A 57,671-nucleotide genomic window follows, 5' to 3' on the forward strand; every position below is an offset into this window, starting at 1 on the left:
ACGATCACGGGCAAAGACCTACCTTGTAGTGCCGTTGCTGGTTGGCGTTGTACTGATCAAACGCTCATAGAGAAAGACGCCTTTCCTTTTAAATACAACAGCGATTGCCGCGGCGACTCTATTTTCTCTCCTGGCGAAGGCATGGCTCCGCAAATTCCAGTCACTTTACCTACATATGATGAACTTGTTGGTCAAGATGGCGTGGACAATAGCAACTACAACGACGCTATTCTTAAGCTGATTAAACGTGATGGTCTAAACGTTTACACGATTCATGCTGAAGTGGAAGGCATCGTGTGTGCCGAAATGTTTGAAGAATTGATTGTCAGAGCTAAGCAACAAAATATAGAATTCGTGCCTATGATTGATCTGCTTAATGATGCGGATTGTCCACTTCCTCATGATTCGATAAAAAATATTGAGATGGAAGGACGTGAAGGTTGGTTGACTCATCAAGCCTCATTTGTTGAACGAATGGGACTCTGAGAGACCTTATCTGTATATAAAGCTATCTGTATACAAAAACATAAGCCCATGATCGTCGTGGGCTTTTATTCAATTGGATGAAGAATGCAACAATCTCGAATCAACTGGGCGGTATGGGTTCCGCTTTTCTTTATAGCTCTCTACATATTACCGTTGGATATTCGTCCACTCTGGTCGCCTGATGAGTTACGTTACGGTGAGATCTCGCGAGAGATGGTCGCCTCTGGAAACTGGATTGTACCGACGTTTAATGACCTACGTTATTTCGAAAAGCCGGTCATGGGTTACTGGTTTAACGCGATCGCTCAAGTCATATTTGGTGAAAATAACTTTTCTGTGCGTATTGCGTCAGCACTTGCTACATTAGGTGTCGCTCTAAGCTTGGTATTAGTGGTCGGTAAAATGACGACGCGCCGTCAAGGCTGGCTAACAGGTGGCGTATTCCTAAGTATGTTTATGGTGGCCGCAGTTGGCACTTACAGTGTGCTCGATGGCATGCTAGCGTTCTGGTTGAGTGCTTGTTATGTCGCATTCTTCTTTGCTACTCAATCTCAAACAACGGCTCAGCGCTGGTTAAATTATGGTTTGGCCGGATTCTTTTGTGGATGCGCGGTATTAACCAAAGGTTTTCTAGCGTTAGCCTTGCCTGTGATCGTTGTTGTCCCTTATATGATCATGCAAAAGCAATTTTTAGAAATATTGCGTTGGGGCTGGTGGGTAATGTTGGTTGCTTTCATTACTTGTTTGCCATGGTCACTCGCCGTACACGCAGCTGAAGCGGACTATTGGAATTATTTCTTCTGGGAAGAGCATATCCATCGTTTTACCGCTGAAGATGCGCAACACGTCGCGCCATTCTGGTACTACGTGCCATTCTTGTTTTTGGGGACGCTTCCGTGGGTATTCTGGGCACCATCAGCAGTTGCACAGCTAAAAGGTGAGCTGTCAAAACCACTGATTCGCTATTCATTACTTTGGGCAATCGTTCCTTTCCTATTTTTCTCATATGCCAGCGGCAAACTCGCGACTTACATCCTTCCTTGTATGGCGCCAATTGCAATTCTTTTGACTCATGGTCTTTTGAAAGCAGGCGAGAAAAAAGTAAAAGGTTTGACGATTGGCTCCGCTATTAATGGTTTGTTCTTTGCTCTAGTCGCTGCGGTATTAGTGGTGATGTTCTTTATGGGCAAACTACCACTTGAGGCATCAGAGTCTTACCGCGTGGCAGTGGCAGCGTTTATTCTCGGCTTTTGGGCTGTCTGTGCGTTTTACGCCATTAAAGCTTCGTCATTCGAGAAAAAGTTTGCTGCGTATATGGTGTCACCACTAGCGTTGTTTGCTTTATTTTCATTTGCCGTGCCAAACACAGCAATTCACTCAAAAATGCCCGAACAGTTTATGACGTTGTTAGCACCAAAAGTCACAGATGACATGGTGTTGATTGCCGATTACCCTGACACAATGTCGGCATTAAACTGGTACCTAAAACGCAGTGACGTTTACCTAACCAGGGGGATGGGCGAAGTAGACTACGGTCTTGAGTATGAAGATTCAAAACATCGCTATGTTCCGTGGAATCAACTGGGTGAGTTTATTAAAGAAAAGCAGTCAACTGGGCCTGTTTTACTGCACTTTAGAGATTTACCCGCGTTACCTGAAGGCTTCCCTGAATCGAGTGATCATGTCGACTTGGGGCGTTATCACGCACTGATTTTTGACAAGAAAGTGCAGGAATAATGACGGTTTTTCTGTTTGTTCTTTCGGTGGTCGCCAGTTCGCTAAGTCAATACTGGCAAAAGCGTGCGGCGATGCACTTTGAAGACAATCCAGGCTTATCGGCACTAGGGAAGCTGTTTAGCTTCCCTATGCTACTTGGTATTACATTTTTAGGAACCAGTGCTATTACATGGCTTGGGGTTCTGAGTCAGTGGGATGTATCGGTTGCCTATCCGTTGCTCAGTATTAATTTTGTTATCATGCTGTTGGTGTCAAAGTTCGCATTTGGAGAAGTGATTGTTCCAAAGCAATGGCTTGGTGTGATGTTTATCATGATTGGCGTCGGTATTTTGGGTGGTGCTGGTTAATGATACTGAAAGATTTGAAAGCTGGGCTTCCGGTTGCTTTGCTAAGCGTTGTATTGATCTCTGTTGCACAACTAGCAATGAAGTGGGGGATGGGTAATTTATCTTCTCAGTGGACGTTAATAGCAGAATTGCTTGCTCGACATGACTTCGTGCAACTCTGGCTGGCGACTTGGCCTGCGTTAATGTGTGTGGCGATAGGGCTACTTTGTTACGCCACCTCAATGGCTTGCTGGGTAATGGCACTGAAACACTTACCTTTAGGTGTGGCCTATCCGCTATTGAGTTTAAGCTATGTTTTAGTTTATGCATTGGCGGTGACACTTCCTTGGTTAAACGAGCCATTTAATGTGATGAAATTGTTTGGCATCGGATTTATTCTTGCCGGACTCATGTGTATCTTTACCGCAAAAAAATCCAGCTAAGGCTGGATTTTTTAAGCGCGTCACAGTCGTTTTTTACCTTGAAACCTTGAAACCTTGAAACCTTGAAACCTTGAAACCTTGAAACCGAAATCTTGAAACCTTGAAACCGAAATCTTAGCGCCCACGACCATCAACCATGATCTTCAACGTTTTAATGACGATTTGAACATCAGTAATAAACCATGTTTTTAGTGATGAGAGTGATAGCGCGTAACTGTGGTCAAATCCAACCTTTCTTCTCACATCATCAACACAGGTATCATAACCTTGATTAACTTGTGCTAATCCGGTTATACCGGGTAAAACATCGTAGGTTCGCTCGGTAAAAAATGGGATATCTTGTTCAAGTTTTGTATAGAAATCCGGACGCTCGGGTCTTGGTCCAATCAGTGACATATCTCCTTTAATGACATTAATAAACTGCGGTAATTCGTCGAGTCGAGTTTTTCTTAAAAAGCGTCCGACCGGTGTGATTCTTGGATCATTTTCCGTTGCCCAAGTTGCGCCACTTCGGCTCTCCGCGTCGATGTACATGGTGCGATATTTAAGAACCTGAATGAGGTCGACTTTTGTTGGGGTAAATTTGCCAACTCTTAGTTGTTTATAAAATATTGGACCTTTGGAAGTAAGCTTTATGGCAATAGCCACAGGAACAAAGGACATCGCTAGGATTATCATACCGACGCTGGCGCCAATTAAATCGAAGATACGTTTGGCGATGCGAATGGTTGGTTTTTCATAGGCGTTATGTTTCATGATAAATCTCCTAGCGTAAAATACGCTTCCATTTCCCGTTTTCAAGTCCTAGTAGGTAGCGTAGGCCACCAATGAAATTTGCAGTGTGACCAACGACCAAATACGTTAAAAGCTGTATGGCTTTGACGCGCTGTAGTATCGGGAGGTAATAGGCCACAGTGGCTAAGCTGTATATTGCAATCTGAGCAATAAAAAAGCACAGAAACAAAGTGTATTGGCTCAATAACCCAGAAGTTATGAGACAAGCAATCATCAGGTAAGGTGTGAGCAGTCTTAGGCCTTTTCCCGATACAAAGGCGAAAGCCACACCTCTAAAGCGGGGGGAAAATAAATCAAATAGCTCAACAACCTGCTGCATGTTACCTGCCGAAATTCTTACCCTACGTTTGAAGTCATCGGCAGCTTGGGTTGCTTCAAGTTCAATCGCGTTCATGTTAGAAGAGTACGCCGCTCTATAGCCGTGCTGTACTATTGTCATTGGAATAAGGAAGTCATCATTTATGGCGTTAGTCGGTAGAGGTTCAAATAGAGCGGTACGGATAAAGTATAGTGCACCATGACTCCCGATGGTGGAACCTAATGTCGTTTCTCTATACTTGATCTGATTTTGGTAGTGCCAGTACGCGGCCTCGCCGCTTTCTTCGTCCAGTAAATGGTAAGTGGAGTTCACCACACCGACTTCAGGGTCACTAAATTGGCTAGCTGCAATAGTAAGGGCGTCGATTGAGATAAGTGAGGACACATCAGTGATGGCGGTTAAGTCTGAAGAGATACCTGGTAGCATCTGATTTAAAATGGCAACTTTACCGCGATTTTTCTCAAAGGAAATCACTTCAAAATGCACTTGTGAACATATCGCCTCTTGTATCGTTGCTTCTGCCAACGGCACGGTGTTATCGGTGCAGCCATCGCAAACAATTAGGACGGTAAGTTTGTTTTGTGGGTAATCCAAGCTCGCGATATTTCGAATCTTTTCCGCAATCCACATTTCTTCGTTAAACGCAGGCATCAGAATCGTGATGCTTGGAAGCACGCGGTCTTTATTTTGTTCGCGATAGCCTCGGTTTAATGATGCGACAGCCTTGAGCGGATGTTTGTTTGAATACCAGCGGAGGAGCAATGGGTAGCCCGCATGATGGTAGATAATGAGAGCGGCACATATCGAAAATATACCTAACCAGATTCCGTCCATAGATTTGCTCCTATATATGATGTTCGAATGACGTCTGTTAATTCGTTTATGACTGTGTGTTCAACGTATTATGCTTTGACGACAAGGTTACGATAGGCTTGACTCATTGCTCGTACATCGTTGTTTTCCACTACGAAATCCCGTGGACAGAACAGGTGCTTGGTCTGCAGGGCAAGGGTTAGAGAATCAGCAAGAGACGCGACATTTTGTGGCTCGGTCACTACCCCAGACAGAGGGCACAGTGTTTCCTTTGCGCCGCCCACATCTGTGACGACAACCGGAATATTACATGCTTGTGCTTCTAATGGTGATAACGGAAAGCCTTCCTGCAGAGAGGGTAAGCAAAAAACGTCTAAGGCTTGATAAAAAGTTGGCATTTGCTCGACAAGGCCAAGAAAGTGGACACGATCTTGAATGCCAAGCTCATGGCACAGCTGTTTCAGATCCGAGTCGAGAGAACCGATACCTGCAATGGTGAGATGTATATGATTGGGTATTTTGGCTAGTGCTTTGAGCAAATAAATCTGGCCTTTGACGGTTTCTAATCTGCCCGCCGTGCCAATCATCATTGGATGAGCGGGTAAGTTGAGCGTTTTGCGAGCGCTCTGGCGGTCACCAGGTATGAAACGGTCGCAGTCGACGCCATTTTTAATGAGTAGCGGTTCTGTGTTGGGAAATAGCTCGATAAGTTGTTGTTGTACGCCACACGCATCTGCCACTAAGATCGGCTTCACCAATTTAAGTGCGATACCTTCTACTCTCTGACGTTTCTCGCAATTGAGGTGCCACATATCATGTTCAGTGTGAATTCGAATTGGTACGTTAGCGAGTCGTGCGGCGATACCCCCGTAAAGAAGTGGACCAATATGATGTGTATGAACGACTTGAGGGGATAGTGTCTTAAATAGGCGTGAAAGGGTTCTCACCAAGGTGATTTGAGCGCCAGCAGGCTTAGCAAGAAAAAACAAATGTGAACGATATTGGCGCAGTTTTGGCCAATGTTCCAATGCTTGTTCCATTTCACCTTCCAGACTCACTATGAAAACACGCTCGGTATCGTTAGCTTGCTTCAACAGCTCGAGCACCATAGTTTCAAGGCCACCAGGCGCCATATGTTGTACAACATGAATGACCTTTAAGGTAGAGTCTTTGCCTTTCTTGGCGATCATTGGCGACGCTTTCATGGTGTTCTCCTTATGTTCCTACTTGAACGACAGCTTAATTAATGACTTTATTGAGAATGCGTATGTTGACTAACGAAAGAATTAAATTGCTCAGGCTAATACTTTCAACTCATTCCCTTAAACTATTGCATTCCTCATGCCATAAAATTAAACCTTTTATTTCAGCGAGTTAACTTTTAAGTGTCGTGCTGTCAATTTCGATTCCTAAATTGAGAATCAGTTTGAACGTGATTAAGTAACAACATAATTAAGTAGCAACATGATTAAGTAGTAACGTGATTAAGTAGCAACGTGGTTGGGTCGCGTTAATCAAATTTAGGTATGGCGGTAATTAACGGGACACCAGATATCGCTTCGAGTTGCTGCGTACGTCTAATGGTGGTGTCAAACAGTTCCAATACGATCGCCATACCAATCCCAAGAGCAAGTCCAGCGAAGACACCAACAGCGAAAAAAATTATTGCAGGGATGTTTGTTGGGGCGCTGGGAGTAAATGGGCGGTCAATGATTTTAACGCGTTTGTTTTGCTCAAATACCCCAAGAGAACCGGTTAATTGAGCCATTTCGTAACGCTCGACTAGCTCGTCATACAGTTGGCGCTTTAATGCGACATCTCGTTGGAGCTGCAATAATTTCTTGGCAGTACTGCCGTAGTTTTGTGCGGTACCCGTTAGATCATCTATCATGCGTTTTAGGCTGCCAGTCTCTTGTTTTAGTGACTCATAGCGACTTCTCACTACTTGTAAACTCAGCAGTTGGGTAATAAGTAGCGGTTGTAACTCACTTGTTTGTGTGCTGGCAGATGCGTTGGCGATGTCCCACAGTTGGTCGTTATTTAAACTGGATTGCTCTGAATTAAGAAGTAAGGTTCTTTCTTGCTCAAGCCTCTCAAGCTCTCTCTCCCGTGCTTGAACTGCGCTGTGGCTATTGGTGTATTTCGCTTTGAGTAGTGTCAGTGCACTGCGGGTTTCGATGATTTGTTCTTCAATCTTACCCACAATTGGATTCGTTTTGGATAACTGTTGGTCCAAGGTCCCGAGACTTTTTTCTACCCCAGATAGTTCGGCTTCTTTTTCAGCGAGAGTTTGGCGAAGTGAGGCAAGGCGACTTAGGTTCTCATTTTGCATCTCTGGCGTTGAAGATGAATGTTGGTTGTAATAATCAGCTAAAGCTTGTTCTGCTAAATCGAGCTCTTCTTGTCGCTTGTCGATGTGAATAGCGAGAAACTCGCTGGAATCACGAATGGATGAGCGCTCTGGTGCAAGCAGCTCTTCAATAAAGTGGACACTGACGGATTCGATCATCGCTTGCATGCCCTCTGGTTTGGATGCCGTGTGTTCTATTTTTATAAAATCTTTACTAAGCTGCGTCACCATTAAACTTGAGGACATTTCGTTGATGACCTGTTCGACTTCATCTGGGCGCATTTGGTCATTTATCAGTCCGAGATCAGCACCAACTGACAATAAAACATGACGACTGTTTAGCAGCGTTTTTAAGGCAGCAATACGGTCTTTGAGCATGGTAGACACCGCGAGGTCTTCAAGAAACGGATTCATTTTTGCTGTTTCTTGAATCAGCATACTGGTATGCGCCTTGTATTTTAAAGGTGCTAAGGTGGCGATCGTATAGGCAATAAATGGCATCACCAATATTGGAATCATGATGGCATAACGTCGTCGCCATGCTGCGGTAAATATAATAAGCAGGCGCAGTTTTAGTTCGCTCATATTGCCTCCAAATAACGCTCTAGTGTTGTTACTCGTTGGTCCCAGCTTTCGCTGTCAACCAACCCTTTGGGCAATTCTGCTGAATGTAATTCAAGACGTGTTAACGTCTCTATCAGTGATGCTGAATCGTTGACGATATTCACATGTTCTCGGTAAGGTTCTAGAGCAGGGAAGTGACTCGTAACGATAGGGCGTTGAGCGGCTAAATACTCTTTAAGCTTGAGTGGATTACACGCGATTATCTGTTCGTTCAATACAAAGGGCAAAAGACTGACTGTCCAGTGCTGGCTATAGCTTGGCAACGTCGAGTGAGGACGAGGGCCAAGGTAGTAAACGTTATCGGCATTAACAATGGGAAAGTTATCTAACTCTAGCTGTCCGATAAACACAAAGTCCCAATGAGGTAATGCGCGAATAGCATCATTCAACAACGGATAATCTAACCAATCTGATAGGCTGCCATAAAAGCCCGCGATAGGACGGTTATTGTCGGGAAGATCGCTTGCTCTAGTTGTAGGTGTTGAAAATGTGCCGCAATCAACGCCATGGCTTAACACCTTTGTTTTAGAAACAGGAAATTTACCAAGCAATTTGTCACTGGCTGTGATAATTAGACTGGCATTGGCCACGAGTTTTTCTTCGTGTTCTAACACGGTTCGGTGGTCAACACCGGCAAGTGCGCCAAAATCATCGCCACAATAATAAACAACAGGGTAGTCTCCTAGTAATGGGCAGACGTCAATAGCGGTAGGAAGTGATGTCCAGACAAGCGCGTTCTCCAAGGATAAGCTCTTGATAATAGGAAGAAGCTGATAAGCCATTAGCTTTGCGGCGAGTTTCCTCATCACCGTTGAACGTGGAGCCGGTATGGTAATCAGGTTGACGATTGTCATTGAACTCGGCACGGTTTCAGTATCCATATCCAATTGATGAGATTTGTCTTTGCCAAGCAGTTTGTTCAACGCTCGGTTAACATCGTGGCGGCTCAACCTTGGTTGACGCAGGCCGATAGAGTTAACCCACAGTACTTTTCTTTGCTTGGCCAAACGTTTGACCAAGTGTTGCGTGCTTGACGGTAGAGCACCAAAATCTTCCCCAAATACAATCAAATCTCTCATCATTTTTTCCTTATTTGAGTCGTAACGAACGGTATTCATTTGTGCGGTTTCGTTACTGATCCTGGTTGATATATTTGACTACTTTTGCAGGACTGCCTGCCGCAATCACGTTCGAAGGTAAATCGTGGGTGACAACGCTACCTGCAGCGACAATCGTGCCTTTTCCGATGGTGACGCCGGGCTGTATCGTGACCCCGGTTGCCAACCAGACATCCTTTTCAAGGACAATGCTTCCAATTCGATGATCTTCATCAGGATCGCCCAATGCGCGCTTTTCTGCGTTGAGAGGGTGCCCAGAGTAACCAAATAGCTGACAGCGACCTGCAATTCTCACGTTATCTTGAATTTCAACCAGCTCTGATACGGCAATGGTGACTTGCCAGCCAATGTCAACATTGCTACCAACAAGCAGTTTGGGCTGCAAACTTGGGTCTGGGTGGGGCGTTGTTCGACCGCTGAAGGTGGTGTGGCCAGAGACACGACATTCGTTACCTAATTCTATGGTCAGAGGCCCAGTAATAAGGGGCAGGCCACTATACAGATACAAGGAGTGTCCGTAGCTGGCGATGCGCCCTTTAAATGCCGGGGTATAAATAACCAAACGCGTGAATGTCTCAATGCTATTGCGACACAAGGTCACCAGCGCATAGAGAACTTTATTGTAGAATCTTGGAGTTGGAAGCCCGGCTGCTCGTGTTTTTTTCAAAAAGACAAACAACTTTTGCATTTTAGGATTCGGGTGCGAGCGTAACCAAGTTTTGAAATCAAATGAAGTTGTGGCGTTCATCGTTGAAGTCCTTGTCAAAAAGCTAGAGGTCCTTTAAGAGTTACAAGAAGCGAGCCAACTATATAAATTATTTTAAAACATAGGGTTACCATTCGTTTACATTAGCGAGGATTACTATTCTCAAATTGAGAAGCAATTTGTGAGACAGCGATAGTGAGTGCCGCTAGGAGATAAATGGGCCAATTGAAACCTTGAGTTAGAAAAGTGCCAGAAACAATGGTACCGATTAATCCGCTGTAGACAGCGAGTGCCATTGATAAAAGATACGGTGGAACATTTGCTTGGCTATCAATAGTCTTGAGGGTTTGGCGAGCGCATTTAACCAAAGAATAAATAAACATGATAAATAACCCCAGACCTAAAAAACCAGTTTCTGCTAACACTCCAAACCATGTACTGTGAACCGCATGATTGACACCATCCCAGTGAGGGCTATAGAAAAAATAGTTATAATAAAAATTGTCCAAACCAACACCAAAGATTGGGTTATCTAGCGCCATTTTATAGGCGGCTTCCCACGCATAGAGTCGCCCCATTGCTGAAGCATCGATACCCGCTTCTTCTGCGCCTCCCGACGCACGGTCAGAAATACCAGCAACGGCGTACAAAGCAAGTGCGGCAATCCCGCTTAGAGAAAAGAACAACGTTTTGGATGGAATTAGTCGCCAAGCATAGACGCCGAATACTGCCATAGACCCGAGTAATCCGCCGCGACTTTGAGTCGCAATAACGGCGAGCAGCAGCACGATAGAGGTAACGAGTGAAAAGGTTCGGAAAAAGCCACCAACGCCTTTGGTTGTGGCGGCACCGATCGCAAATGCGAGGGGGAACATCAGGACGAGCGCGAGATCATTTGGGTCTCCGAGCATTGAGCCAAAATCGCGACCAATCGTAACTCGTGATCCTTCAACCAGCCCGATACCGTTAACGGAGTTAAAAAGGGCAACACAACCGACAAGTAGCCCTGACGTGACCATCAAGAAAGAGAATCGTGACAGCTCTTTGGGCGACGTGATAAGCCATGATACCGCCAATGTCATCACCATAATTTTCCAGTAGGTACCATTGAACATCGCGATAGCGACACCTCTATTAGCCGCGAGGATGACACCAATGATGACCAGTCCCCAAAAAGCAATCAGCCAAATATAGGTTCGATGCCAATAGAGTTTGACCTGTTGGCTGATGAGCGTATGCCAAAGTAAAGCACCAAGTGCGCCTGCGGATAGTATTAGCGGGAACTTTAACGGATAAAGGACCGGGAAAACCTCATGAATGCGGAAAAATGAAAAGACAATAAAGAGCGTCACTAACCAAAAGGTTTGACTAAGAACAAACAAAATCGCAATGGGCAGTAAGCTGAGTGCGAGTCCCAAAGCAGGATGAGGGATCAACCACCAAATAAGCCCGATGCACAAGGTAACCCCAAGACTAAGCAAGCCATGTTTTGCTGTTGGGTTGGTGTGCGTTGACGTCATTTAGGTCTCACTCTGCTGCTGCAGGGTTGGGAGTTGAGTTTGCGCAAAGCGTTGCAATATTAGTGCGGTTAATAGAATAAAAATAGGTGACAAGGCGCACATGATCAAGCGAGAGACGTTGTCCTCAACATAAAGAGACATAAAGCAAAACCCAATGGAAAGTGTGGCTAACGCAACCAATGACCCACAGTCATAATTCAGGTTGTAAAGTCGATGGCTGATGAGGCTAATCGCAAAGAAGCGCCCAATACCGACGAGGGATAGCACGGCCAAAATTGGAATAATTCCCCACTTACCAGCCCAAAAAGCGCAGGTAACGCCGACGATGGCACTGATCAAGTTGATGCTGAATAGGTGTTGTGTCTGTTTGCGATAAAGAATGCCGATATTAGTGATTTCTCCCATTTCCTTGAACATAGCGATCATAAGGGCGGGAACGATGAAAGTGATGGCAGGCTCGTAGTCAGTAGGTAGCGCGATTGAAATAAACAAAGGCGCGGCATAGCTCATGGCTGCGACAAGCATAAAGATGTAGATGAGTCCGGCTTGCGATACTTTAATGACTGCTGTGCGGCCTTGTTCTTTTATCATTTGAAATCGTTTTGGCATCCACCACATACCGAAAGGTTGAACCAGTAAACACATGGCAAGTGCAAATTTAGCGGCAATGGCATAGAGCCCAAGTTCCAGTAGTGATGTATTGGCCGCGAGTATCCATCTTTCTGCGCCACTTAGACCAAAGGCGACAACGCCTGAACCGACAATAGGCAGACTGTAAATGAGGTACTGTTTGACTTGTGACTTGGGCACTTTGCGTAATCGAAACTGGTTAGCGACTTGCAGTGCCACCATTTGAAATAATGTTGCTACAAGTCCTGCCCAAAGCACCGCTGCTACGGTTGCGTGTAGATTGAGAGCAACAACGATCCAGATGACTTGAATGAGGCTGGCGATGGCACTAATAACGAAAAATGAGCGTGCCTTGTCCTGCATTCTAAGCCAAGCCGTGGAGACAGAAAGTGGTCCAATAAAGAGCACACTCACCAATACCAGTAGCAGTTCTTTATGTGAGATAGGGGAGAGAAGCTCGTGGTCTACAGTAATGGCGATTAAACAAAATGGTAGGCCGATAATCGCTGCTACTAAGCAAGATAAAGTAAACAGTCGATTAGCAATCACGTATTGTTTTTTGACGCAAGTGAAGTGTCCAGCGTATCGATAAAGAGCTTCGTGCAGGCAAAAGGTAATGAATAGGCCAATAAACACGCTAATGGTTGCCAGTAGCTCAAGCTTGCCAATCTGTTCTGGTGCCAAATATCGAGTAATGAATGGCAGCATTATCAGTGAAAGCCCTCGTGTTAGGACAATACTAAAGCCGTAAGTGATGAAGTGTTGCCATGACTTATTCATGAGAACTTGCTCGCAGGCATATAGGTTGAGAAAGTATCGCGATTGATTGAGCGGCATCGTGATAACAGACGTCGGCTCGGTAGTTTTGCGCTTTTTCTAGCGCTGCAATACTGATTTCTTCGCGTAACAGCGGTGACTGGCTGAGTAACGCAAGTTTATCGGCGAGAGACTGGGCATTGTTTGGTTGATACTTTAAACAATCCACGTCTTCGATGAGCATTTGGTCCCAGTACGCGCCATCCTTCGGAATGATAGGGCATAAACCCGCCGCCATCGCTTCAAGTACAGATAGTCCAAAAGGCTCGTGTGTGCTGGTGGAAACAAAAATACTGCACTGTTTGCGGATATCATCTAGATTTTTTGGTTGCTCGTGCCAGTTCAGTGTCGCGATTGGTTGAGGGGCTGCGCACTGATCCTGTTGCGAGATCATTGAACTCGGTTTGATGTAACAAATATCACCGTCAACAGGAGAACTCATGCTACTTATTGCTTCTGTTAGAAGGTCGAGATTTTTCCACTTTAGCAGGGATGCGGCCCAAAATACTCGTGCTTGAGATTGTTGACGAAGACTTGGCCATTGCGAAACACTCAGTCCATTAATAAAGGGTGTTGCGTTAATGTGTCGAAGCTCAGTTCCATCTTGGAGCATCGATAGTGCGAGTTCAATGGACGCTTTCGTACTTTCTAAATAATAAATTTGGTCAGCGTGTTTTAGGCACCATGCGACAGAGCGAGAGTTGCCAACTGGACCATGGACGAATTGAATAATCGGATATTTAAGCAGAGATTTAACTAGATACAGTGCCATGTCCGAGCCTGGCTGAGTGGTGCCGACAAGTAATGTTGTTTTGGGCAACCATGCGAGGTAAGCCATACATAAACAAAAGCGAAACAAGAGCACCAAATAAAACGCTCGGCCAGTAACCGACGACATCCAAGAGGAAAAAGGAATAGTGAGTATGTTGATTTCTTTGCCTTCAGTATGAGCATACTCTTGCCACCCTTTTGGGTGAGCGGTAATCACACTGACGGATAAGTCAGGTTCATCGCAAACCGATAGAATTGCTTGAGTTGCAACCTTTGAGCCGCCATGAAAGGGCATTGGGTCAAAGATAACCGCGTGGCGATTGGAGGTAGACTGATGGCTAGGGGCAGAGTTCATATTAGACATGACGGATACCTCCCACCCAACGGCGCTGGAGATACGTTTTTAGCGGTCGTAATGCTGCGAAAAGCGAGACACTTTCCAGCGCCTGATTCTTGATTACCTTGTCGTAGATATGTTCAATTGCGCGGGCATTGGTTTCTACACTGAGATGCGTCGAAACATAGTCGAAAGCATGGTCGGCTAGTGTCTGAGATAAGTGTGGAAACTCATCAATAAGTCGGCACCACTGGACTAAGAGGTCGTCATCACCATGGTTATCAAACAGCAAAGCACTGGTATTGTGGGTTACAAACTCAGGAATGCCACCCGTGTTCGGAGCAACAATGGGAAGCTTAGCGAGGGCAGCTTCCGCAATAACCAGTCCAAAAGCCTCTTCTCGAGCCGCACTGATAAATCCGTCGACTCCCCCTAGTAACCACTGGGAGACATTGGTTTGTTCACCAACGAAGGTAACATGCTTTTCGATACGAAGATGTGTAGTGAGGGATTGCAGCGCTTGTTTTAGCTCCCCATCTCCAATAACCACTAAGTGCAAATTCGGATAGTGGGGGGTCAGTCGAGCTAAGGCATGCAGCAACCGATCAACGCCCTTGCGGTGAATAAGTGATCCTACTGTTGCAAATAAAAGCGTGTCACTAGGGAGCTGAAGCTCCTTTTTAACCCACGATGACGGCAATTTTTGTTGCTCCTTTGGAGCAGTCTCTGAGGTTGAAACATTGGGGATGCCATTGTGAATGACATCAAGTTGAGATTTGGGAAAACCGTCTGCAAGCAAATTTTTAGAGATGGCATGGCTTACGGTCACGACTCGTGGTGAGAGATGTAATCCAAGCCAGAAACGATCGCGTAGAATATAGTCAGAGTGCAGCTGTGTGACTAAAGGTGTTCCTGTTATCTTGGCAACGAGACTCATCCATTGGCATGGCGCGCCACTGTTGACATGAATAGCATCAATGTTGAATTGCTTAATGAGTGCGATCCCTTTACTGACGAGTTGGAACCAGTTTTTGATGTTAAAGTTCGGTTGGTATCCTCCCATCAATAAGGTGAAATTATCCAATTGAGAGTCAATAGAGTGAGCCGCCAAACGATCATTAAGTGTCGGGTTATTGGTCCAAACAACAGGGTGATATTCTGTGCTGTTTAAGTGGTCGATGAGTTGAATGAGACATTGCTCACTACCACGAATCCAGTTTTCTCCAAAGTGGACATACAAGATATTTTTCATGTTGGCCTCGCAATCATTCTGCAATAGTTCAATCGATACGTTACTAGAGCAATTGCGATGCCAACAAAATATGTACTTTTAAAACAGTGCGTTATGATTTTATTTAGATTTTTTGGCTAATCGTAATGAGGATTCTCATTATAGGAATCAGTTTGCAACATGGTCCGGGGCGCGTGGGAGTTGAGTAAAAGGCAGTAAATCGATGGTTTTTTGCTCTCAAAGCAATATTTTAATCTCAAAGAAATATGTACTCTCAAAGCAACATGTAATCTAAAAGAAATATTTACTCTGAAAAAGGATTGGCTCTCAATAAACGATTAGCTTTTAAAATATGACCGGTTCTCAAAATACGATCTGTTCTCGACACTCAATTGGCCCTAAAACTATAAAGAGCCGCGGGATACCCTACCGTGATGCTTCTGGTGAGGCGTGTTGGTATAGGTCGAGTATCTCTGGAATGATAACGTCAGTAGAGTAGTGCTGTTGAATTTTCAGATGCGCCGCTTGGCTGATCAGTTGACGTTGTTCAGCAGGCAATGCTAGCCATAGATTGAGCACGGTCACCATTTCTAGATTGGATTTAACAATCCACCCATTCTTTTCGGTTTCAATCAATGCGGGAAGTTGGCCTAGCGGGAAGCTCATGACAGGTATGCCTCTTGACATCGCCTCCAATGCGGCCATCGGTAACCCTTCAAATCGGGAGGTAATGAGTAGTAGATCAATATGTTCCCACACCGCATCCATAGATTGTTGTTGGCCATGAAATGTCACGTTGGAAGGGGCATTATCTTGTAGTTGCGATAGCATGATCCCATCCCCATAAATATCGAAGTGACCACTGGGACAGGATGCGGCGATCTCTAGAAACCGATCCGGCCCTTTTTCTTCACTTAGACGCCCAACGAAAGCGATACGGTTACGACAATGAGATTGAATTTCCTGCAGTGGGACGAAGTTATTAACCAGTGCTGCATTATGGCTGAGAGGCAGTTTTGCTAATATGGCTTCACTGACCGCGATACGAAGGTGGTTATAGACTGAACTATAACGGTCCAACCAATCATATAGTCGCACCTTTCCTGCTGGGGTCTCGCCTGCATGGAATGAGGCAACAAAAGCAATGTTGTGATAGCGACCTAAAAAACGGGTGAGTCTTGTTAAAATATTCGCTTTATATCCGTGGGAGTGGACGACAGCGAGGGGACTTGATGACGCCTGTTCCTGCTGCATCGCCCAGTGCAATCGTCTCCATTTAGGGATGTCGGGGTAGTTGATACTGAGTATCAGCGTGGAGATTTGCTGCTGTTTGAGTTTCTCGATTAAAGGTGGAGACTTGTCGTATTGGTCAAATATGACGACAACGACGTCTTGCTGGTGGCACTTTAATCCTTTAGCAAGCTCTAGAACATGCGTTTCTATACCGCCAAATTGGCTGCTGTCCAAAACCAGCCAAATTTTATTGTTGATAGGCATCCTCCTCCGATTCCCATGCTTGCTTCTTTCGGTAGACGGTGGATGGGCTGAGCTCGAGCAATACCGCTGCGTTAAGGACATTGCCATCACAAAAATCAATGGCTTGTTGGATAGCTTCTCTCTCTATTTGCCACATTGGCCTTATGTTGTTGCCGTGACTATTACCAGAGTCTGATGTCGCCGGAGAAGCCTCTATGCTAGCGATGTGCTGCTGAGAAACCACAGACTCTGGAGCCCCTTCGGTGTGATGAACTTCAGGTTTACGACGATCAATACCATTGGGCAATAGTGCTCTATCTGTGACACCTTGATTTGCCATATCATAGTGTGCTGACGACGCGTCGTGCACTGGCGAAGGACCATTGTTAATGATGGTTGCGGATTGCTGTGGTGCGTTTATGTTTAAGGAAGCCGAGGGGGTGCTTGAAGCTTTTACTTCAGGAGGCAGGTGTTGGACACCGAGCGACTTATCATCATTTAGAACGACGATGTTACGGATAATGTTTTGAAGTTGTCTCACGTTGCCTGGCCACGCGTATTTTTTAAAGTAGCGTTGAGCATCTTGGGAAATACTTTGGAAGCGACGGTTATCTTGCTTGGCGTATAGGTTTAAGAAATGTTCAGCGAGCGTAACAATATCTTGATCCCGCTCTCTCAATGGTGGCATGTGGACAGGGACGACATGGACTCGATAGTAAAGGTCTTCGCGGAAACGTCCTTCTCGGACTTCAAGGATGGGGTCGCGATTGGTCGCACAAATAATGCGTGTATCAACTTTATGTTCTTTGGTGCCACCTAGCGGTGTAAAGGTTCCGGTTTGCAAAAATCGTAGTAGCTTCTTTTGCATCTCTAAATCCATCTCACACAGTTCATCTAAGAACAGTGTGCCGCCATGGGCGAGAGTAGCCGCACCTTTTCGGTCGGTTGTCGCACCGGTAAACGCGCCTTTCATGTGACCAAAAACTTCACTCTCCATGAGATCTTTCGGAATTGCACCACAGTTGATGGCGATAAATGGCTTGTCACGACGATCACTTTCTTTATGTATCGCGTTAGCGCACACTTCTTTACCCGTACCACTTTCACCAATAATGAAGACACTGGCATTCGTGTTTGCCACCGCATCAATAATTTTATAGACGCCTTGCATTGGCGCAGAAGCACCAATGAACCCATGAAAGTGCTGTCGGTCTAATCGCTGCTGGATATCGTCCAGCATGTGTTCGAGCTTGGCGTGCTTTAAATGAATGCTTATGGAAGTTTTGAGACGGTCGGCTCTAATGGGTTTTTCTAAAAAGTCTTTTGCCCCTTTCTGTATTAAGTGAACCGCGATATCAACGCTGCCGTGAGCAGTGGCAATAATGACGGGCACTTGCAGATTTTTCTCTGCAATCCATTCTAAGATCACTTCTCCTTGCATATCTGGAAGTTGCAAGTCGAGAATGACCAGAGCGGGTAAGGTACGTTCAAGCACGCGTTGTGCTTCACCGCCGGTCGCGACATGAATGACGTCGTAAGGTTCATCTTTCAAAAACTGCTTATAAAGTACAGCAAGAGATGACGAGTCTTCGATGAGAAGTACTTTCGGAGTCATGCCTCAGTCCTTGTTCTTATTATTCATCCTTGATGACTTTAAGCATAGACGAAAACGAAGCATTGTTAATATTTTTTATCGGTAACAGTATGAAGCTTAAGGCTTAATTACCAATTAAACTGTGCAACCCGCGAATACGCTCTATTGGGCGACGTATCTTCAAATAGGCGAAGACAAAAATCGATTGTTCGCTACTGAACGCTTTAGGCGCGCTGTGAAACCTTTTGGTAACCAGCTGAATCGATCTATCTCTCGGCAGATTTCTGAGGCCAAAGATGGTTGGTGTTGATAATTTAAAATGGTGCCTAGTATCCGAGTGTGTGCACCTTGACTGAGGCGAGCGATGGCGTCCTCTACCTGGTTAACGGCGGCTACTCCACTTAACACGACGAGAATCGTGCCATCGCATGCGTTGGCGACACAAGGGGCGGGAATGTTGTTTTTATTAACGTTAAGGATGGGCGATGTATCAACGATTACGCGATCATACTCCTCAAGCCAATGGGTGACTTCTTGTTGTAATAGGCGAGGGTCTTTGTAGCTGAGCCTAGTCGCAGGATCACTTGGCGCCGCAATACCAAGAAATACACGAGGTGATGCGTTGTGTTGTACTAAACCATTACTATTACCATGTTTTTCACCTGTTTGAACCGTTTGATCCGTCTCTCCCATGGAAATAGGGGTAAGGCTAGGGTGATGCATATTAAGGTCGACAAGCAAAGTTTTGTAGCCAGCAAGTAAATAGCGCTCGGTTAAGGCCTGGGCAATGGAAGTGGTCCCCTCTTTTTCATTACACGCTGAAATGCATAGGGAGCGGCATTGATGAAGCTCTGCATTGAGATAGATTTCTTCTATTTCGGAGTGGGTTGCAGGGATAGTCATTATAGCGCTCCTATTAAAATTATCGTGGTAGTGAGCTTGAGAATATCGCTAAGGCCAAGGCGGGCTTTTTCGGCTAAGCTATCCCTTCTGTCAGGTATATATATGGTGTCGCCAGCTCGAAGCACTGGCAGCTTTCTAATATCAGCGGTTTTACTAAAGGAGACGAGATCAAAAGATCGGGCTTGCCCCTGGCAACACGACATGTTCACTACGCTGATCTTTTCTAGGTATGCTTTATCGCTCGGACCGCCTGCTTCTGCCAAAATATCGAGTATGGTCATGTTGTCATTAAACGAATAACGACCTGGATTATTTACGGCGCCTAGCACTCTAATGGTTTCTTCTTTAGGAGTATCAAGCCAATTTTTGTCTTTCTCTGGGATATAGATCGTATCGCCTGGAAGAACATTAGGCAGAATGGTTTCATCTCCGGTTTCAAAGTAGAGAGAGAGGTTTAATTTACTCACTGTGGCATAAGTTTTATCACGGTGTGTCACGCGAATATTGTGTATATCGGCATCCTTTGTAGGACCGTCCGCAGCTGACAGAATATCAAGAAAGTGCATCTCATTAGTGAAGCGATAACGACCAGGAGCATTAACTTGACCAAAGACATAAATAGAGGCGTCTGAGCTTTGTCTCACCCATTGTGATTTATTATCAGAGGGATCTTGAGGCAGATCGTGAATGCGGACGATAGTGCCTGCAGTAATATACGGTAACCCAGATTGAGGCGCGCCATTTTTAATAAACTTATCAAGGTCAAAAACTTTCATCTTCTTGCCGTTAGCGATTTCAATCTTAGTGGTGTCAGCTCGCAGCGTTGGGCCTCCTACGTGTGCGAGTAGGTCCATTAAGTCCATTTCATCAGACCATTCAATACGGCCCGGTCTCACCACTTCTCCAATGACATTTACCGCGCGGTCGGGTGCAATTTTTAGCCATGACTTTTCGTTCATATCCGTTTTTTCAGGTACAAAAATCGCGTCACCAGGACCGATGTCTGGTGCTTCATTTCCTTTCAGTCCCTCAGTGAAAGCGGTCATATCAAATTTGATGACCTTACCGCTAGACTTGATGACACGAATTTGACGTGACTCTGCGAATCGAGTGGGTCCTCCGGCATTTGCAAGGATATCCATAAATGTTGCGCCACGTTTTCCTTCGTACGCACCGGGACTTGCAACTTCACCCATGACATAAACGGTATTAGCACCGGATTTGATTTCTTCTTCTTGTTTCGGCACAAAAACGGTGGCGCCAGCGACTAATGGTGGAAGTTGTGAGGTGTCACCGGAATCGAGGTACCGCTTAAGGTTAAATAATATTGGTACATTGTTACTAATGACTCGAATCTGTTCGACACCTGCATAGCGAGTGACACCGCCAGCGCGCATAAGAATGTCGACAAGATCGCTGCCTGACTTATAAGAGAATGAACCAGGTGCATTCACTTCACCAAACACCTTGATGGCTTTTTTAGCATCCGCACTGTCACCAGCATCTGCAAGTTTAGAGGGATCAAACTCTTGTTCAATGTTGCCCACCAGTGGCGAAGCTGGAACGAACAGCGTATCAAGTGATTGCAGGGTGGGTAGATTATTGTCATCCCCGGTATCAAGGAAACGCTTGTAATCAAAATCTTGACGTTCTGCACCTCGTTTTAGAATCATTTTGTTTAGTTGAGCGCCAGAACGAAGCCCACCCGCAGCGTGCAAGGCCATTTGAATATTTGAATTATGGGGAAGGGTATATTCCCCCGGAGATGTGACATAGCCCTGAACAGATACGAGTATTTGTCGTTCAGCGATGTACACTTTAGCGTTCGTGGTATCACGAAAGGCTTGGGATAATGCAGTGGTCACCGTTGTTGCAAGTTGCGCTTCATCGTAACCAGCAACAAAAATAGTCCCGACTTCTGGAAGTGAAATTCGACCGCGTTTATCGACTTGAAATCCTCGGTTAAGCGTCGGTTCTCCAGGTAAGTCTACTTGAATCAAGTCACCCACTTGCACTTGCTTTGTCTCAGCATGGACTGACAATGAAATAAGAAGAAGCAGGCTCGTTAGGCAATACAGAGTAGAAGCCAATATTGATTTCATCATAATGTCTCCATCGAGGTGCTACTGGCCTCGTCGGCTAGTACCTCAATGCTAACGCGACGGTTTGTTAGGCGCACACCATCTGAATTACCTTCATATAGTGGCAACTCATCCCCTAGAGAATAGGTATCGATTCTTTGCGGGTTTAAACCGAAAATTGACAGGTAACGTTTGACCTGTTGAGCACGACCTAGCGCAAGTTTTTCGTTGTGCTCACTGCTTCCTGACATATCAGCATGCCCAGTAACGGAGAGTCGAATCGAGGTGTGTTGCTTTAGGATACTAGCCGCTTCGGCAAGGTGCCCCATGTATTTAGGGTTTATTTCAGTAGAATCAACAGCAAACTGGTTGTCTACGTTCAACAGATCATAAATCTGTTGAACGACTTGCATCAAATTGTCGAAATCTTCACCTTGCATAGGTGGTGCGCAAGTGGCTTGAGAGCGAACGTAGTCGAGGCGAAGTTCCAAGTCATTAAGCTTTTTTCGTTGAATAACGATGTCGTTGGCGGCATCTATCCACAGGCCACCTTCTAGTTCTCTCGCGATACGATTTTGTTTTTCTTGGGCTTGTAATACAGCGGCAGGGAAACACCAGCTCGCACCTTCGCGAATTAGCGAGTCGAGCTGAAGTTTAGTGAGTTTCCAATCGAACCGCATTCCATGCTCTGGACCTAGTGGTTCATCTGGCATGACGGGCGAAAAATCGGACCCCGCGTATTGTTCGGCGATACCACCGGTGCCTTCCTCAGGGTAGCTTGAACACGCCGCTAACAGCAAAACAGCGGCGGAAACAGTGGCAACTTTTACGTGAGAAAATATATCCATATATTACTCCTAGCTCAACGCGATGAAGCCAAACGTTGTTATTATTAGTATTCGTTATTACAAGTATTCATTATTGACGTGCGTGTTGACTGGGATCGCCTGCCCAATTCTTAATAACTTCATGATTTGTAAAGGTTGACCTGTGACGTTTTCTATTCTCATTATGCGTTCACGTTCAATCAGACGCTTATACAAATAAACAATAGCACCGATGCCAGAAGAATCCATAAAGTGTACCTTCTTTAAATCGACTTCGATCTCATGATGCCCATCATTGTGGATGATGTTATCAATTTCTGTCTGAGCTTCGCGGCTCCCTTTTGCATCAAAATCACCAAAAAGTTGAACGCGTAGAGTATGGTTGTTGGTTTCTGCTTTAACTAGTTCCATGTCTGTTGCCTCGAAAGTGTGGGGACAATGATTAAATTGCATCAACTGTGCCAGTTTTCTAAAGCCTTTATTATCATGGGTTTAGCCTGTGTCATGATATTTGTTTCTCAAAATAAAAAAAGCGCCTCTCATATTGAGAGGCGCTTTTCATTGCAAAAAACAAAATAAATGTCTTCTTTACCGCGTACGTGGCTTGCGGTTCTTGTTTGGCTTGCCACCAGCGTGCGGTGCATTATTGGTACGACTACCGTTATTGCGACCACCAGTGCTGCGATTATCGTTGTTTTGACTGTCGCTATTGCGGTTGTCGTTATTTCGTCCGCCCGATGCCCTTGGCCCTTTGTTATTTCTTGGTTTATCTGTGCGGATATCCGGCTGCCCTTTGGTGTGCTTAGTGGCAAAGCGGTTTGCACCATGACGTCCTGACTTTCGTCTTTGTGCTGGTGTCTGTGAATCGACATCTTCAGCAGGGACCAAGCAACTCGCTTTATCACCAATAAGGTAGGCTTTACCCATACTGGTTAAGGCTTCTCTGATCATTGGCCAGTTTGCTGGATCGTGGTAACGAAGTAGCGCTTTGTGCAGACGACGTTGACGCTCACCTTTTGCGACAGGAATGTCTTCTCGCTTTTTGTATTTCACTCGTTTCAACGGGTTAGTCTCTGAGTAATACATGGATGTTGCGTTACACATTGGAGATGGGTAGAAGTTTTGTACCTGATCGCACTCGAACTCATTACGCTTCAACCAAAGCGCAAGGTTTAGCATGTCTTCATCTTCGGCCCCTGGGTGCGCTGAGATAAAGTAAGGGATCAGATATTGCTTTTTACCCGCCTCTTTACTGTATTTCTCGAACATCTCTTTAAAGCGGTCATAGGTACCCATGCCTGGTTTCATCATAAGATCCAGAGGGGCTTTTTCTGTATGTTCAGGCGCAATTTTTAAATAGCCACCCACGTGGTGGGTAACCAACTCGCGAACATATTCTGGTGACTCAATCGCCAAGTCGTATCGAACGCCAGAGGCAATCATGACCTTTTTAATACCGTCCACTTTTCTTGCTGAACGGTAAAGATCGATAGTGTGCTTATGATCGGTATTGAGTTTGTTACAGATACCGGGGAACACACACGATGGGCGACGACAGTTTGCTTCAGCTTTAGGATCCGAACATCCTAAGCGATACATGTTGGCTGTTGGCCCACCTAAATCGGAGATTGTGCCAGTAAACCCAGGGACTTTATCGCGGATTTCTTCTAGCTCACCAATAATCGACTCTTTTGAGCGATTTTGAATAATACGGCCTTCATGTTCAGTAATAGAACAGAATGAGCAACCACCAAAACAACCACGCATGATGTTGACGGATGTTTTGATCATGTCGTAGGCGGGAATTTTTGCTTTACCATACATTGGATGAGGGACACGAGCATAAGGCAAGCCGAACACGTAATCCATCTCCTCTGTGGCAAGAGGAATAGGCGCTTGGTTAACCCATAGCTCACGATTACCATGACGCTGGATTAGAGCCCGACCTGAATATGGGTTAGTTTCTAGGTGCATTACACGGCTGGCATGCGCGTATAGAATCCGATCATTGTTCAGCTTTTCAAATGGAGGCAGCCTAACCGCTGTTGTTTTCGAGTCGTGACGTGACGGTCTAATGGCGATCGGTTTTGCTTCTACCGTGACGTCAGGTTCTTTTTTATTGGTATCGCAATTGCTTTCTACCGCGTAAGGGTTTTGTGGTACGAAAGCTTTACCTGGTTTCTCAATGCGAGAGGAGTCAATGATGGTGTAACCTTCGGGTTCTGCGGGAAGGTTAATCGCTGTACCACGAATGTTGGTTAATGTTGAGATTTCCTCACCGTCAGCCAGACGATGAGCAACTTCAACTAAAGCTCTCTCAGCGTTACCGAAAAGCAATATGTCTGCTTTTGCATCAAATAAAACAGAACGACGGACTTTGTCGGACCAATAGTCGTAATGAGCAATGCGACGTAGGCTCGCTTCTATGCCTCCTAACACAATTGGACATTCTTTGTAGGCTTCACGGCAGCGCTGAGAATAAACCAGTGTTGCACGGTCTGGGCGCTTGCCACCCTCGTTATTGGGCGTATAAGCGTCGTCGTGACGAAGTTTTTTGTCTGCCGTATAACGGTTTATCATGGAATCCATGTTGCCGGCAGTGATACCAAAGAATAGATTTGGCTGGCCTAGTGTCATGAAGGCGTCTTTGTTCTGCCATTCGGGCTGAGCAATGATGCCAACGCGAAAGCCTTGCGCTTCTAACAGGCGACCAATAATCGCCATACCAAAGCTAGGGTGATCGACATAAGCGTCGCCGGTTACAATAATAATGTCACAGCTATCCCAACCCAGTGCGTCCATTTCTTTTCTGCTCGTCGGCAGAAAGGGGGCGACACCGAAGCATTCTGCCCAGTATTTTTTGGTTTCATGGATTGGGGTTATGTCGTTGTACATGAGTTGACCTCTAACTTTGGAGGCGCGCATTATATACTCCTAACTCAGAGACTTCAAAACTATTGACTTTGTCATTATAGTCTATAGGGGTATAGCCTGTAGGGTTGTAGGCGATAAGAGGGAAGCAAGGAGAGAGATTAGCAAATTACCCTTAGCTGATATATTATCAGCGCACTTTTAGGCCAGTTATCACTTGGAATTATGGTTACTGCAATACTAACACTTTTGGCGCCAGCGCTTACGATTACCCTTTTAATCCTTACGCTCATTTTAGCAAAAGGCGATATTTGTCCGGGACAGCGGGGTCGTATCCATAAACTGTTTCCTGCTATTGGTCTTTTATGGTTGGCCATTGCGTCGTTGAAAGTAGAAGCTTTTCTTGTTGTCTTTGCTATTTTCTATTTTTATTCAAAAGTCAAAACTGGAAAAACGAGAGATAAAGGTCCATTTTGGGTTATCCATTTAGCCAACGGCTTTGGGTTGGCATTTTCGGGCATTGTTGTTTCTTCTCAAGCGACATTAGGACAGAGTATTGCGCTGTTGACTTCTGGGTTGCTACTGGGCAGTGCATTTGCTCATTTGTTGCTGGTTATTGCTCGTTCTCGTTTACAAGCGTTCCATCGAATCTTACCTATGTCGGGTGTGATATTAGCAATGGCATTTGCGTTGATTTTTCTTGTCAATGCGTATCAATGGCCTGAAGAAGTGGCGCAGGGCTATTTGATTGAACTACTGATGTCATTCGTGATGTTGCTGCTGGGTATTGTGTGCTGGATTTGGCATCTTATTCGCCATACCGCACCGGAAAAACGCCAACTTAGTTTTGCTTTTTTCTGCCTGCTCTCTGCTTGTGTCGGACTATTTAGACTGTACGCTTTTATGTAGCTGTCTTCCCATTCGCTGTCTTTGAGTGAATCTTGTCACGGTCTGTGACAGCTAACTGTCTATTTCGTTAAAAAAGGCTAGTCTTAAAATGACTGGCCTTTTTTAGGGAGTATGACTATGGATTTGAGTAATGTAGGTAGCTTTGACAGTATTATCTTATTGGGTATCGTCAATGAAAAGCTGCGTTTAGAGTGCGAGTCTTTTGAAGAACTGGTGTGCATGTATGAGATGGACGTTGAAGGCGTGGTAGGAAAGCTTGATATGCTCGGTTATCAATATGATCCGCTCACTAATCAATTCAAAGCTTATCAGAGATAGCTTAACGTAGGCTAAAAAATTGGAACCAGCACGCTACTAGACGTGCTGGTAATTTAGAACGACCTTGTTTCTGCCTACGCATCGCCCCTGTTTCTGTCTACGTATTGTTGCTGTCTACGTATTGTTAGTGTGAAGTATTGTTAGCGTGAATGGCGTTTTCACTAACTCATTAGCCGCAACACTTCTTATATTTCTTTTTGCTGCCACACGGACAAGGGTCATTTCTTGCTACTTTACTTGACGAAACAGTCAACGGACGAGGAGCGGTCGTATCGTCTAGCTCGCCATCCACGTAATACCATTGGTTGTTTTCAAATAGGAATCGAGAGCGTTCTGAAAGGCAGTGTTCAAAACCGTCTTGCTCAAGAAACGCTTTAAATGTCACATACCCTTCATTTAAATGAGCGCCTGCTTCCGCGCTGATTACTTCAAGTTTTGTCCAGTTTTCATTGATAGATTCCGCTATGGAAGCACGTTCATTTTCTGCAAGACAGCTAGGATGATAGGTTGCGACAACAAAGTCGACATTTTTAGTTATATGGGCACAAAAACGCGCCCGCATTAGTTGTTCGGGTGTGTTGGCGGAAAGAGGGTTGAGATGAATAGGTTGGCAACAAGTAGAAAAATCTACTTGGCTACCACAAAAGCAAAGTGACATATTTGGTCCAGATTAAGCGTGTGCGTGATAGTCAGATTCGATCGTAAGCAGATCTTCCGTCCATTTTATCGCATCGTCGTAGTGCTTTGCTAGTCGATCATCGTTGAGTTGTAACTTGTCTCTAATCGTAACCACTGAGTTCCAGTCGGCGTTTTCGTACGCTTTGACTAAGCAAAGGATTTTGCCGAGTTTACCTTGCTCGATAACCAGTGCTGACTTAACCAGATTATTGATTGGCATTTTATGAACCAATTCTTCTAAAGGTTGATCAAAAAGAGAATCTAGCAAAGAAAACATACCAGTAAGGAAACCAAGACCATCTTCAATGTTGCTGTCTAAATCTTGTAGTATCAGCTCACAAAAACGGGCTCTTTGTATTGATAGGCTATACAGCGAGTCTGGTTTGTCGTCTTGGGTCGATGTAATGGCGACCAAGGAAATAAACTTGCGTAAGCGCTCGTCTCCCAAATAGACCAAGGCTTGTTTAAATGACTTAATTTCTGCTCGGATTAAATAGGACGAATTGACGAATGTGAGTAGTTTGTATGACAGCGTCACATCAACCGAGAACAACCGCTCAAGCTCATCGTAATTTATGTCAGGGCTAGAAATCTCTTTACACAACTGGACCACGGTTAAAAATGACGGTTTTATTTGCTTACGTCGTATTAGTTGCGGTTTACTAAAGAAATAGCCTTGGAATTGTGTGAATCCTATCGCCTTGGCCTGTTCGAACTCTTCATAGGTCTCGACTTTCTCAGCGAGGAAAGTGATGTTGTGTGACTGCAATTTTTCAATCAGCGCTTTCGCTTTATCAAGAGGGAACTGGCGAATATCAACTTTGATGATTGAGGTATACGGTAAAAAAGGTAGCCATTCTTTTTTGGGAATAAAGTCGTCTAGTGCGATGGTATAACCTGCATTTGCCATCTTCTTGATTGCGAATAATAATTCTTGTGTCGGCTCACAGCTTTCTAAAATCTCGACCACCAGATTATCTTTTGGGAAAAGGGTCGGGACTAGGTTGATCAGACTTTGATAAGGAAAATTCACGAAGCCAAGTTTATCGCCAATCGTACTGTAATGAGTTGCCAAGAAATGTTCCGAAAGTAGGCGATTAGTCGCGACATCAGGGTCGATATCCGGAAACGTATTGTTTGGACCGTCCCTAAAAAGTAACTCATAACCAACCGTTTTTTGTTGGATGTCTAATATAGGTTGTCTGGCAATGTACGAGTATTTCAAATTTGGCATCATGATCTCATAAACGTATCAACTATCTTAACGTTTAATAGGTAACGTTGACTATCGATCTGTCGGGTTTTCTGTGGAATGGCTCATGCTTTCAACAAAATTTCGCACTTGTAGTTCCTGTTTTTCAGGTGTGCAGACCAATACAGAGCCTTGCGTGTACCAATCACCGAGGACGATACGCGTATATTCGTCACTTCCAAGATGGAATGTGTGAATATTCGGACGGTGCGTATGACCATGAATCATCATATGTACGTCTTCTTTTTTCATGACGGTTTCCACCGCACTTTGCGCGACATCCATAATGTCGAGCGACTTTTCAACTTTCTCTACACGGATATCGCCTTGTATCTTATTAACAATACGCCGTCTTGTAAAGAAGGGGAGGCGATTAAAAATCCATTGCAGCCAAGGCTGATTAACCTTGGCTCGATAAGCTAAGTATTTAGTGTCGTCAGTGCAGAGCGTATCGCCATGTAACACCACGACTTTTTTACCATATAGGTCAATCACGGTTTGCTCATGTAACAGCGTGACTCCTGTATCGCGACAAAAGCGCTTACCAAGTAAGAAGTCTCGATTGCCTTGCAAAAAAAAGCACGGTACGCCTGAGTTGGTCAATTGTTTAAACTCATGTCGAATAGACTGAGCAAAATCAGATGGGTCATCATCGCCGATCCAGAATTCAAATAAATCCCCCAGTACATACAAGGCGTCAGAATGTATCGCTTCATTACGCATAAACTTAATGAAGCATTCTGTCGTATTGGGAAGAGAAGGAGAGAGGTGCAGATCGGATATAAATAGTGTCGTCATAATAAAAAGGGGAGAGCCACGCTCTCCCTCACCGTTACTCGTGAATCGTTGTGCCGGTAATTAGCACTTCTTCTAGTGGGACATCTTGGTGCATACCCATAGAACCAGTGCTAACGCCTTTGATTTTTTCTACGATATCTAGACCTTCAACAACTTCAGCAAATACGCAGTAACCCCAACCATCAAGGCTCTCTGAACGGAAGTCTAGGAATTTGTTGTCGTTTACGTTGATGAAAAACTGCGAGCTAGCAGAATGTGGTTCCATTGTACGAGCCATTGCCAATGTGCCTACTTTGTTACTTAGACCATTGTTTGCTTCATTTTTGATAGTGGCACGTGTTGTTTTTTCTTTTAGGCCAGAGGTCATGCCGCCGCCTTGGATCATGAAACCATCGATAACACGGTGGAACAAAGTGTTGTCGTAAAAACCATCACGGCAGTACTGTAGGAAGTTTGCACTTGTTTCTGGTGCTTTCTCTTCGTTTAATTGAACCTTGATGTCGCCGAAATTAGTGTGAAGGGTGATCATGATGAATACCTATTATCGTGTTTTTTATGTTGAAACCACGATTCTAGCTTAACTGAGGTGACAAGCAAACGGTCAAATACACAGATCCGTCTCTCAGTGGGTGGTTTTTATCCGATATTGGGGAGTTCGGGGTTTGGTGAAGACAATTTGTGAGTTTTCTTCGTTTAAGCGCTCCATTCTGGTGAGGTTTATGGTTATAATCGACGATACTTTTGAACGTAATAATCTAGATAGAGATCATGTTAAAAATATACAACACATTGACGAGACAAAAAGAGGAATTCAAACCTATTCATGCTGGCAAAGTTGGTATGTATGTCTGTGGGGTCACTATCTACGATCTCTGTCATATTGGCCACGGCCGCACGTTTGTATCTTTTGACGTCGTATCTCGTTACCTTCGATACGTTGGTTATGATCTAACATTTGTGCGTAACATCACTGACATTGATGACAAAATCATCAAGCGAGCGAATGAAAATGGCGAAAGCTGTGATTCACTTACTGAGCGTCTAATCGGCGAAATGCACGCAGACTTTGATGCGTTAAATATGAAGCGCCCTGATATTGAGCCTCGTGCAACTCAGTTTATTGAAGAAATCGTTGCTCTGGTTGAGCGTCTTATTGAACGTGGTTTTGCGTATGTTGCCGACAACGGCGATGTGATGTTTGAAGTTGGTAAGTTTGACGATTATGGTCGCTTGTCCAAGCAAGACCTCGAGCAGCTTCAAGCTGGTGCTCGTGTTGATATCGAAACGGCAAAACGCAGTCCATTGGATTTTGTATTGTGGAAAATGTCCAAGCCAGGTGAACCTACGTGGGAGTCACCTTGGGGGCCAGGTCGTCCAGGTTGGCACATTGAATGTTCAGCAATGAACTCTTCTATCCTTGGTGATCACTTTGATATCCATGGTGGTGGCTCTGATTTGCAGTTCCCTCACCATGAAAATGAGATCGCACAATCTTGCTGTGCCCATGACACGCCTTATGTGAACACATGGATGCACAGTGGCATGGTAATGATCGACAAAGAAAAAATGTCGAAGTCATTAGGCAACTTCTTTACGATTCGTGACGTATTATCGCACTACGACGCGGAAACAGTTCGTTACTTCCTCATGTCTGGTCACTACCGTAGCCAACTGAACTACAGTGAAGATAATCTGAACATGGCGCGAGCAGCGCTAGAACGTCTATACACGTCATTGCGTGGCTTGGACTTGAATGCGGAACCGACGGGTGGCGAAGAGTACGTAACAAGATTTACCACTGCGATGAATGATGATTTCAATACGCCAGAAGCCTATTCAGTATTGTTTGATATGGCTCGAGAAATCAATCGATTGAAAACGGTAGATGTTGAACAGGCTAGTCAGATCGGCGCAGTAATGCGTGAATTAGCAGACATTATCGGCATTTTGCATCAAGATCCTGAAGCATTCCTAAAAGGAGACGCGGGTGATGATGATGAAGTCGCTGAGATTGAAGCATTGATTAAGCTTCGTAATGATTCACGTGCATCTAAAGATTGGGCCAATGCTGATGTAGCGCGTAACAAATTGACGGAAATGGGGATCGTTCTTGAAGATGGCGCTGCTGGTACAACATGGCGTCGTAAATAACTCGTCCGTGTTTTGAACGAAACGTAAGTTATAATCTAGCCCTTGCATGACAAGGGCTTATTTTTAAGTTTAGATGTGGTGTAACATTTTGGCTCAGATGTATTTTTATTACTCAGCAATGAATGCGGGTAAGTCTACAACTCTTCTTCAGTCTTCGTTTAACTATCAAGAACGAGGAATGACCCCAGTTATTTTTACTGCGGCTTTGGATGATCGCTATGGCGTTGGCAAGGTAAGTTCCCGAATTGGCTTACAATCTGACGCTCAACTATTTCGTCCGGAAACCGATCTCTATGATGTGATTACAAAGCTCCATGCTGAGAATCCACGCCATTGCATTTTGGTCGATGAATGCCAGTTTCTGTCGAAAGAGCAGGTTTACCAGCTAACCGAAGTCGTTGATAAACTCCGTATACCCGTTCTATGTTACGGTCTAAGAACCGATTTTCTAGGTGAACTGTTTGAGGGAAGCCGATATCTACTCGCGTGGGCAGATAAACTGGTTGAACTTAAAACTATTTGTCATTGTGGTCGAAAAGCCAATATGGTGATTCGTACTGACGAACATGGAGTGGCGATTGCTCAAGGTGATCAGGTTGCAATTGGTGGTAATGACCAATATGTTTCCGCGTGTCGTCAACATTACAAAGAGGCGCTGGGTAAATAGCGCTCATTTGGTTCAGTAGTCCTTCTCATGGATGCGTTAGGCGTTTACACAGATAGCCCATGTGAATGAACATACAGAGTTAGGGATCATAGAGGCCAGTAACGATTGTTACTGGCTTTTTTCGTCGGATTTTATCGGCCAATGTTTAGAGTGAAGCCTTGTCGACGACGATATATCATACAAACATCGTCATCCGAATCACCATTGGTGTATTGCTTGTAGACGGCAGTTTTAAGTTACTGATAATTATAACTAACGTCACAGTATCTTGCCATTAGTTCAATGACTTGTACGGCCTCTGGTGAATCTTAATGTATTACAGGTATCGTCATTATATTACCCGCTCTATCAACGAGTAAGTCATGTTTTCGGATTAATCTAGCAGAAGAACGCATTGTTATATTATTAAATCCTCAGTTATATGTTGTCGAATTGCGGAGGGGAATAGGACTTAATAGCCTATGAAATTTACGTTATATAAGGTTTTAATATAGCGATGATGTTTAAAATAGCGCCATTCGAGTGACGTTAAGTTCACATAATAACGTACTCCATGTGTTGAGAACTCATAAAAATGGTAATATGATGTAAATCTTTTTGGTTAAAGTGAAGTCATGGAACGGCAGAAATCTAATATATACAATACGGTCTGTAATGATATCGCTAAGAATATTATCACAGGTAAGTATAATGACGGTGTTTTCCCTACAGAAATGGAACTATCCAATTATTACTCTGTTAGCCGGAATAGCATTAGAGAAGCATTAAAAACGTTATCGTCTAAGGGGTTACTGTGTTCGAAGCAAAAATCAGGAACAAAAGTCACGCCAAGAAGTGACTGGAATTTCCTTGACCCACAGCTGTACGAGTGGTTCTCAGAACTTCCTGAAATGAGTTCTGTAATAACTAAGATGTTGAAAATGCAGGGTATTTTGATTCCAGAAGCGTGTGCGGATGCGGCTATTAATGCCACAAGCGAGCAGCGTGTACATCTGTCAAAAAACTATCAACGACTTTCATATCATTTATCTCATTCACCAGAAAATAATCAACAGACTAAAAAAATACTTGGTGATTATTATAAGTCTATTTTTATAGCGTCCAATAATGAATTGTTTTCATCATATGCAAAAATACTGGATATTATTTATTCATCGACGGGGGATGATATAGGTGAGGGTAGGTGTTCTAAGATCGAAAACTATCAAAAGTTATATAATTCTATTATGGTGGCGGACGAGGATTCAGCAAGAAAAGCGGCAAAAACTCTTTTTTATTAAAAAAACCAAAAACCAAAAATAAAGCTCACAACCATGTGGGCTTTATTTTTGACTTTTCTATACCAGTAAAGCTGTTACTCGAAAATATTGACAAGCCTTGTATCAAGTGAATGAGTTAATCGGTATTTTTTATGAGGCGTTCTGTCATTTCTAGGTTCAGGTCACTTTAAAAGTAAAGCCGTTGTCGAAATCAAGAGCGCTATCGAAGCCAAACTGGTTATGCATATCAAGGTGGTTACTAATATTAAGTTAGTTTCCAATACTAAGATAGTTTCCAAGACTAAGTTAGTTTCCAAAACTAAGGTAGCAACAAAGGTAGTTACTAAGATTAAGCTAGTTACCAATACTACCAATAGATATTGTCGGACATATTAATTCTGAAATAAGAGTGTAGGATATTGTCGGACATATTGATTTTCAGATAAGAATCTCGGTTTCCCACCCTGCATAGCTAACGGTAATGTTCAGCATCATGTTTGATGCCTCAGCTGATAGGTAACGGTATAGTGTCAATAATTATGATGAATAATATGACTTCTTATCGACGCTGTCATCGTTCGCCCCATTGTTAACACCAAAAACTACTATCTAATTAGTTAACAACCTAACAACCTAACAACCTCGAGCGACATCACCTCTCATTTAGTCTTACTCATTAACCAACGCATGTCATTACGGGAAATACGGTAGCTCAATATTGGCGCTAAAGTATTGATTATCCGAAGTTAAGACAAAAAAATAGGAAGGCCCGATTCCTTCCTATTTTTAACTTTATTGTCTAGTTAGTTTTTAACCCAGTTGTTTAACCAAGTTGTTTAACCAAATTGTTTAGTTAGACGCTTCAGCCTCATCTAATGCTTGTTCAGCATTCTGGTCTACCGCTTTAACCAATAGGATACCTACGCCGGCTACGATAGCACCACACAATATGAACACTAGGCGTCCCCAGATTGGGTTAGAAAGTAGAGCCATAAAGCAGATAGCAATACCAGCTACAGCGATTAGCTTGCCAAGCATTTGACGTTGCTTGTTATCAAGCTTCTTCTGTGCCACAGATTCTGATACTAACGGTGTCTCCAGGTTACCAAAGAACTTATCTACGTCAGCTTGACGCTTCTCGGTTAATGGCTTGTAGAACAAGGTAGATAGAACGAAGAAGCCACCAGTTAATGAGATGTGAGCAATTAGACCAATCGCAACTTTCACATCAGACCATTCACGTTTAGTTAATTCTTCTAAACCAAATGCTGCAGAGACCATCTCAGCGTTGATTACAAAACCAACAACGTAAGAAACGATACCACCGACGATGAGTGTACCCCAACCAGCCCAGTCTGGCGTCTTCTTGATGAAGAAACCAAGGAATGCAGGGATAGTCATTGGGAAGCCAATGAGTGCGCCAACATACATCATTGTATCAAATAGGCTTAAACCTTTAAGCGAGTTGATGAACTGTGCAATTAAGATGATAGCGATGCCGAATACGGTCGATGTAATCTTAGAAACAGTCACAAGTTCTTTTTCAGACGCTTGATGTTTACGAACAATTGGTTCGTAGAAGTTTTTAACGAAAATACCTGAGTTACGGTTTAGACCTGAATCCATTGAAGACATCGTTGCTGCAAACATTGCGGCAACAAGTAATCCAACCATACCTGCTGGCATGTATTCTTGTACAAAGTATAGGTAAGCGAAGTCACCTGCTTTGCTACCTTGGTCAGGGTAAGCCACTGCTAGATCAACACCTTGACCTGCGATATACCATGAAGGCATGAACCAAATAAACACACCACAGAACATAAGAACACACGCTAATAGAGCGGCTTTCTTTGCATTCTTTGAGTCTTTTGCCGCTAGGTAGCGATAAGAGTTCAGCATGTTGTTAGTGATAGAGAATTGCTTCACAAAGATGAAGAATGCCCAAATACTAAAGATGCTTAGGTAGTTTAGGTTGTTACCAGATAGGAATGAACCGCCTTCTTGGATAGGGAAGTTATTAACGATTTCGCCAACACCACCACCTTGAACCACAGCTACAACGGCACACGTTACCGTTACTGCCATGATAATAACCATTTGCATGAAGTCAGATGCGATAACAGCCCACGAGCCACCTGTTACAGACATCGCGAGTACAACTAAACCTGTCACCCAAATAGTGAGGTTCATGTCGAAACCAAAAATACCTGAAGCGATAATAGCTAGCGCATTGAGCCACACACCCGCAGATACAACGCTGTTTGGCATTGAAGACCAAGTAAAGACCTGTTCATTGGTTGCGCCGAAACGCATGCGAATAGCTTCGATAACAGTCACGACACGTAACTGACGGAACTTAGGAGCGAAGTATGCGAAGTTCATAAAATAACCAAACGCATTCGCTAGGAAGATAACCGCAACTGCAAAACCATCGTTATAGGCTTTACCTGCAGCACCTGTAAATGTCCAAGCACTAAACTGTGTCATAAAGGCGGTGGCACCAACCATCCACCAAAGCATGTTACCTCCCCCTCGAAAGTAATCACTGGTTGTGCTTGTGAATGTACGAAACATCCATCCTATTGCCATCAAAAATAGGAAGTAGATTCCTACAATAGCTGTATTTAAATCCATGGTATGTAAATCCTTGTGTTTTTACCTGTTGTTACAATCCAATATACATAGTTACGTATGTCTTTTGTAATACAATAAGGGTTAACGTGATCGGATTATCACTTTTAGCGGTGAACAATGCCAACTTAGTTAACTGGATCAAATTTCGCGGAGCAACGTCGACCTGTCATGTTGCGAAACAAAAAAATACAGCTAGAAATAGTGTGAAAGCATAACTTTTTTCAATTATGCAACATGTGGCAATTAGTCTTGTAGCGTGAAATGTACGAAAAATTAACCACTTATTCATGGTTTTTATGGATTTTCTTCTAGGTGATAATTAGAGCTATTACCATTTAAAAGTGTTAGCAAGTGTGAAAAGTGTGACCGTTATCTTTATATCAATAAAAAATAGAATGAGTAGCACGAAATATTGAACTAATTCACAGAAAGAAGATGCATTGCTTATTAGTATTTGTCATACATTAATTCAATATTAAAAATACAGAGTTTGGAGCAAATGAGGTTGAGCTTGTGTTCCGTTGCAAGCTGGTCTTCTGAGTTCTATTTATGTCACTAATTTTAAATAACCTTTTAAGTAAGGTTCATTGTTTAGGACGCGATAAGTAGTAGGCGTCTATTACTCAACTCGACACGTGAAATTTAATACACTATATAAAGGAAATATTAGTATGAAACTCAAGCAATCGGCTTTAGGTGTTGCACTTGTATTATTGGCTGGCTCTGCAGCAGCGACTAGTTTAGATTATCGTACAGAATATAAGCATGAGTCAGAAGATTGGGCTCACCGTATTAAGATTAGTGATTCAACGAAGGCATTTGGTGGAAAACTAGCCTTTGGTGTTGAGCAAAAATTCCAAAGTGAACAAAATGACAATGAGCTTAAGAGTCAGGATTTTTGGAAAGGCGTAGAACGTGGGGATTCAGAGTTTTCATGGGACTGGACAAAATCAGTTGGTGAAAGTGGTAAATGGTACATTCAACCTGGTATGCCGGTTACGTTTGGTAGTACTAAAACAACTTGGAAACCTCAATTCCGCGTAGGCTATAAAGCTGATTTCGGTTTGACTACCGCATTGCGTTATCGTCACGAACTACAAATGTTCAATAAAAATGCTAGCAGCGCAACCTTAGCTGGAGGAGCTGGCAAAGTCGAACGTGCTGACTCGACTGTTCAACAAGGAAAACTAACACTTACAGGTTCGTACAAATTTGCTAAAGATTCTTCGTTTAAGGATTTGAAACTTAGTTATGAAGCAAACTATAACTATAACTACGACGACATTCGTCTCTCAAATGATAATAACTGGGAATGGGATCTGGGTATTAAAGCCGGCTATGTAATCGGAGACTTCCAACCATATCTAGAGCTTTGGACTATTAAAGGACAAGACGGTAGTTCAACGGATGAGCGTCAGCTAAGAACACGTGCAGGTATCAAGTACAGCTTCTAATCATTTGATTGCACATTAATATCGGTGAATTAATACTGTCCTGCCTTCGTATTAATTCATCGATATCACCATTATAAAAATTAAGTTCGTCAATATAACAAGGAAGTTATATTGCTCCACAATTTAATAACAACTTCCTTTTATTTGATTAATCCAATTAAAAATTCTGTTTTCTGTAACGAAGACAAGGAGAAGTTATGTCTGGTGTTCAGCTAAATAACATCGTTAAGGCGTACGGCGACGTAAGTGTCGTTCACGGAATTAATTTAGAAGTAAAGTCAAAAGAATTTATTGTGTTAGTTGGGCCTTCAGGATGTGGCAAATCAACAACACTTCGGATGCTAGCAGGGTTAGAAGAAATAACGGAAGGTGATATTCACATCAGTGACAGAAAAGTTAACGATGTGGCCCCAAAAGACCGTGATGTCGCGATGGTGTTCCAAAACTATGCCCTTTATCCTCACCTTAGTGTGGCGGAAAACATCGCATTTGGCCTACGAATTCGCAAAGTACCCAAAGACGAAGTCACCAAAGCCGTGAACGACGTTGCAGAAACCCTTGGCTTAACTGAACTTCTTGAACGCCGACCGGCCGATCTTTCTGGTGGACAACGTCAACGTGTCGCCATGGGACGTGCAATTGTCCGACATCCCAAAGTTTTCCTATTTGACGAACCGTTATCTAATTTGGATGCCAAACTTCGTACACAAATGCGAGCAGAAATTAAACGTCTCCATCATCGCCTGGGCGTTACAAGCGTTTACGTTACACACGATCAGGTTGAAGCGATGACCCTTGCCGATCGAATTGTGGTGATGAGTAACGGTAAAATAGAGCAAATTGGCACGCCAATGGAACTATTTAATAGCCCGGTCAATACCTTTGTCGCAACCTTCATTGGTTCTCCCCCGATGAATCTAATAGAGGCTCGAGTCGAGTTGCGTGAAGATGGTTGGTATGCAGAGTTTGAAGAGATTCATTGCAAACTCCCTAATGTAGCGGGATTGGAACACAATAAAAACATTCTCCTTGGTATTCGCCCAGAGTACATTGAGATTGAGCCGGTAGAAAATGCCAGTAAAATCCCCGTGCATATTGAATTAGTCGAGACGCTCGGCTCAGAGGCGCTTCTTCATACCAAATTCGTCGGTAAGCCTTTTGTCATAAAAACGGAAACTCATGGACGAATTGATCACCTTGATCACATCAACACGCTTTACTTCCGAGAAGACGCGTTGACCGTTTTTGATAAAACGACAGGTTACGCACTCGAACGCATTGCCGTGAATTAGGGAGAGAGGTTATGGATAACCTTCATCAAAATACGGAACAAACGCTGCCGCGTCGTTCTGTTGAAAATACATTCCAGAAAAAGTTGAAGTGGCTTATTCAGCACTTAAAACGCGAGTGGCAGCTCTATGTACTGCTTGCGCCGACGGTTATTTGGTTCTTGGTATTTCTCTATAAGCCAATGTATGGCTTACAAATAGCTTTTAAAGACTACAGCATCTTTAAAGGCATCACTGAGAGTCCTTGGGTTGGATTAGAACATTTTTATACGTTGTTTGAAAATGATCAATTCCTTCGAGCGATTCGCAATACTGTCATGATCAGTGGCGTCAGTCTTATTTTTGGTTTTCCAGTACCAATCATATTAGCGTTGATGTTTAACGAAATATTGAATGCCAAATTTAAACGAACAGCACAAACCATTGTTTATCTTCCTCACTTTATTTCTGCGGTAATCATCGCAGGTATTGTCATTACCGCTTTTTCCCCCTCAACAGGGGTGGTGAATCTGTTCTTAAACGCCTTGGGTTACGATTCCGTTTACTTCTTAACCAAACCTGAGTGGTTCCGCACGATTTTTGTGGGGACGGGAATTTGGCAGGAAGCTGGCTTTAGTTCGATCGTATTCCTTGCTGCAATTGCTGGTGTTAACCCGTCACTGTACGAGTCTGCAGTAGTCGATGGGGCATCTCGTTGGCAAATGATGTGGAAAATCACGCTGCCATGCATCTTACCCACCGTCATCATCATGTTGATTATTCGTATCGGTAACATCTTAGAAGTTGGCTTCGAAATGATCATAATGCTCTATCAACCCGCTACTTACGAAACCGCAGACGTTATTAGTACCTTTATTTACCGTCAAGGTATTCAGGCTGCTCAATATGATCTCGCTGCCGCCGCCGGTCTGTTTAACGCCATTATTGCCTTTATTTTGGTGATGACCGCAAACAAAATCAGCCGCCGCGTTTCTTCAACGTCGCTTTGGTAATGGAGTAAGTTATGAGCCAAGCAATGAACATGAATCTTTACTCCCGAGGCGACAAAGCATTCGTCTATCTAAATATGTTTTTAGTTGGGATCTTTACCATCAGTACTTTGTACCCCTTTATCTATGTCGCCTCTATGTCGATCAGTGCAGGGGATGCGGTAACGGCAGGTCAAGTGGTGCTGACTCCCGTTGACATTACGTTCGCGGCGTATGAGAAAGTGTTATCGGATCCAGCATTTTGGGGATCGTATAAGAACACCTTTATCTATACCTTTGGCGGTACGATAGTGAGCTTATTGATCATCGTCCCTGGTGCGTACGCGCTGTCAAGGCCTCAGCTTTTGGGTCGTAAGTATTGGAACATCCTTGTCGCTTTTACCATGTGGTTTAACGCTGGCATGATTCCGTTCTTTTTGAATATGCGCGACTTAGGCTTACTCGATAGCTACTTAGGTATCATCATCGGTTTTGCGTGTAACGCCTTCAACATCATCCTGCTGAGAAACTTTTTTGAAGCAATACCAACGTCGTTTGAAGAAGCGGCTCGCATGGATGGAGCCAATGACTTCCAGGTACTTTGGAAAGTGTTTATTCCACTCGCCAAGCCGGCCCTAGCCACCGTCACTCTATTTTGTATTGTGGCGCGTTGGAATGGTTTCTTCTGGGCGATGGTGTTACTGCGAGATGAAAGTAAAGTCCCTCTGCAAGTTTACTTGCGCCAGATCATCACTCAGTTGACCGACGACGATACGTTCGCCAGTACTTTGATCAATTCAGCTTACTCATTTGAAACGGTCAGTGCGGCGATCATGATTTGTTCAATCATTCCTGTGCTTCTGATTTATCCGTTCATTCAAAAGTACTTCAACAAGGGAATTATGCTGGGTGGGGTGAAAGAGTAGCCCCTCTTGCTAATACAACAATAAAATAACGAGAAAGGAAACAAAAGATGAATGTAAAAATCACTGCGTTGTCTACCGTTATCGCTGCGACGCTGGCGGCACCGGCACTGGCAGCAGAGGATGGTGCTTACAAAGTGGCTGATAAGCCGATCAAGCTCGACATCCACCTACACCAAAAGAAATTTGTCTACAACAACGATTGGCCAGTAGAAAAAGAAGCAGCGCGGCTTACCAACGTTCAATTAAACAATGTTGCTTCTATGGCGACGACAAAGAGTGAAGAAGCGTTTAACTTACTGATTGCCTCTGGTGACCTTCCCGATATTGTTGGCGGGTCGAGTATGAAAAACAACGTTAACACTTATGGTCCAGAAGGCGCATTCGTTCCACTTAATAAGTTGATTGAAGAACATGCCCCTAATATTAAAGCGTTTTTTGATGCTAACCCAGATGTGTGGGCGTCGATAAAGGCCTCCGATGGCAATGTCTATTATATTCCTTACCTCCCCGATGGTAAGTATGGCCGCGGATATTTCGTCCGTTATGACTGGTTAAACAAACTTGGTCTAGAGCCGCCGCAAAATGTCGACGAGATGTACGAAGTATTAAAGGCATTTCGTGATAAAGATCCAAATGGTAATGGCAAGAAAGATGAAGTGCCATTCTTCGCGCGCCATTGGCAAGAAATGATTCGTCTGGTGACGTTGTGGGATGGACGAACGTCAGGATCCGATGTATTCCATGATTTTCATGTTGTTGATGGCAAGATAAAACATGGCTATGCGGGCGAAAATTACAAAGAAGGCATCAAAAACTTAGCAAAATGGTATGACGAAGGGCTAATTGACGCTGAAGTATTTACTCGTGGAAGCCGCTCTCGCGAATATCTATTATCAGCTGATTTAGGTGGGATGACCCACGATTGGTTTGCATCCACATCAGGCTACAATGATTCACTCGCAGATAAAGTTGAAGGATTCGAGTTTAAAGCGTTTGCGCCACCAGCATCCGTCAGTGGTCAGCGTGTTGAAGAGCACCGTCGAGCGAAAGTGAAGCCGGATGGTTGGGCAATCTCATACACGAATGAACATCCGATCGAAACCATACAATATTTTGATTTCTGGTTTACACAAGATGGTAAACGTCTTGCTAACTTTGGTATTGAAGGGGAGCACTATGAAGTCGTAGATGGTAAGCCGACCTTTACTCAAGCTGTATTGGAAGCTGACACCCCAGTCAACGCTCAGATGTGGGCGATTGGTGCGCAAGTACAGCGTGGCTTCCCGATGGATTATCAAAATGAAGTTCAGTGGTCGAATAAATATGCGCTAGAAGGTATTGCGTTGTATGACCAAGGCGACTATTTACTCGAACCCTTCATGGGGGTGTCATTAAGCGCCAGAGAGAAGGATGTGTATGATAAGCACTGGGTGACTATTCGTGACTATATGGTGGAAATGCAACAAGCTTGGATTCTCGGTTCACGTGATGTTGAAAAAGATTGGCCAAAGTATCAAAAAAGCATAGAGCGCATGGGTTACAGCAAGGTCGTCAGTGCGATGCAAACGGCTTATGACCGCGCTTACAAGGCAAAGTAGTAAAGTCAGTGTAGGAGAGTAATCTCAAACGCTAAAAAAGGTCTAGCCAGTGAGCTAGACCTTTTTGTTGTGACCTTCTTCATTGATGCGATTCAATGGTGTTCGCTATTTATTGAGCGATCAGTGGTGGTGCTTAACGGTGATACGTTGGTGTTGTTACACGATATTGTTCGTTTTTATTATAACGCGTCCAAAACATGCTGATATTTGAAGTGATAGCCCAGTCGTTGCAGCTTATCGCTGGATATGGTTTTTCCTGGCTTGGAGTTGACTAAATTGAGAGAGGTGTCTAGTCCTGCGGAACGAAGGGCCGCTCTGTAGAACGTCACTTTGTCACAGGTAGCCGGTGTGGTGGCATTGACGACGCCGGACTGGATGTTTTCGAGTGAAAATATGATGGCATTAATGGCATCATCAAGGTGTAACATATTTGCCGAGGCTTGATTACTTACCGATTTGAGCTTTGAGGCAAACCTAGAAGGGTGGCGGTTTGGACCAAATAAGCCACTGCAACGAAGAATGGCATAGTCCAATGTCGAGTTTCGAACGTGCTCTTCTGCTGTCAACATGATGATGGACTTAGCGCTAAATTCCTCACGTCCACGTGCGATAGGCAGCCTTGCCATGTCTTCTGTCATGAGTTCAGCCGTTTCAGGATAGACCGTTGTTGAACTAATCATGATGATTTTATCGACCTCCAAGCGCGTTGCGACTTGGCAGAGTTGGCTCCATTGGGCGGCATAGAGAGCCCCACCACCTTGCCGAAAGCCTGGGGGGAAACAGCCAATAATAGTGGTGATTTGTTTGTTGACGAGTTGGTTGGATAACGCAAGTACGTCACTTTCGTCTCTAAGTGTATTGAGATCCAAGCACAGACCATCTATACCATTTTCAGAGAGAATGTCGCAGCCTTGCTCAGAAGTGCGTGTCGCAATCACTCGATATCCACGGCTAATTAATGCCTTACTAAGAGGAAGGCCTAGCCAGCCGGCACCCACAATGAGTATCTGATTTCCATTCATACTAAACGTCCTCAAAACGATGTCGCAACAGCTCTCGCAATCTCTTGTGACCTGCGTCTTTACTTTTGCCAGAGTGTTGAATTAGGTCGATATTGGTGATCGCTGATATTTTTTCAAATTCAATAGGTACTTGAACTAGAGTGCCTTTTTCTAGCGCCGCTTTTGCCATATAGGAGGGAGCGTAAGTCCAGCCAAATCCTTCTATACACCATTCTATAATCATAGCGTAGCTATCGGAATACCAAACGTCTGGGCTTAATATTTGATGGAAGCTACTTTGTTGCGCGTTGCGCGCACTCACAACTAATTGTCGGTGTAAACTTAACATTTCGATATGAGGCGTGACACTTTGGGCAAGTGGGTGTGACGCGGCAACAAAGATATCAAATTCAAATGAACCTACGTGTTCAAAATCCAAGGAAAATGGAATGACGTGCTCACCGTAGACCAGTCCGGACGTTGCGCGCCCAGATTGCACCATATCAATGATATCGACACTGGAGGCGAGCAGGCATTCAAGTTGCAGAGTTGGAAACTCTAATGACAGCGTTTTTAGTATTGGCGAGATACGCTCCAATGGAATGCCTTCGTCAATAGCAAGAACGATAGGCTGTATATCGGTCAACGTCAAACTGCCGACCAGCTCGGATAACCGATGATGTTGAGTCATAGTGGCTTTGGCGTAAGGCAGAAGTTTTGCCCCAGCTTCCGTTAATATTGGGTAGCGCTTACTACGATCAAATACTTCGACGCCACAATCAATCTCAAGGTTCATGATATTTTGGCTTATGGCGGATTGAACCTTACCCAGCTGACGGGCTGCAGCGGAGAAGGATCCCGTTTCCACTGTGGTAATAAATGCTTCAATTTGCTCGATACTTAACATATCAGCTTTCCTAATGGTATCTCGTTACTAAGTAAGGTTAGAATAGTGGATAATAACCATATTGGTAATGTTTATTGTTGGTAATTGAGGTTATCCATATGAATAATAAAGAAAGAGTTTTCCACGCTATCATGTTTGAAGCACTAGCACTCGCTATCATTGTCCCTGTTGCTTCTTTAGCAACCGGTAGTCAATCTTTGCAATTAATGATGGTCGGTATTGGAATGAGCATATTTACTGTTATTTGGAACTACGTGTATAACATTCAGTTTGACAAATGGGTGTCAGGTAGTCGAAGTGAACGCTCTATGCTCGTAAGAGCAGGGCACGCGATTGGATTTGAAGCCGGCCTTATTTTGTTTACTATTCCGGCTATTGCGTGGTTCTTGCAAGTTTCATTATGGATGGCGCTGCTGATAGAAGCTGGATTTTTAGTGTTTTTCTTTTTTTATACAACGATATTCAATTGGATATACGACAAATATCAACCGTACCAACGTTGGTTGGGCAATGCTAACAGTCACTAGCGACTAGATATACCGCGGCAAGGCATACGACAGTCACGTATCTTTAAGAAGACATAAGGTTGGTAGTATAAGAAGAGATGAGGTTGGTAATAGATGAGGCGGAAGTAAGTTGCCGCCTCATAGGGAAAGCATTAAATTACAGGTTCGCGTTCAATACACGCAAGATTTTATCGGCATGTTCTGCCACTTCAATCCCTTCACTCGTCAGGTACCCACCATCAGGCATTGTGCATAGCCCTTTAGCATAAAGCTGTTGGACTGCTTTTTGCATCTCTTCGTTGGCGTCGGTATGAACCTTGATTCCAGTAGCTGAACTGCTTAAGTCAAATTGCAGTAGCAAGTTCATTTCGGCAAGATGTTCTAACGTTAATTTCATAGCTGTGCCTTTTCATTTAGATTGTTCGATCAACATAGAGTGATTTGGGCTTAATGACAATCAGATAGTGAATATTTTGTTAGATGACCCCGTGTTCTCTAGGTATTCTGTAAGATTTTTGTGCTAAGTGGATGAATTGTAACCATTTGAATTAATAAGCCATGTCTTTTGCTTCCTAGTTTGAATATAGTAAGTCAAGATCCCTAATTATGGTCATTTTAGTTGGTTAAAAAAGCTGCGGTTATTGAGCAGTAAAGGAGTGTAAATGTCTACGCGCAAAGCGGTTGTGGTACTCATGTGTGTTTTGGGCATTACTTCTTGTGCATCAACGCCTACGGCGGTTGAGCGAGATCCGAATCTGAGTCCTGAACAGATTCAACAAGCACAAAATCAAGTCTACCAAGACGTATTAAAAACGCATTCGATGTGGGCGAATCAGCTAGAAGATGCCAAGTCTTTAAGGATCTATGCTCCGGAAAATTATCGCGACATGATGTCGTCTTGGAAAGATGCGCATGAGTTGTTTATTGAAATGCGAAAAGATCCATCACAAGTTGATGTGAAGCACTCTGTCTTTTCCAGCGAAACTTACGCTATTGCCTTTCGAGATCGTATAAATAGCGTCGAATATAACTTTTCCGCGATCCAACGTTTAAAAAAGCAAGCGGATGAATTGCTTGCCCCAGCCATGATTCAGATGGCTTATTTAGAGAAAATCGAGGCGGCTAAGTACTTTCGACATGCGACGACCAACGTAACGCGCGAGTATGAACGTTTATTCGAATATCTTGTCGTGTCAGAAGTGGATCGTGCGGAAAGCTACCAGACGATATTTTTAGAAAAAGCGTTAGCACTTGAGGTGCGAGTCATTGACGCGATATACGTTGATCCATTAGCGCAAAAGTTATCTTCGTTGTCTAAGGCTAGATACAATGTGATGGCACCGATTAGCTTTAGCTATGTAGAGCAGGGTATTTTGGAGTTACGTAAATTTGTGAGCCAGTCACCACGCGACTTTGACACGATAGAACATGATGTTGATAGCATCAATTTTCAATTTCGAAGATTAGAGGCGATCGTTTCTGAGGTGACGAAGCTAATGAATGTTGAAAAGTCTAACTTTGAACCGCTAGTGCTGGATGCTGAATCACGTCTTCATAAAATTTCAACTGCCGCAAAAGGGAATGATTATCGAGATCAGGATCTGACATCGCAATCAGAGCGCATCGCGCACGATGTTGAAATGATTAATAAAGCCGATCAGTCGGTTACTTTACGAAAAGAAAATGCGTTGCTTAAGCAAAAGCTTGCACTGTTAGAGATACAGCGTAATGACGTTAGTAGCACAAATGGCCATGTGGTATCTGAAGCCATGGATAAAGCCGCTAATAATCGCGTTGAGATTGAAAACCTGAAAAAGCTAGTCAGTGCATTGCAAGCGCAAGCGGACAACTGATGGCGGTAAGCTATTCGTAGATAGCTGATAGTAAATGGTGAATAGTTGATCATTGATCGCTACATATCGAGAGATATACGCGGATAGAAGTGTACACATAACACGTCAGAAAAAGCATATAAACACTGCCAATAGGCGGTGTTTTTTTTGGAAAAAATTCAGGTGAAAAATAAGGCTGCAATAATGTGGGTTTTCAAGTTTCTTATTGTTTTATCAGTGATTTTTTTGCGAACTACCCTAGTTGAGTTATTTATATTGATAATGGGCAAAAATGTCACTTGCCATATCGATTGATTGGGAGCATTATCCGCCACCACCAAATTGTTACTAAACATGTATTGAGAAAATGGAAATGAACCAGTTCGATGCTTTGTTGCCACCACAAATGGCAGAGCGTGCCGCTGACGCGGGTGTAGGTAAAGCGACGAAAGACCCAATGAAATCCTTTTTACTTGCCATTACGGCAGGTTTACACATTGGTATCGCTTTTATTTTTTATACCACCATTACTACCGGCGCAGATGATTTACCTTGGGGCTTAACCCGCTTCTTGGGTGGGTTGGCGTTTAGTCTTGGCTTAGTCCTTGTGATCATTACGGGCGGTGAACTGTTCACCAGTTCAGTATTGACGCTGGTTGCCAGAGCGAGCGGCAAGATCACGTGGGGGGCATTATTTAAGAACTGGGCGGTGGTTTATGTTGGCAACATGTTGGGTGCATTGTTCCTAGTTGCGATTATGCTTACCGCCAAGCAATACCTATTTGATGCAGGGCAGGTTGGTCTTAACACGATGCAAATAGCGCAGCATAAACTGCACCATGGGTTTTGGCAGGCCGTCGCGTTAGGCATTATGTGTAATGTCTTGGTTTGTGTTGCGGTGTGGATGACGTTTAGTGGCAGAACGTTGACAGATAAGATCATTGTGATGGTACTGCCTGTTGCTATGTTCGTGTCAGCGGGTTTTGAACACTGTATCGCCAATATGTTTCAAGTACCGATGGCGGTGGGTATTAAGGTTTTTGCCCCAGCAGAATTTTGGCAAAACATTGGTGCGACGCCAGCAGACTTTGTTGACCTAAACTTGTTGGCCTTTATCACTAATAACCTTATCCCAGTGACGTTGGGCAACATTATCGGCGGTGGTATTTTTGTCGGTATGTTGTACTGGTTAATCTATTTACGTGACTAAGTTTGGCGAGATACGCCTACTGTGTTAGGCGCTGTTTGACAGCGTCTACTCAATTACAAACTTAGCAATTGCTGTCATAAAGCGCCTTCTGGGCGCTTTATTTTTATCGATATCAACATCCATTTCTTTTGGTGTTCATGACTATTTGAGTGACGAATAACACTATAGTGGCAGTTAAAATCACAGTGGCAGCTAAAACTCTGAGCGCCTAAACCTCAAGCTCCTAAAACGTAAATAGTAACTAAAACCTTAGGTAGCCATTAAAACCTTAAGCATCGATTAAAACCTTAAGAATCAATTGAATCCTTAAGCATCAATTAAAACCAGAGTGATGAGACGTCCAACGACGTGGCGTTAAAGGCTTTCACTGATAACTCACAAGGTGGGGTTGAAAGACATTTGGACAATGCTTCCGGTGTGCAAATTAACCAGTTTTTGCCATTATCTTGCATGAAAGTCGCATCACACTCTGAAGTGACTTTATGCGTTATCCAATTAGCTTTGTTTTCCATGTGATTTCTCCCTCATCCCTTTTGTTTTTCGACGCCATGCACAACATTGACTACGTGTTAATCAAATTACTCATTGCGTATGACGAATTGATGAACGTGAAGCACGCGGGTTATTTTTTATTGATTGAGAAAAGTATCAGTAACTCAGTGACTTGGTTATCCACATATCCTGTGGATAACCAAGTTTAAAGTAGGTGTGTAACATGACTTTTAGGCATTTCTGAGCGGAGCGAAGCGTCATTGACAATACAGACAACATCGATGTAATCGCTGTTGTTAAAGTTGAAACAGGACTAAAGGGAATGGGCTACCTTGCGTGGGTTTAATCGAAAAACATCAATATTCATCGCGTATCCTGTTGTGGCAACACGCAAGGCTTACCTGCAGGACTAAACTTGTGTCGGACAATGAGGTTCAAATTAATGGTAATGGAAACACTCATCATGACAAAAATGGCAAGCATGATCAGTAACTGGTACTTAATGGCAACAAGGGGACTGGCACCGCCTAAAATTTGACCGGTCATCATGCCGGGTAGCGATACCAATCCTGTCGTTGCAATGGTGGCGAGAATGGGCGCTAGTGATTTTTGTAGGGCAAGACGTACAAATGGCATTGTCGCTGTTGAAACGGGTGCCCCTAAAGATATCGCGGCTTCGTATTCCGTCCAGCGGTCTTGCAATGCTCCATAAAAGTTTTGCAATGCGACAATATTCCCGCTGAGGCTGTTACCAAGTAGCATACCCGCAAGTGGGATAACGTATTGGGCACTATAAACCGGAACCGGCTGGATTATTATCACACACAGCACCGTGACGATAGGCAGCAGACCAATCAATAGCGATAGGACGATATAAGGGAGCAATGCCTTCTTAGGTAAGCGGGCTTTGCTTAAAATCGCGCTTCCACCAACGATGACCATTACGGTCAACCAAATCACATTAATGACAACGTTGTTTAAGTAGAACAAATACTCAAGATAAAGACCAACGAGAGCGAGCTGTACTGTCATCCGCAAAATGCTAATACAGGCATCTTTGTTTAAGTCGAGCTTATAGTAATGACTGATCCCAAATGGAATGGATAGCGTTGTTGCAAACCCTAGTAATTGCCACCAAGTAATGTCTATGACGTCTTGCATATCACTGTTTTCATCAAAGAAATAATGGTTTTATTTTACGGGACTATTCGACATCACACACTGATTTTTGGTAGCGATTACTGTCTGGTGTTAGCAATCTTGTAACATACTAGCTCGATATCACTCAGCATTTGATGAAATTTTCTGCGATTCTAGCACGGATAATTCATCGATATGTTGCATAATTGCGATCTTGTTTACATACTTGTACAGGTATTATTTCTTCACATCTATTAACATTTTTATATATCGACATTTAATTAATAACAACTCAGGGTGACCTCAAAAAAGTGTTGATTAACAAGGGTTGAGAGGTCGGAATTGGTTGAACCACACATATAGTATGGTTTAGCATTTTCCTTAGAATAGTTTTAATAATTGATTTATTCATAAGAGTAAATCGCAGCTTTAACACGATACAAAATAGGCAAATGTATGAGTGATGTTAACAAAGTTGAGAGCACAGAAAAACATGGTATGGAATGGAAGTCTTTCTTTTTCATCTGCGCAGTTTTCTTCCCTCTCTTGAGTGTGGCGATCGTAGGTGGTTACGGTTTTACAGTGTGGATGCTTCAGATCTTCGTATTTGGACCTCCAGGTGTTCACGGTTAATAAACCGTTATTTAATCAATTACGAGTTTCGAGAGAGTAAGTCATGAAATCCTTTTTAATCAAACTTTGGCGCACCATCAGCAGACCTGCAGTACACATCAGTTTAGGTGTTCTTACCGCTGGTGGTTTTATCGCGGGCGTAATCTTTTGGGGTGGCTTTAACACCGCGCTAGAAGCGACCAATACCGAAGAGTTCTGTATTAGTTGTCACACGATGAGTGAAAACGTTTATGTAGAGCTTCAGGAAACCGTGCACTGGAAAAATGATTCCGGTGTTCGTGCTACCTGTCCAGACTGCCATGTTCCGCATAACTGGACAGATAAAATTGCACGTAAAATGCAAGCTTCCAAGGAAGTATTCGCGCAGATTTTTGGTGATTTAGATACACCAGAGAAATTTGAAGCGCGTCGTCTTGAACTTGCTCGCCATGAGTGGGATCGTTTCTCAGCAAACAAATCTTTAGAATGTAAGAACTGCCATGCTTATGAGTCAATGGACTTTGAGCAAATGTCTCCGGCGGCTCGTATTCAAATGACATCAGCAGCAGAACGCGATCAAAGTTGTGTTGACTGTCACAAAGGTATTGCACACCACTTACCAAAAGATATGGCCAGTGCAAGCGGTATTGTTGGCGACTTAGAACAGGTAGCAAGCAGCACGTCTTACTCGAAAGGTAATGATGTCGTTTCAATTCGCCACCTACCACTTTATACCGATGCGTCAGCAGCAACGGAAGCGGGCTTATTGAGCCCTGCAAGTGAAGTGGCAATCGTTGATGATAAAGGCGATATGATTGAAGTTAAAATTGATGGCTGGCGCAAAGCGAAAGGCTTTGGTCGTGTTATTCAAGAAGACTTTGGTATGAACATCTCCACTGCTATTTTGACTAAAGAAGTTTCTCAAAGCTCAGATGTTACTGTTGGTGAAAAGAAAGAAGATGAGCTGACAGGACTTCCTTGGGAGCAAGTTTCAGTCAACCTATGGATGAAAAAAGAATCCATGCTGCCTGACTACACTCCAATTTGGAACGCGGCAGGTGAAGCGTATCAAACCAACTGCTCAACATGTCACACACAACCTGATGTTGCACACTTTAGTGCTAATGGTTGGGTAGGCATGCTAGACGGTATGATCGCATTTGTGAACTTTGATAAAGACACTGAGGCTCTGGTTCTTAAGTATCTACAGAAGCATTCATCAGACTTTTCTGAAGGTCACCACTAATAGACGTTAATTGGAGTAGCAAAATGGCAATTACACGAAGAAGCTTCCTTAAAGGTGTTGCAGGGACAAGTGCGGCATCTCTAATTGGCCCAAGCTTGTTAGCTTCGGCGTCTGCTAGTGCAGCAGAAACAGAAGGGACCTGGAAAATATCAGGCTCACACTGGGGGGCATTCCGCGCCCGAGTATGGGGTGGAAAAGTACAAGAAATTAAGCCTTTCGAAGTCGATAAGCATCCGACTGATATGCTAAATGGCATTAAAGGCATTATCTACAGTCCGTCTCGAGTACGCTACCCGATGGTACGTCTTGACTGGCTAAAGAAACATAAATATGCAGCAGAGACTCGCGGTAACAACCGTTTCGTTCGTGTGACATGGGATGAAGCCCTTGATCTTTTCTATCGCGAATTAGAAACCGTTCAGAAAGACTATGGTCCATGGGCTCTGCACACAGGTCAAACGGGCTGGCGTCAAACGGGTCAGTTCCATAGTTGTACTAACCATATGCAGCGTGCGATGGGACTTCATGGCTATTCGGTTAAGAAAGTGGGTGACTACTCAACCGGTGCGGGCCAGACCATTCTGCCGTATGTACTTGGCTCAACAGAAGTGTACGCTCAGGGTACGTCTTGGGATCTAATTCTGGAGAATAGTGACAACATCATTCTTTGGGGTAACGATCCCGTTAAGAACCTGCAAGTAGGTTGGACGTGTGAAACGCACCAATCTTTTGCGTACTTAGATCAGTTAAAAGAGAAAGTAGCGAACAAAGAAATCAATGTGGTATCGGTTGATCCAGTTCGCAACAAAACGGGTCGTTTCCTAGACAATGAACAACGTTACATCAACCCACAGACGGATGTTCCGTTTATGTTGGGTGTTGCGCATGTCCTGTATAATGAGGATCTGCACGATAAAAAGTTCATCGACACCTATTGTTTAGGTTTTGAAGACTTCATTGGTTACGTTCAGGGTAAAACCAAAGATAAAGTTGAAAAAACACCGGAATGGGCGTCTGAAATCTGTGGTGTCAGCCCAGACGAAATCCGTAAGTTCGCTCGCATGCTTGTGAATGGTCGTACTCAGATCCTTGTGGGCTGGAGTGTTCAGCGCCAAGAGCACGGTGAGCAACCATACTGGATGTGTGCAGTTCTTGCTGCAATGATTGGTCAAATCGGCCTACCAGGCGGTGGTATTTCTTACGGGCATCACTATTCTGGTATTGGTGTGCCGGCAACTGGATTTGCGGCGCCAGGTTCGTTCCCATTGAACATCGACCAAGGACAAGAGCCGAAATATACCAACCAAGACTTTAATGGTTATAGTCGAGTGATCCCTGTTGCTCGTTGGGTAGACAGCCTTCTAGAACCAGGTAAAAAGATTAAGTCGAACGGTTCTGTTGTGACGCTGCCAAATCTAAAAATGATGGTATTTAGTGGTAACAACCCTTGGCATCACCATCAAGATCGTAACAGAATGCACCAAGCCTTCAGATCATTGCATACCGTAGTCGCGATCGATTTTGCTTGGACGGCTACCTGTCGTCAGTCTGATATCGTACTGCCAGCCTGTACCCAGTACGAGCGTAACGATATCGATGGCTATGGTGCGTACTCTGGTCGCGGCCTTGTGGCAATGAATAAGCTTGTTGACCCGATGTTCCAGTCTAAAACTGACTTCGAAATCATGGCGAATCTGACGCGTCGTTGGGGTCGTTATGAAGACTATACTCGCGGCATGTCGGAAATGGAGTGGGTTAAATCACTGTATGACGGCTGTAAAGAAGCAAACAAAGGTAAGTTTGACATGCCTGAGTTTGACGAGTTTTGGGAAAAAGGTTACTTGGACTTCGGTACCGGTAAGTCTTGGGTTCGTCATGCAGATTTTCGTGAGGATCCGGAAATTAATGCTCTAGGTACGCCGTCTGGATTTATTGAAATCACCAGTCGTACCATAGGCAACATGGGCTATGAGCACTGCCAAGAGCACCCAATGTGGTTTGAAAAATCTGAGCGTTCACACGGTGGACCGGGTTCAAAACAACACCCATATTGGCTACAGTCCTGTCACCCAGACAAGCGTTTGCACTCTCAAATGTGTGAGTCGGAAGAGTTCCGCGCAACCTATACGGTGCAGGGACGTGAACCAATTTACATTAACCCGACAGATGCAAAAGCAAAAGGCATCAAAGATGGGGACTTGGTTCGAGTCTTTAATGATCGTGGACAATTACTTGCTGGTGCAGTCTTAACAGATAGTTATGCACCGGGTGTGGTCCGAATTGAAGAAGGCGCATGGTATGGCCCTCTTGATAACAAGATTGGCGCGTTAGATACGTATGGCGATCCAAATACCTTAACGCAGGATATTCCAAGCTCAGAACTAGCCCAGGCGACTTCAGCGAATACCTGTTTGGTGAACTTTGAGAAATTCACAGGTAAAGTACCACCAGTGACAGCCTTCGGTGGACCAATCGAAGTTGTCTAGTGAGAGTTTAACCGTACAGAGTTTTAAGTAGCACACAAAACCCATTCATTAGAATGGGTTTTTTTTGGTCTAGGAATATAATTAGTAGGTCATCTATTAACTAGGTCGAGGGCGTATGACCGAATATCTGCCATTCTCTAACGAGGTTGATGCACTAGCTATTAACCCTAGTATCAGTATTACTAAGCGCAATCACGAATTATATTTTCAATACGCTAGCTTAAATTTTGAACCACTTTCTACTCGTACAGCCTTAACGAAATTTGAGAACCAAATTGAATCTGATGCCAGGTTATTGGGTGACGGCTTTCAAATGTTATGTCAGACCTCTGGGACGGTGAATCAACTCGTTGATATCGGTCGATGTCCGGATAATAGTCCGAGTTATCGGATTTATGATGAAGATGCGCCTAAGCGTTTTTACAATTATTTGGTTATTGAGCAATCATCAGGGTTTACTTTATTTGGCTTTACGTCTTGCCATCGATTTGCAGGCTTCTTCGAATTGCATACCACTTCTCAGGGGATCGACGTCATTGCCTTTATCGACGGAGAAGACAGTTTGCCGCAAGATTGGCAAACGAACCAGTTAGAATCCTTGGTGGTGTTGCATGGTGATGATATGGATTCGGTGTTCAGCCAGTTTGCGAAAATGGTATCCAACCACCACCCAGCGAAAGTGGGTGTCTCTCAAGCTAGCCCAATAGGTTGGTGTTCTTGGTACGCCTATTATGAGAATGTCGATCGTCAACATGTACTTGATAATGTCCATGTCATGGAACAAGAACAAGAGATGCTTGAGTGGGTACTGCTCGATGACGGCTATCAAGCTTTTATGGGGGATTGGCTTAGCCCATCGGACAAGTTTTCAGGGGGGGTAAAAGCGTTAATTGAGAACATTCGTTCAAAAGGCAAAAAGCCGGCCATTTGGATTGCTCCGTTTATTGCAGAGGCGGAATCAGAGGTTTTCCAACAGCATCCAGACTGGTTTCTCAAACACACTGATGATACGGCATTGAAAGCAGAAGATGTGACGTATGGTGGTTGGCGATGTACGCCTTGGTATATTTTAGATTGTTCAAACCCAGACGTGTTATCTCATCTCACTCAAGTGGTTAAAACGATGCGAGAAGAGTGGGGGATTGAGCTGTTTAAGCTTGATGCGAATTATTGGGGGACATTAAAGGGCCAACGTTGCCGTCCGGGTGTAACCGGTGTCGAAGCGTATCGATTGGGAATGCAAGCGATCAATAAAGGTGCGGGTGAGGCACTAATCTTAGGCTGTAATGCGCCAATGTGGCCTTCATTGGGCTTAGTCGATGCAATGCGTGTATCCGATGATGTTGAGCGTGATGCACACCGTTTTGAGCAAATCGCAAAAGAAACGTTTTTGCGTAGTTGGCAACATCAACGTTTATGGCTGATCGACCCAGATTGCGCCACTCTAACGTCGTTGCCAAATCAAGGTACTGACCGTTCCAGTTATGAGTTCCACCGTAATGTGCTGTTGGCATCGGGTGGTTTGTTGTTATCTGGCGACCCCTTGCCAGAACTGACCCCCTTTGCAAAAGAAACGCTTGAAAGCCTAGTGAGTCGACAAAAACAAACGAATAATACGTCGGTGTTTCAATCATTGATGCTAAATCATTCCGTGTTAAAGCTTACGGAGCAGCGCCGTTTACATTGTCTATTTCACTATACAGAGAAAGGAACCGATTACACGTTGGCATCTGAATATCCTTGTGATTGGTTTGATTTCTGGACTAGAGAGAAGCTCAATCAAGAACCCAGCCATATTCACATAGTCACGTTAAATCAAGCTCGTGAAAGCCGAGCGATTGTTGCGGTTTTTTCCAGCGAGGCGTACTAAACATGTGAACGCTAGATCTCAAATATCCAATAGTAGCTATAGCCTGTGATCAGCGCTGGCAATGCAGAATAGAAAGTGGCAACCAATGCCGCTTTCGGTGCCATGGCGATAGCCGGGAATAATGCATCGCCATCATTGGAAATGGCGTTCGAAAGCTGAGTCGACATGGGCACTGCACCTGTGAGGTATAGACTTGTAATCAGGATCTGTGGACCACAACCTGGAAGTAAACCAACTAATACTCCTAGTAAAGGCATGTAGATGCCCCAACCGCTAAACGAGTGGCTAAGATCAACCTGTGAGAAGTGAAGCGTGATCTCAAAAGCTAAGAAAGCCACTATGACCCAAGCGCTAACAAAGTGAGTATCTTGAGCTGCTTTTTGCATAGGGTGTGAAGTGGCGAGCTTTTTGTCCTCACCCACCGTACTTTCATAATCCACGATTTCTTTGGTAAATGCCCAAAGTGACATTGTCACGACGGCGAGAATTGCACCAGTCCATTCAATAGTCAGTGGGCTTAAACCAAGCAGGGCGTTGACATCAATTTGGAAAGACAGCGTGAAAGCGATGAGCAGCGAAGGAATCATCAGCCATTTCCAAAATAGCCCTTGAAGGTTGATGGCCATATTATTCACTGGATTATTTTGGTGGTGATTGCTGTGAAGATGATCGTCTTGACGATGGGCGTTACCATGTTTACTACAGTGACATTGCTTGTCAAAGGTTGATGGTTCTTCAAAAGAACGGGTTAGTTTTTCGTTCCCGGCATGCGATTGAACAGGAGTAGACGTAAACGTTTGAACAAATTCGGTTATTTTAGGGCGAAGAAAGTCAGGTCTGTGGATGGCGTTAACGATAAACCCAGTTACCATCCCAACCACAACACCGACAGCAATTAACCCAAAACCGACGCTTGGCTTACTGGCTAAAATCAAAAAAGCCGCGTCTCCCATAGTGGCGGTCAACACCGCTACCACGGAGCCAAATCCGACTTTACCCGCGACAAATTGTGTGGTGACAATGATAGCGCCTCCACAGCCTGGTAATGCCCCCAATAGTGAAGAAAAGACAACTTGGTGATTGGGTGACTGTTGGTAGAGCTCTACAAGTGCATTTTTTTGCGAGAGTAACCGTGAGATATAGTGATAAACGGCGAGTGTAAACACGACATAACACGACACAGCCCAGTAGGCATCGGAGAGAGCACTAACGGCGATAAGGCTAGTTGGTTTACTTAACAGTAGCGCAATCATGGTAATGGGCAGCAACAGACGTTTATACGCAGGTTTGAATTGTGATAACGACAACCCATATAAACCACGAATTCTTCTTGTTTGTTCCATATAGCGCACCAATGTAAATGAGATTCGTTCTCATTATAATTGTGATGATAATGATTATCAATGTTATTTTGGTGTTTTGCCGTTCAAGAAATTCATTAAAACGGCTCAGAAGCGATGACAAATTCACAAAATCAGGTAAAGTATCGCCCTTATGAGCAGTTGTCGTGGGGCGTACACCCACAAGATCAAACATAGTTAGGAAATAAAATGATTCTAGTTGTCGGTCATAAAAACCCGGATAGTGATAGCATTTGTGGTGCGTTAGTAGCGACAGAGCTACTTAAAGCACGTGGCCTTGAAGCGAAACCTGTTCGCCAAGGTGAAATTAATCGTGAAACTCAGCACATTCTTGAAACTGCGGGTGTCGACCAACCTGAACTTCGCACAAGTGTTGCGGGCGAAAAAGTATGGTTAGTGGACTATACCGATTTGGCTCAAGCACCAGACGATATCAATGAAGCTGAGATTCTTGGCATTGTTGATCACCACCGTCTAGGTGACGTGATGACAGTGAACCCGTTGGAAGCGTGGATTTGGCCAGTGGGTTGTACTTGTACTATTTTGTTCAACCTATTCAAAATGGAGCAAGCTGAGATTACGCGTCCTCTTGCTGTCCTTATGATGTCAGCGATCTTGTCAGATACAGTAGGTTTTGCTTCTCCTACATGTACGCCAAAAGACAAAGATGCGGTAGAAGAGTTGGCAAAAATTGCAGGTATCACAGACTTAGACTTGTTCATTAAAGATCTATTGATTGCAAAAACTAACATTGAAGGTCTTTCAGCAGCAGAGCTCGTTGAAAAAGATCTTAAAGCATACCCATTTAATGGCCGCGACGTTGTGGTTGGCCAAGTTGAGCTTGCAACGCTAGAGCAAGTAGACGGCATGATCGAAGCGCTAGAGCAAGATCTGACTCGTCGTTGTGAAGAAGATGCGCTTGCATTCGCGGCTGTGATGTTAACCGACATCACAACGGCGCAAACACGTTTGATTTACAAAGGTGAGTGGGCAGCGAAGCTTGCGAAGCATGAGAAAGATGGCATGTTGATGATGGAAAATACGCTAAGTCGTAAGAAGCAAGGTTGGCCTTGGCTTCAAGGTGAACTGGTTTAACCATCACCTCCACTGACAAATATGTCGATTAACTAAGCCCTAGTGTTGTTTGCGTTAGATGGTCATTGACCTTTAAACAAATATAGATGCTAGGGTTTTTTATTAGGTATAAAATTGTACCTACAGTCACACTCTACAAAAGGCATGACATCATGGCATTAGAGCAAAATCAAATCGAAGAAATCGCACGTTATGACGAAGAAAAACGTCTAAAATACAGCGTTAAGACAATGGTGCA

At 43.9% G+C, this 57,671-nt stretch carries 51 protein-coding genes (2 of these 51 only partly in view); 23 read left to right on the top strand and 28 right to left on the bottom strand.

Translation table 11 applies throughout. The features are described from left to right. From arnD to arnF, 4 genes are all read left to right on the top strand, one after another. Positions 1-486, top strand: the 3' portion of a protein-coding gene (gene arnD / locus M9196_RS06610) for a 4-deoxy-4-formamido-L-arabinose-phosphoundecaprenol deformylase (RefSeq protein ID WP_250616735.1). 429 nt of this gene lie to the left of the window's left edge; 486 of the gene's 915 nt are visible here — the last part of the coding sequence; its start codon lies beyond the left edge, outside the window; its stop codon occupies positions 484-486. A gap of 84 nt (positions 487-570) precedes the next feature. Continuing rightward, positions 571-2,223: a lipid IV(A) 4-amino-4-deoxy-L-arabinosyltransferase gene (gene arnT / locus M9196_RS06615; RefSeq protein WP_250616736.1), complete on the top strand. Its 1,653-nt coding sequence runs from the start codon at positions 571-573 to the stop codon at positions 2,221-2,223. Further along, positions 2,223-2,570 carry a DMT family transporter gene (locus tag M9196_RS06620; protein WP_250616737.1) on the top strand — a complete coding sequence of 116 codons (348 nt, stop codon included), beginning with the start codon at positions 2,223-2,225 and terminating at the stop codon, positions 2,568-2,570. The genes arnT and M9196_RS06620 overlap by 1 nt, the downstream gene beginning before the upstream one ends. Beyond that, on the top strand, positions 2,570-2,992 hold the full coding sequence (gene arnF, locus M9196_RS06625; RefSeq protein WP_250616738.1) for a 4-amino-4-deoxy-L-arabinose-phosphoundecaprenol flippase subunit ArnF: 423 nt from the start codon (positions 2,570-2,572) through the stop codon (positions 2,990-2,992). The genes M9196_RS06620 and arnF overlap by 1 nt, the downstream gene beginning before the upstream one ends. A gap of 114 nt (positions 2,993-3,106) precedes the next feature. Here arnF and M9196_RS06630 read toward each other — a convergent pair whose 3' ends face one another. From M9196_RS06630 to M9196_RS06710, 17 genes are all read right to left on the bottom strand, one after another. After that, complete coding sequence (locus M9196_RS06630) at positions 3,107-3,748, bottom strand: sugar transferase (RefSeq protein ID WP_250616739.1); 642 nt, start codon at positions 3,746-3,748, stop codon at positions 3,107-3,109. Positions 3,749-3,758: 10 nt separating this feature from the next. After that, positions 3,759-4,940 carry a glycosyltransferase family 2 protein gene (locus M9196_RS06635; RefSeq protein ID WP_250616740.1) on the bottom strand — a complete coding sequence of 394 codons (1,182 nt, stop codon included), beginning with the start codon at positions 4,938-4,940 and terminating at the stop codon, positions 3,759-3,761. Positions 4,941-5,008: 68 nt separating this feature from the next. Then, the gene (locus M9196_RS06640; RefSeq protein ID WP_250616741.1) at positions 5,009-6,124 is read right to left on the bottom strand and encodes a glycosyltransferase; all 1,116 of its coding nucleotides are present in this window, start codon (positions 6,122-6,124) and stop codon (positions 5,009-5,011) included. A 305-nt stretch (positions 6,125-6,429) separates the two neighbouring features. Further along, positions 6,430-7,854 (bottom strand): GumC family protein, encoded by a 1,425-nt coding sequence (locus M9196_RS06645; protein ID WP_250616742.1) that lies wholly within the window; start codon positions 7,852-7,854, stop codon positions 6,430-6,432. Then, positions 7,851-8,972 carry a glycosyltransferase family protein gene (locus tag M9196_RS06650; protein WP_250616743.1) on the bottom strand — a complete coding sequence of 374 codons (1,122 nt, stop codon included), beginning with the start codon at positions 8,970-8,972 and terminating at the stop codon, positions 7,851-7,853. Before M9196_RS06650 ends, M9196_RS06645 begins: the two co-directional genes overlap by 4 nt. Positions 8,973-9,024: 52 nt before the next feature. After that, entirely contained in the window at positions 9,025-9,759 is a 735-nt protein-coding gene (locus tag M9196_RS06655; RefSeq protein WP_250616744.1) for an acyltransferase, read from the bottom strand. A gap of 101 nt (positions 9,760-9,860) precedes the next feature. Next, positions 9,861-11,237 carry an O-antigen ligase family protein gene (locus M9196_RS06660; protein ID WP_250616745.1) on the bottom strand — a complete coding sequence of 459 codons (1,377 nt, stop codon included), beginning with the start codon at positions 11,235-11,237 and terminating at the stop codon, positions 9,861-9,863. Beyond that, positions 11,238-12,647, bottom strand: coding sequence for a lipopolysaccharide biosynthesis protein (locus M9196_RS06665; RefSeq protein WP_250616746.1), 1,410 nt, complete (start codon positions 12,645-12,647; stop codon positions 11,238-11,240). It lies immediately after the preceding gene. Continuing rightward, positions 12,640-13,818: a glycosyltransferase family 4 protein gene (locus M9196_RS06670; protein WP_250616747.1), complete on the bottom strand. Its 1,179-nt coding sequence runs from the start codon at positions 13,816-13,818 to the stop codon at positions 12,640-12,642. Before M9196_RS06670 ends, M9196_RS06665 begins: the two co-directional genes overlap by 8 nt. Next, a complete protein-coding gene (locus M9196_RS06675; protein ID WP_250616748.1) occupies positions 13,811-15,043 on the bottom strand; it encodes a glycosyltransferase in 1,233 nt (410 codons plus the stop codon). Before M9196_RS06675 ends, M9196_RS06670 begins: the two co-directional genes overlap by 8 nt. Before the next feature lie 405 nt (positions 15,044-15,448). After that, complete coding sequence (locus M9196_RS06680; protein WP_250616749.1) at positions 15,449-16,519, bottom strand: glycosyltransferase family 4 protein; 1,071 nt, start codon at positions 16,517-16,519, stop codon at positions 15,449-15,451. Next, a complete protein-coding gene (locus M9196_RS06685) occupies positions 16,503-18,113 on the bottom strand; it encodes a sigma-54-dependent transcriptional regulator (protein WP_250616750.1) in 1,611 nt (536 codons plus the stop codon). The genes M9196_RS06680 and M9196_RS06685 overlap by 17 nt, the downstream gene beginning before the upstream one ends. Before the next feature lie 159 nt (positions 18,114-18,272). Beyond that, entirely contained in the window at positions 18,273-18,995 is a 723-nt protein-coding gene (locus tag M9196_RS06690) for a P-loop NTPase family protein (protein WP_250616751.1), read from the bottom strand. Beyond that, positions 18,995-21,097: an SLBB domain-containing protein gene (locus tag M9196_RS06695; RefSeq protein WP_250616824.1), complete on the bottom strand. Its 2,103-nt coding sequence runs from the start codon at positions 21,095-21,097 to the stop codon at positions 18,995-18,997. Before M9196_RS06695 ends, M9196_RS06690 begins: the two co-directional genes overlap by 1 nt. Next, entirely contained in the window at positions 21,097-21,924 is an 828-nt protein-coding gene (locus M9196_RS06700; RefSeq protein ID WP_250616752.1) for an OmpA family protein, read from the bottom strand. Before M9196_RS06700 ends, M9196_RS06695 begins: the two co-directional genes overlap by 1 nt. Positions 21,925-21,981: 57 nt before the next feature. Continuing rightward, positions 21,982-22,314: an STAS domain-containing protein gene (locus M9196_RS06705; protein ID WP_250616753.1), complete on the bottom strand. Its 333-nt coding sequence runs from the start codon at positions 22,312-22,314 to the stop codon at positions 21,982-21,984. A 177-nt stretch (positions 22,315-22,491) separates the two neighbouring features. Next, positions 22,492-24,798, bottom strand: coding sequence for a YgiQ family radical SAM protein (locus M9196_RS06710; protein WP_250616825.1), 2,307 nt, complete (start codon positions 24,796-24,798; stop codon positions 22,492-22,494). A 201-nt stretch (positions 24,799-24,999) separates the two neighbouring features. Here M9196_RS06710 and M9196_RS06715 point away from each other — a divergent pair, with 201 nt between their 5' ends. Together M9196_RS06715 and M9196_RS06720 are read left to right on the top strand one after the other, a co-directional pair. Continuing rightward, positions 25,000-25,683, top strand: coding sequence for a hypothetical protein (locus tag M9196_RS06715; RefSeq protein WP_250616754.1), 684 nt, complete (start codon positions 25,000-25,002; stop codon positions 25,681-25,683). 117 nt (positions 25,684-25,800) lie between these two features. Further along, positions 25,801-26,001, top strand: a complete 201-nt coding sequence (locus M9196_RS06720; protein WP_250616755.1) for a DUF4250 domain-containing protein — start codon at positions 25,801-25,803, stop codon at positions 25,999-26,001. A gap of 169 nt (positions 26,002-26,170) precedes the next feature. Here the strand turns inward: M9196_RS06720 and M9196_RS06725 are convergent, their stop codons facing one another. Genes M9196_RS06725 through M9196_RS06740 form a run of 4 tightly spaced genes read right to left on the bottom strand, consistent with a single transcriptional unit; the run spans position 26,171 to position 29,258 of the window. Further along, the gene (locus M9196_RS06725; RefSeq protein WP_250616756.1) at positions 26,171-26,659 is read right to left on the bottom strand and encodes a YchJ family metal-binding protein; all 489 of its coding nucleotides are present in this window, start codon (positions 26,657-26,659) and stop codon (positions 26,171-26,173) included. A gap of 12 nt (positions 26,660-26,671) precedes the next feature. Then, the gene (locus tag M9196_RS06730; RefSeq protein WP_250616826.1) at positions 26,672-27,904 is read right to left on the bottom strand and encodes an EAL and HDOD domain-containing protein; all 1,233 of its coding nucleotides are present in this window, start codon (positions 27,902-27,904) and stop codon (positions 26,672-26,674) included. Positions 27,905-27,964: 60 nt separating this feature from the next. Then, on the bottom strand, positions 27,965-28,729 hold the full coding sequence (lpxH, locus tag M9196_RS06735; protein WP_250616757.1) for a UDP-2,3-diacylglucosamine diphosphatase: 765 nt from the start codon (positions 28,727-28,729) through the stop codon (positions 27,965-27,967). 34 nt (positions 28,730-28,763) lie between these two features. Continuing rightward, on the bottom strand, positions 28,764-29,258 hold the full coding sequence (locus M9196_RS06740; RefSeq protein ID WP_250616758.1) for a peptidylprolyl isomerase: 495 nt from the start codon (positions 29,256-29,258) through the stop codon (positions 28,764-28,766). Positions 29,259-29,497: 239 nt separating this feature from the next. On the opposite strand from M9196_RS06740, the gene cysS reads away from it, so the two are divergent. The 3 genes from cysS to M9196_RS06755 all read left to right on the top strand — a co-directional run bounded on the left by cysS (position 29,498) and on the right by M9196_RS06755 (position 32,827). Next, positions 29,498-30,880 (top strand): cysteine--tRNA ligase, encoded by a 1,383-nt coding sequence (gene cysS, locus M9196_RS06745; protein ID WP_250616759.1) that lies wholly within the window; start codon positions 29,498-29,500, stop codon positions 30,878-30,880. A gap of 88 nt (positions 30,881-30,968) precedes the next feature. Beyond that, positions 30,969-31,547 (top strand): thymidine kinase, encoded by a 579-nt coding sequence (locus M9196_RS06750; protein WP_250616760.1) that lies wholly within the window; start codon positions 30,969-30,971, stop codon positions 31,545-31,547. A 614-nt stretch (positions 31,548-32,161) separates the two neighbouring features. Then, positions 32,162-32,827, top strand: coding sequence for a FadR/GntR family transcriptional regulator (locus M9196_RS06755; RefSeq protein WP_250616761.1), 666 nt, complete (start codon positions 32,162-32,164; stop codon positions 32,825-32,827). A gap of 828 nt (positions 32,828-33,655) precedes the next feature. On the opposite strand, the gene M9196_RS06760 is transcribed toward M9196_RS06755, so the two are convergent. Further along, positions 33,656-35,440, bottom strand: a complete 1,785-nt coding sequence (locus tag M9196_RS06760; protein ID WP_250616762.1) for a sodium:solute symporter family transporter — start codon at positions 35,438-35,440, stop codon at positions 33,656-33,658. A 671-nt stretch (positions 35,441-36,111) separates the two neighbouring features. On the opposite strand from M9196_RS06760, the gene M9196_RS06765 reads away from it, so the two are divergent. The 5 genes from M9196_RS06765 (at position 36,112) to M9196_RS06785 (ending at position 41,675) form a co-directional block, all read left to right on the top strand. Beyond that, positions 36,112-36,894 (top strand): oligogalacturonate-specific porin KdgM family protein, encoded by a 783-nt coding sequence (locus M9196_RS06765; RefSeq protein ID WP_250616763.1) that lies wholly within the window; start codon positions 36,112-36,114, stop codon positions 36,892-36,894. A 197-nt stretch (positions 36,895-37,091) separates the two neighbouring features. After that, the gene (locus M9196_RS06770; protein ID WP_250616764.1) at positions 37,092-38,186 is read left to right on the top strand and encodes an ABC transporter ATP-binding protein; all 1,095 of its coding nucleotides are present in this window, start codon (positions 37,092-37,094) and stop codon (positions 38,184-38,186) included. An 11-nt stretch (positions 38,187-38,197) separates the two neighbouring features. Then, complete coding sequence (locus tag M9196_RS06775; RefSeq protein ID WP_250616765.1) at positions 38,198-39,175, top strand: ABC transporter permease; 978 nt, start codon at positions 38,198-38,200, stop codon at positions 39,173-39,175. A gap of 11 nt (positions 39,176-39,186) precedes the next feature. After that, positions 39,187-40,077 carry a carbohydrate ABC transporter permease gene (locus tag M9196_RS06780; protein ID WP_250616766.1) on the top strand — a complete coding sequence of 297 codons (891 nt, stop codon included), beginning with the start codon at positions 39,187-39,189 and terminating at the stop codon, positions 40,075-40,077. Positions 40,078-40,124: 47 nt separating this feature from the next. Further along, a complete protein-coding gene (locus M9196_RS06785) occupies positions 40,125-41,675 on the top strand; it encodes an extracellular solute-binding protein (RefSeq protein WP_250616767.1) in 1,551 nt (516 codons plus the stop codon). A 179-nt stretch (positions 41,676-41,854) separates the two neighbouring features. Here the strand turns inward: M9196_RS06785 and M9196_RS06790 are convergent, their stop codons facing one another. Both M9196_RS06790 and M9196_RS06795 read right to left on the bottom strand, forming a co-directional pair. Continuing rightward, positions 41,855-42,697 (bottom strand): NAD-dependent epimerase/dehydratase family protein, encoded by an 843-nt coding sequence (locus M9196_RS06790; RefSeq protein ID WP_250616768.1) that lies wholly within the window; start codon positions 42,695-42,697, stop codon positions 41,855-41,857. A 1-nt stretch (position 42,698) separates the two neighbouring features. Beyond that, on the bottom strand, positions 42,699-43,583 hold the full coding sequence (locus tag M9196_RS06795) for a LysR family transcriptional regulator (protein WP_250616769.1): 885 nt from the start codon (positions 43,581-43,583) through the stop codon (positions 42,699-42,701). Between the two features lie 98 nt (positions 43,584-43,681). On the opposite strand from M9196_RS06795, the gene M9196_RS06800 reads away from it, so the two are divergent. Continuing rightward, positions 43,682-44,110: a PACE efflux transporter gene (locus M9196_RS06800; RefSeq protein ID WP_250616770.1), complete on the top strand. Its 429-nt coding sequence runs from the start codon at positions 43,682-43,684 to the stop codon at positions 44,108-44,110. Between the two features lie 136 nt (positions 44,111-44,246). Here M9196_RS06800 and M9196_RS06805 read toward each other — a convergent pair whose 3' ends face one another. Continuing rightward, positions 44,247-44,486 carry a TIGR02647 family protein gene (locus tag M9196_RS06805; RefSeq protein WP_250616771.1) on the bottom strand — a complete coding sequence of 80 codons (240 nt, stop codon included), beginning with the start codon at positions 44,484-44,486 and terminating at the stop codon, positions 44,247-44,249. A gap of 265 nt (positions 44,487-44,751) precedes the next feature. On the opposite strand from M9196_RS06805, the gene M9196_RS06810 reads away from it, so the two are divergent. Both M9196_RS06810 and focA read left to right on the top strand, forming a co-directional pair. Next, entirely contained in the window at positions 44,752-45,942 is a 1,191-nt protein-coding gene (locus M9196_RS06810) for a BAR domain-containing protein (RefSeq protein ID WP_250616772.1), read from the top strand. A gap of 346 nt (positions 45,943-46,288) precedes the next feature. Next, positions 46,289-47,131 (top strand): formate transporter FocA, encoded by an 843-nt coding sequence (gene focA / locus M9196_RS06815; protein ID WP_250616773.1) that lies wholly within the window; start codon positions 46,289-46,291, stop codon positions 47,129-47,131. Positions 47,132-47,448: 317 nt separating this feature from the next. On the opposite strand, the gene M9196_RS06820 is transcribed toward focA, so the two are convergent. Both M9196_RS06820 and M9196_RS06825 read right to left on the bottom strand, forming a co-directional pair. Further along, positions 47,449-47,643 carry a hypothetical protein gene (locus tag M9196_RS06820; protein ID WP_250616774.1) on the bottom strand — a complete coding sequence of 65 codons (195 nt, stop codon included), beginning with the start codon at positions 47,641-47,643 and terminating at the stop codon, positions 47,449-47,451. Positions 47,644-47,986: 343 nt separating this feature from the next. Beyond that, positions 47,987-48,784, bottom strand: a complete 798-nt coding sequence (locus tag M9196_RS06825) for an ABC transporter permease (protein ID WP_250616775.1) — start codon at positions 48,782-48,784, stop codon at positions 47,987-47,989. Between the two features lie 435 nt (positions 48,785-49,219). Between M9196_RS06825 and torE the strand changes: the two genes are divergently transcribed. The 4 genes from torE (at position 49,220) to M9196_RS06845 (ending at position 54,977) form a co-directional block, all read left to right on the top strand. Continuing rightward, the gene (torE, locus tag M9196_RS06830) at positions 49,220-49,396 is read left to right on the top strand and encodes a trimethylamine N-oxide reductase system protein TorE (RefSeq protein ID WP_250616776.1); all 177 of its coding nucleotides are present in this window, start codon (positions 49,220-49,222) and stop codon (positions 49,394-49,396) included. A gap of 43 nt (positions 49,397-49,439) precedes the next feature. After that, complete coding sequence (gene torC / locus M9196_RS06835) at positions 49,440-50,621, top strand: pentaheme c-type cytochrome TorC (protein ID WP_250616777.1); 1,182 nt, start codon at positions 49,440-49,442, stop codon at positions 50,619-50,621. Between the two features lie 23 nt (positions 50,622-50,644). Further along, positions 50,645-53,107, top strand: a complete 2,463-nt coding sequence (gene torA, locus M9196_RS06840; protein WP_250616778.1) for a trimethylamine-N-oxide reductase TorA — start codon at positions 50,645-50,647, stop codon at positions 53,105-53,107. A 115-nt stretch (positions 53,108-53,222) separates the two neighbouring features. Then, on the top strand, positions 53,223-54,977 hold the full coding sequence (locus M9196_RS06845; protein ID WP_250616779.1) for a glycoside hydrolase family 36 protein: 1,755 nt from the start codon (positions 53,223-53,225) through the stop codon (positions 54,975-54,977). 11 nt (positions 54,978-54,988) lie between these two features. On the opposite strand, the gene M9196_RS06850 is transcribed toward M9196_RS06845, so the two are convergent. Beyond that, positions 54,989-56,320, bottom strand: a complete 1,332-nt coding sequence (locus M9196_RS06850) for a putative manganese transporter (protein WP_250616780.1) — start codon at positions 56,318-56,320, stop codon at positions 54,989-54,991. Between the two features lie 207 nt (positions 56,321-56,527). Here M9196_RS06850 and M9196_RS06855 point away from each other — a divergent pair, with 207 nt between their 5' ends. Both M9196_RS06855 and M9196_RS06860 read left to right on the top strand, forming a co-directional pair. Further along, complete coding sequence (locus tag M9196_RS06855) at positions 56,528-57,433, top strand: manganese-dependent inorganic pyrophosphatase (protein WP_250616781.1); 906 nt, start codon at positions 56,528-56,530, stop codon at positions 57,431-57,433. 152 nt (positions 57,434-57,585) lie between these two features. Then, positions 57,586-57,671, top strand: partial view of a DUF2750 domain-containing protein gene (locus M9196_RS06860; RefSeq protein ID WP_250616782.1) — the start only. The gene runs 301 nt beyond the window's last position; 86 of the gene's 387 nt are visible here — the first part of the coding sequence; its start codon is at positions 57,586-57,588; the stop codon falls past the right edge of the window.

Source organism: Vibrio methylphosphonaticus (assembly GCF_023634655.1).
GTDB lineage: Bacteria > Pseudomonadota > Gammaproteobacteria > Enterobacterales > Vibrionaceae > Vibrio > Vibrio methylphosphonaticus.

Bases quoted from the DNA above. Each gene is read 5' to 3' on its own strand.
- arnT (WP_250616736.1), top strand. From the start codon at position 571: ATGCAACAATCTCGAATCAACTGGGCGGTATGGGTTCCGCTTTTCTTT.
- M9196_RS06620 (WP_250616737.1), top strand. From the start codon at position 2,223: ATGACGGTTTTTCTGTTTGTTCTTTCGGTGGTCGCCAGTTCGCTAAGT.
- arnF (WP_250616738.1), top strand. From the start codon at position 2,570: ATGATACTGAAAGATTTGAAAGCTGGGCTTCCGGTTGCTTTGCTAAGC.
- M9196_RS06630 (WP_250616739.1), bottom strand. From the start codon at position 3,748: ATGAAACATAACGCCTATGAAAAACCAACCATTCGCATCGCCAAACGT.
- M9196_RS06635 (WP_250616740.1), bottom strand. From the start codon at position 4,940: ATGGACGGAATCTGGTTAGGTATATTTTCGATATGTGCCGCTCTCATT.
- M9196_RS06640 (WP_250616741.1), bottom strand. From the start codon at position 6,124: ATGAAAGCGTCGCCAATGATCGCCAAGAAAGGCAAAGACTCTACCTTA.
- M9196_RS06645 (WP_250616742.1), bottom strand. From the start codon at position 7,854: ATGAGCGAACTAAAACTGCGCCTGCTTATTATATTTACCGCAGCATGG.
- M9196_RS06650 (WP_250616743.1), bottom strand. From the start codon at position 8,972: ATGAGAGATTTGATTGTATTTGGGGAAGATTTTGGTGCTCTACCGTCA.
- M9196_RS06655 (WP_250616744.1), bottom strand. From the start codon at position 9,759: ATGAACGCCACAACTTCATTTGATTTCAAAACTTGGTTACGCTCGCAC.
- M9196_RS06660 (WP_250616745.1), bottom strand. From the start codon at position 11,237: ATGACGTCAACGCACACCAACCCAACAGCAAAACATGGCTTGCTTAGT.
- M9196_RS06665 (WP_250616746.1), bottom strand. From the start codon at position 12,647: ATGAATAAGTCATGGCAACACTTCATCACTTACGGCTTTAGTATTGTC.
- M9196_RS06670 (WP_250616747.1), bottom strand. From the start codon at position 13,818: ATGTCTAATATGAACTCTGCCCCTAGCCATCAGTCTACCTCCAATCGC.
- M9196_RS06675 (WP_250616748.1), bottom strand. From the start codon at position 15,043: ATGAAAAATATCTTGTATGTCCACTTTGGAGAAAACTGGATTCGTGGT.
- M9196_RS06680 (WP_250616749.1), bottom strand. From the start codon at position 16,519: ATGCCTATCAACAATAAAATTTGGCTGGTTTTGGACAGCAGCCAATTT.
- M9196_RS06685 (WP_250616750.1), bottom strand. From the start codon at position 18,113: ATGACTCCGAAAGTACTTCTCATCGAAGACTCGTCATCTCTTGCTGTA.
- M9196_RS06690 (WP_250616751.1), bottom strand. From the start codon at position 18,995: ATGACTATCCCTGCAACCCACTCCGAAATAGAAGAAATCTATCTCAAT.
- M9196_RS06695 (WP_250616824.1), bottom strand. From the start codon at position 21,097: ATGAAATCAATATTGGCTTCTACTCTGTATTGCCTAACGAGCCTGCTT.
- M9196_RS06700 (WP_250616752.1), bottom strand. From the start codon at position 21,924: ATGGATATATTTTCTCACGTAAAAGTTGCCACTGTTTCCGCCGCTGTT.
- M9196_RS06705 (WP_250616753.1), bottom strand. From the start codon at position 22,314: ATGGAACTAGTTAAAGCAGAAACCAACAACCATACTCTACGCGTTCAA.
- M9196_RS06710 (WP_250616825.1), bottom strand. From the start codon at position 24,798: ATGTACAACGACATAACCCCAATCCATGAAACCAAAAAATACTGGGCA.
- M9196_RS06715 (WP_250616754.1), top strand. From the start codon at position 25,000: ATGGTTACTGCAATACTAACACTTTTGGCGCCAGCGCTTACGATTACC.
- M9196_RS06720 (WP_250616755.1), top strand. From the start codon at position 25,801: ATGGATTTGAGTAATGTAGGTAGCTTTGACAGTATTATCTTATTGGGT.
- M9196_RS06725 (WP_250616756.1), bottom strand. From the start codon at position 26,659: ATGTCACTTTGCTTTTGTGGTAGCCAAGTAGATTTTTCTACTTGTTGC.
- lpxH (WP_250616757.1), bottom strand. From the start codon at position 28,729: ATGACGACACTATTTATATCCGATCTGCACCTCTCTCCTTCTCTTCCC.
- M9196_RS06740 (WP_250616758.1), bottom strand. From the start codon at position 29,258: ATGATCACCCTTCACACTAATTTCGGCGACATCAAGGTTCAATTAAAC.
- cysS (WP_250616759.1), top strand. From the start codon at position 29,498: ATGTTAAAAATATACAACACATTGACGAGACAAAAAGAGGAATTCAAA.
- M9196_RS06755 (WP_250616761.1), top strand. From the start codon at position 32,162: ATGGAACGGCAGAAATCTAATATATACAATACGGTCTGTAATGATATC.
- M9196_RS06760 (WP_250616762.1), bottom strand. From the start codon at position 35,440: ATGGATTTAAATACAGCTATTGTAGGAATCTACTTCCTATTTTTGATG.
- M9196_RS06765 (WP_250616763.1), top strand. From the start codon at position 36,112: ATGAAACTCAAGCAATCGGCTTTAGGTGTTGCACTTGTATTATTGGCT.
- M9196_RS06770 (WP_250616764.1), top strand. From the start codon at position 37,092: ATGTCTGGTGTTCAGCTAAATAACATCGTTAAGGCGTACGGCGACGTA.
- M9196_RS06775 (WP_250616765.1), top strand. From the start codon at position 38,198: ATGGATAACCTTCATCAAAATACGGAACAAACGCTGCCGCGTCGTTCT.
- M9196_RS06780 (WP_250616766.1), top strand. From the start codon at position 39,187: ATGAGCCAAGCAATGAACATGAATCTTTACTCCCGAGGCGACAAAGCA.
- M9196_RS06785 (WP_250616767.1), top strand. From the start codon at position 40,125: ATGAATGTAAAAATCACTGCGTTGTCTACCGTTATCGCTGCGACGCTG.
- M9196_RS06790 (WP_250616768.1), bottom strand. From the start codon at position 42,697: ATGAATGGAAATCAGATACTCATTGTGGGTGCCGGCTGGCTAGGCCTT.
- M9196_RS06795 (WP_250616769.1), bottom strand. From the start codon at position 43,583: ATGTTAAGTATCGAGCAAATTGAAGCATTTATTACCACAGTGGAAACG.
- M9196_RS06800 (WP_250616770.1), top strand. From the start codon at position 43,682: ATGAATAATAAAGAAAGAGTTTTCCACGCTATCATGTTTGAAGCACTA.
- M9196_RS06805 (WP_250616771.1), bottom strand. From the start codon at position 44,486: ATGAAATTAACGTTAGAACATCTTGCCGAAATGAACTTGCTACTGCAA.
- M9196_RS06810 (WP_250616772.1), top strand. From the start codon at position 44,752: ATGTCTACGCGCAAAGCGGTTGTGGTACTCATGTGTGTTTTGGGCATT.
- focA (WP_250616773.1), top strand. From the start codon at position 46,289: ATGGAAATGAACCAGTTCGATGCTTTGTTGCCACCACAAATGGCAGAG.
- M9196_RS06820 (WP_250616774.1), bottom strand. From the start codon at position 47,643: ATGGAAAACAAAGCTAATTGGATAACGCATAAAGTCACTTCAGAGTGT.
- M9196_RS06825 (WP_250616775.1), bottom strand. From the start codon at position 48,784: ATGCAAGACGTCATAGACATTACTTGGTGGCAATTACTAGGGTTTGCA.
- torE (WP_250616776.1), top strand. From the start codon at position 49,220: ATGAGTGATGTTAACAAAGTTGAGAGCACAGAAAAACATGGTATGGAA.
- torC (WP_250616777.1), top strand. From the start codon at position 49,440: ATGAAATCCTTTTTAATCAAACTTTGGCGCACCATCAGCAGACCTGCA.
- torA (WP_250616778.1), top strand. From the start codon at position 50,645: ATGGCAATTACACGAAGAAGCTTCCTTAAAGGTGTTGCAGGGACAAGT.
- M9196_RS06845 (WP_250616779.1), top strand. From the start codon at position 53,223: ATGACCGAATATCTGCCATTCTCTAACGAGGTTGATGCACTAGCTATT.
- M9196_RS06850 (WP_250616780.1), bottom strand. From the start codon at position 56,320: ATGGAACAAACAAGAAGAATTCGTGGTTTATATGGGTTGTCGTTATCA.
- M9196_RS06855 (WP_250616781.1), top strand. From the start codon at position 56,528: ATGATTCTAGTTGTCGGTCATAAAAACCCGGATAGTGATAGCATTTGT.